50 protein-coding genes, 1 tRNA gene and 1 pseudogene (1 of these 52 running past the window's edge) are annotated in these 57,671 nt (G+C 39.0%); 23 read left to right on the top strand and 29 right to left on the bottom strand.

What is annotated here, in order from left to right; translation table 11 throughout:
* The 9 genes from ACYSN2_RS08730 to accD all read right to left on the bottom strand — a co-directional run.
* A protein-coding gene (locus ACYSN2_RS08730; protein WP_461749871.1) for a LysR substrate-binding domain-containing protein crosses the window boundary here: on the bottom strand, positions 1-879 show its 5' portion. 39 nt of this gene lie to the left of the window's left edge; the window shows 879 of its 918 coding nt (coding positions 1-879); its start codon is at positions 877-879; its stop codon lies beyond the left edge, outside the window.
* A 385-nt stretch (positions 880-1,264) separates the two neighbouring features.
* Positions 1,265-2,596 (bottom strand): M16 family metallopeptidase, encoded by a 1,332-nt coding sequence (locus ACYSN2_RS08725; protein WP_461749870.1) that lies wholly within the window; start codon positions 2,594-2,596, stop codon positions 1,265-1,267.
* Between the two features lie 10 nt (positions 2,597-2,606).
* A complete protein-coding gene (locus ACYSN2_RS08720; protein WP_461749869.1) occupies positions 2,607-4,205 on the bottom strand; it encodes a M16 family metallopeptidase in 1,599 nt (532 codons plus the stop codon).
* 69 nt (positions 4,206-4,274) lie between these two features.
* Entirely contained in the window at positions 4,275-5,000 is a 726-nt protein-coding gene (locus ACYSN2_RS08715; RefSeq protein WP_461749868.1) for an SDR family NAD(P)-dependent oxidoreductase, read from the bottom strand.
* Between the two features lie 103 nt (positions 5,001-5,103).
* Entirely contained in the window at positions 5,104-5,817 is a 714-nt protein-coding gene (ubiG, locus tag ACYSN2_RS08710) for a bifunctional 2-polyprenyl-6-hydroxyphenol methylase/3-demethylubiquinol 3-O-methyltransferase UbiG (protein WP_461749867.1), read from the bottom strand.
* Positions 5,810-6,496: a CvpA family protein gene (locus tag ACYSN2_RS08705; RefSeq protein WP_461749866.1), complete on the bottom strand. Its 687-nt coding sequence runs from the start codon at positions 6,494-6,496 to the stop codon at positions 5,810-5,812. The genes ubiG and ACYSN2_RS08705 overlap by 8 nt, the downstream gene beginning before the upstream one ends.
* 29 nt (positions 6,497-6,525) lie before the next feature.
* Positions 6,526-7,260, bottom strand: coding sequence for an SPOR domain-containing protein (locus ACYSN2_RS08700; protein ID WP_461749865.1), 735 nt, complete (start codon positions 7,258-7,260; stop codon positions 6,526-6,528).
* Positions 7,253-8,551, bottom strand: a complete 1,299-nt coding sequence (locus ACYSN2_RS08695; protein WP_461749864.1) for a bifunctional folylpolyglutamate synthase/dihydrofolate synthase — start codon at positions 8,549-8,551, stop codon at positions 7,253-7,255. The genes ACYSN2_RS08700 and ACYSN2_RS08695 overlap by 8 nt, the downstream gene beginning before the upstream one ends.
* Positions 8,552-8,588: 37 nt before the next feature.
* Entirely contained in the window at positions 8,589-9,458 is an 870-nt protein-coding gene (gene accD / locus ACYSN2_RS08690; protein ID WP_461749863.1) for an acetyl-CoA carboxylase, carboxyltransferase subunit beta, read from the bottom strand.
* Positions 9,459-9,930: 472 nt separating this feature from the next.
* Between accD and sufU the strand changes: the two genes are divergently transcribed.
* Together sufU and ACYSN2_RS08680 are read left to right on the top strand one after the other, a co-directional pair.
* Positions 9,931-10,377, top strand: coding sequence for a Fe-S cluster assembly sulfur transfer protein SufU (gene sufU / locus ACYSN2_RS08685; RefSeq protein WP_461749862.1), 447 nt, complete (start codon positions 9,931-9,933; stop codon positions 10,375-10,377).
* A gap of 131 nt (positions 10,378-10,508) precedes the next feature.
* Positions 10,509-10,898: an iron-sulfur cluster assembly protein gene (locus tag ACYSN2_RS08680; protein ID WP_461749861.1), complete on the top strand. Its 390-nt coding sequence runs from the start codon at positions 10,509-10,511 to the stop codon at positions 10,896-10,898.
* Between the two features lie 242 nt (positions 10,899-11,140).
* Here the strand turns inward: ACYSN2_RS08680 and lldD are convergent, their stop codons facing one another.
* Together lldD and ACYSN2_RS08670 are read right to left on the bottom strand one after the other, a co-directional pair.
* Positions 11,141-12,280, bottom strand: a complete 1,140-nt coding sequence (lldD, locus tag ACYSN2_RS08675) for an FMN-dependent L-lactate dehydrogenase LldD (protein WP_461749860.1) — start codon at positions 12,278-12,280, stop codon at positions 11,141-11,143.
* Positions 12,281-12,318: 38 nt separating this feature from the next.
* Positions 12,319-13,170: an AraC family transcriptional regulator gene (locus ACYSN2_RS08670; RefSeq protein ID WP_461749859.1), complete on the bottom strand. Its 852-nt coding sequence runs from the start codon at positions 13,168-13,170 to the stop codon at positions 12,319-12,321.
* Between the two features lie 245 nt (positions 13,171-13,415).
* Here ACYSN2_RS08670 and ACYSN2_RS08665 point away from each other — a divergent pair, with 245 nt between their 5' ends.
* The 4 genes from ACYSN2_RS08665 to aldA all read left to right on the top strand — a co-directional run bounded on the left by ACYSN2_RS08665 (position 13,416) and on the right by aldA (position 18,559).
* Complete coding sequence (locus tag ACYSN2_RS08665) at positions 13,416-14,693, top strand: L-fuconate dehydratase (protein ID WP_461749858.1); 1,278 nt, start codon at positions 13,416-13,418, stop codon at positions 14,691-14,693.
* A 95-nt stretch (positions 14,694-14,788) separates the two neighbouring features.
* The gene (locus ACYSN2_RS08660) at positions 14,789-16,090 is read left to right on the top strand and encodes an MFS transporter (protein ID WP_461749857.1); all 1,302 of its coding nucleotides are present in this window, start codon (positions 14,789-14,791) and stop codon (positions 16,088-16,090) included.
* Between the two features lie 12 nt (positions 16,091-16,102).
* Positions 16,103-16,996, top strand: a complete 894-nt coding sequence (locus ACYSN2_RS08655; RefSeq protein WP_461749856.1) for a dihydrodipicolinate synthase family protein — start codon at positions 16,103-16,105, stop codon at positions 16,994-16,996.
* Positions 16,997-17,122: 126 nt separating this feature from the next.
* Positions 17,123-18,559: an aldehyde dehydrogenase gene (gene aldA, locus ACYSN2_RS08650; RefSeq protein ID WP_461749855.1), complete on the top strand. Its 1,437-nt coding sequence runs from the start codon at positions 17,123-17,125 to the stop codon at positions 18,557-18,559.
* Positions 18,560-18,663: 104 nt separating this feature from the next.
* On the opposite strand, the gene ACYSN2_RS08645 is transcribed toward aldA, so the two are convergent.
* Positions 18,664-19,554, bottom strand: coding sequence for a hypothetical protein (locus tag ACYSN2_RS08645; RefSeq protein WP_461749854.1), 891 nt, complete (start codon positions 19,552-19,554; stop codon positions 18,664-18,666).
* Between the two features lie 232 nt (positions 19,555-19,786).
* On the opposite strand from ACYSN2_RS08645, the gene ACYSN2_RS08640 reads away from it, so the two are divergent.
* Together ACYSN2_RS08640 and ACYSN2_RS08635 are read left to right on the top strand one after the other, a co-directional pair.
* Complete coding sequence (locus ACYSN2_RS08640; RefSeq protein ID WP_461749853.1) at positions 19,787-20,206, top strand: hypothetical protein; 420 nt, start codon at positions 19,787-19,789, stop codon at positions 20,204-20,206.
* Between the two features lie 851 nt (positions 20,207-21,057).
* Positions 21,058-22,062 (top strand): hypothetical protein, encoded by a 1,005-nt coding sequence (locus ACYSN2_RS08635; RefSeq protein ID WP_461749852.1) that lies wholly within the window; start codon positions 21,058-21,060, stop codon positions 22,060-22,062.
* 78 nt (positions 22,063-22,140) lie between these two features.
* Here the strand turns inward: ACYSN2_RS08635 and uvrA are convergent, their stop codons facing one another.
* Both uvrA and gpmI read right to left on the bottom strand, forming a co-directional pair.
* Positions 22,141-24,969, bottom strand: coding sequence for an excinuclease ABC subunit UvrA (gene uvrA / locus ACYSN2_RS08630; RefSeq protein ID WP_461749851.1), 2,829 nt, complete (start codon positions 24,967-24,969; stop codon positions 22,141-22,143).
* 596 nt (positions 24,970-25,565) lie between these two features.
* Entirely contained in the window at positions 25,566-27,095 is a 1,530-nt protein-coding gene (gene gpmI, locus ACYSN2_RS08625; RefSeq protein WP_461749850.1) for a 2,3-bisphosphoglycerate-independent phosphoglycerate mutase, read from the bottom strand.
* A 491-nt stretch (positions 27,096-27,586) separates the two neighbouring features.
* On the opposite strand from gpmI, the gene tatA reads away from it, so the two are divergent.
* The 4 genes from tatA (at position 27,587) to cmoB (ending at position 30,703) form a co-directional block, all read left to right on the top strand.
* Positions 27,587-27,835: a Sec-independent protein translocase subunit TatA gene (gene tatA / locus ACYSN2_RS08620; RefSeq protein WP_461749849.1), complete on the top strand. Its 249-nt coding sequence runs from the start codon at positions 27,587-27,589 to the stop codon at positions 27,833-27,835.
* 88 nt (positions 27,836-27,923) lie between these two features.
* Complete coding sequence (tatB, locus tag ACYSN2_RS08615; RefSeq protein WP_461749848.1) at positions 27,924-28,670, top strand: Sec-independent protein translocase protein TatB; 747 nt, start codon at positions 27,924-27,926, stop codon at positions 28,668-28,670.
* A gap of 236 nt (positions 28,671-28,906) precedes the next feature.
* Positions 28,907-29,677, top strand: a complete 771-nt coding sequence (gene cmoA, locus ACYSN2_RS08610; protein WP_461749847.1) for a carboxy-S-adenosyl-L-methionine synthase CmoA — start codon at positions 28,907-28,909, stop codon at positions 29,675-29,677.
* 72 nt (positions 29,678-29,749) lie between these two features.
* Positions 29,750-30,703, top strand: coding sequence for a tRNA 5-methoxyuridine(34)/uridine 5-oxyacetic acid(34) synthase CmoB (cmoB, locus tag ACYSN2_RS08605; RefSeq protein WP_461749918.1), 954 nt, complete (start codon positions 29,750-29,752; stop codon positions 30,701-30,703).
* A gap of 309 nt (positions 30,704-31,012) precedes the next feature.
* Here the strand turns inward: cmoB and ACYSN2_RS08600 are convergent, their stop codons facing one another.
* The 5 genes from ACYSN2_RS08600 to ACYSN2_RS08580 all read right to left on the bottom strand — a co-directional run bounded on the left by ACYSN2_RS08600 (position 31,013) and on the right by ACYSN2_RS08580 (position 34,879).
* On the bottom strand, positions 31,013-31,513 hold the full coding sequence (locus ACYSN2_RS08600; protein ID WP_461749846.1) for a hypothetical protein: 501 nt from the start codon (positions 31,511-31,513) through the stop codon (positions 31,013-31,015).
* Between the two features lie 404 nt (positions 31,514-31,917).
* Positions 31,918-32,697: a ceramidase domain-containing protein gene (locus tag ACYSN2_RS08595; protein WP_461749845.1), complete on the bottom strand. Its 780-nt coding sequence runs from the start codon at positions 32,695-32,697 to the stop codon at positions 31,918-31,920.
* On the bottom strand, positions 32,697-32,885 hold the full coding sequence (locus ACYSN2_RS08590; RefSeq protein WP_461749844.1) for a hypothetical protein: 189 nt from the start codon (positions 32,883-32,885) through the stop codon (positions 32,697-32,699). Before ACYSN2_RS08590 ends, ACYSN2_RS08595 begins: the two co-directional genes overlap by 1 nt.
* Before the next feature lie 457 nt (positions 32,886-33,342).
* Positions 33,343-33,819, bottom strand: a complete 477-nt coding sequence (gene ybeY / locus ACYSN2_RS08585) for an rRNA maturation RNase YbeY (protein WP_461749843.1) — start codon at positions 33,817-33,819, stop codon at positions 33,343-33,345.
* 34 nt (positions 33,820-33,853) lie between these two features.
* Positions 33,854-34,879, bottom strand: coding sequence for a PhoH family protein (locus ACYSN2_RS08580; RefSeq protein WP_461749842.1), 1,026 nt, complete (start codon positions 34,877-34,879; stop codon positions 33,854-33,856).
* Between the two features lie 159 nt (positions 34,880-35,038).
* On the opposite strand from ACYSN2_RS08580, the gene ACYSN2_RS08575 reads away from it, so the two are divergent.
* The 8 genes from ACYSN2_RS08575 to ACYSN2_RS08540 all read left to right on the top strand — a co-directional run bounded on the left by ACYSN2_RS08575 (position 35,039) and on the right by ACYSN2_RS08540 (position 45,123).
* Positions 35,039-37,363, top strand: coding sequence for an ATPase, T2SS/T4P/T4SS family (locus tag ACYSN2_RS08575; RefSeq protein ID WP_461749841.1), 2,325 nt, complete (start codon positions 35,039-35,041; stop codon positions 37,361-37,363).
* Positions 37,364-37,375: 12 nt separating this feature from the next.
* Complete coding sequence (locus ACYSN2_RS08570; protein ID WP_461749840.1) at positions 37,376-38,110, top strand: pseudouridine synthase; 735 nt, start codon at positions 37,376-37,378, stop codon at positions 38,108-38,110.
* Between the two features lies 1 nt (position 38,111).
* Positions 38,112-39,152 (top strand): methyltransferase, encoded by a 1,041-nt coding sequence (locus tag ACYSN2_RS08565; RefSeq protein WP_461749839.1) that lies wholly within the window; start codon positions 38,112-38,114, stop codon positions 39,150-39,152.
* Positions 39,153-39,438: 286 nt separating this feature from the next.
* Positions 39,439-40,365 carry an aminoglycoside phosphotransferase family protein gene (locus ACYSN2_RS08560; protein WP_461749838.1) on the top strand — a complete coding sequence of 309 codons (927 nt, stop codon included), beginning with the start codon at positions 39,439-39,441 and terminating at the stop codon, positions 40,363-40,365.
* A gap of 327 nt (positions 40,366-40,692) precedes the next feature.
* Complete coding sequence (locus ACYSN2_RS08555) at positions 40,693-41,283, top strand: DJ-1/PfpI family protein (protein WP_461749837.1); 591 nt, start codon at positions 40,693-40,695, stop codon at positions 41,281-41,283.
* A gap of 545 nt (positions 41,284-41,828) precedes the next feature.
* Complete coding sequence (locus tag ACYSN2_RS08550; RefSeq protein ID WP_461749836.1) at positions 41,829-42,911, top strand: ABC transporter substrate-binding protein; 1,083 nt, start codon at positions 41,829-41,831, stop codon at positions 42,909-42,911.
* 26 nt (positions 42,912-42,937) lie between these two features.
* Positions 42,938-43,714, top strand: coding sequence for a c-type cytochrome (locus ACYSN2_RS08545; protein WP_461749835.1), 777 nt, complete (start codon positions 42,938-42,940; stop codon positions 43,712-43,714).
* Positions 43,715-43,815: 101 nt separating this feature from the next.
* The gene (locus tag ACYSN2_RS08540) at positions 43,816-45,123 is read left to right on the top strand and encodes a cytochrome c (RefSeq protein ID WP_461749834.1); all 1,308 of its coding nucleotides are present in this window, start codon (positions 43,816-43,818) and stop codon (positions 45,121-45,123) included.
* Positions 45,124-45,298: 175 nt separating this feature from the next.
* Here the strand turns inward: ACYSN2_RS08540 and pckA are convergent, their stop codons facing one another.
* The 9 genes from pckA to ACYSN2_RS08495 form a co-directional block, all read right to left on the bottom strand.
* Positions 45,299-46,906, bottom strand: a complete 1,608-nt coding sequence (gene pckA, locus ACYSN2_RS08535) for a phosphoenolpyruvate carboxykinase (ATP) (RefSeq protein ID WP_461749833.1) — start codon at positions 46,904-46,906, stop codon at positions 45,299-45,301.
* A gap of 117 nt (positions 46,907-47,023) precedes the next feature.
* On the bottom strand, positions 47,024-48,196 hold the full coding sequence (locus ACYSN2_RS08530; RefSeq protein ID WP_461749832.1) for a D-alanyl-D-alanine carboxypeptidase family protein: 1,173 nt from the start codon (positions 48,194-48,196) through the stop codon (positions 47,024-47,026).
* Between the two features lie 15 nt (positions 48,197-48,211).
* Complete coding sequence (locus ACYSN2_RS08525) at positions 48,212-49,174, bottom strand: septal ring lytic transglycosylase RlpA family protein (RefSeq protein ID WP_461749831.1); 963 nt, start codon at positions 49,172-49,174, stop codon at positions 48,212-48,214.
* The gene (gene mltB, locus ACYSN2_RS08520) at positions 49,174-50,262 is read right to left on the bottom strand and encodes a lytic murein transglycosylase B (RefSeq protein WP_461749830.1); all 1,089 of its coding nucleotides are present in this window, start codon (positions 50,260-50,262) and stop codon (positions 49,174-49,176) included. The genes ACYSN2_RS08525 and mltB overlap by 1 nt, the downstream gene beginning before the upstream one ends.
* A gap of 1 nt (position 50,263) precedes the next feature.
* The gene (rodA, locus tag ACYSN2_RS08515; RefSeq protein WP_461749829.1) at positions 50,264-51,400 is read right to left on the bottom strand and encodes a rod shape-determining protein RodA; all 1,137 of its coding nucleotides are present in this window, start codon (positions 51,398-51,400) and stop codon (positions 50,264-50,266) included.
* Between the two features lie 48 nt (positions 51,401-51,448).
* On the bottom strand, positions 51,449-53,521 hold the full coding sequence (mrdA, locus tag ACYSN2_RS08510) for a penicillin-binding protein 2 (protein WP_461749828.1): 2,073 nt from the start codon (positions 53,519-53,521) through the stop codon (positions 51,449-51,451).
* Between the two features lie 11 nt (positions 53,522-53,532).
* A complete protein-coding gene (mreD, locus tag ACYSN2_RS08505; RefSeq protein WP_461749827.1) occupies positions 53,533-54,024 on the bottom strand; it encodes a rod shape-determining protein MreD in 492 nt (163 codons plus the stop codon).
* Entirely contained in the window at positions 54,011-54,871 is an 861-nt protein-coding gene (gene mreC, locus ACYSN2_RS08500) for a rod shape-determining protein MreC (protein ID WP_461749826.1), read from the bottom strand. Before mreC ends, mreD begins: the two co-directional genes overlap by 14 nt.
* A gap of 35 nt (positions 54,872-54,906) precedes the next feature.
* On the bottom strand, positions 54,907-55,959 hold the full coding sequence (locus ACYSN2_RS08495; protein WP_461749825.1) for a rod shape-determining protein: 1,053 nt from the start codon (positions 55,957-55,959) through the stop codon (positions 54,907-54,909).
* A gap of 166 nt (positions 55,960-56,125) precedes the next feature.
* Between ACYSN2_RS08495 and tpiA the strand changes: the two genes are divergently transcribed.
* The 3 genes from tpiA (at position 56,126) to ACYSN2_RS08480 (ending at position 57,316) form a co-directional block, all read left to right on the top strand.
* A complete protein-coding gene (gene tpiA / locus ACYSN2_RS08490) occupies positions 56,126-56,875 on the top strand; it encodes a triose-phosphate isomerase (protein ID WP_461749824.1) in 750 nt (249 codons plus the stop codon).
* Positions 56,876-56,900: 25 nt separating this feature from the next.
* Positions 56,901-57,212 carry a preprotein translocase subunit SecG gene (gene secG, locus ACYSN2_RS08485; RefSeq protein ID WP_461749823.1) on the top strand — a complete coding sequence of 104 codons (312 nt, stop codon included), beginning with the start codon at positions 56,901-56,903 and terminating at the stop codon, positions 57,210-57,212.
* Between the two features lie 19 nt (positions 57,213-57,231).
* Positions 57,232-57,316, top strand: a tRNA-Leu gene (locus ACYSN2_RS08480).
* Positions 57,317-57,559: 243 nt separating this feature from the next.
* Here ACYSN2_RS08480 and ACYSN2_RS08475 read toward each other — a convergent pair.
* Positions 57,560-57,671 (bottom strand): annotated as a pseudogene (locus ACYSN2_RS08475) (IS5/IS1182 family transposase); the annotation flags it as partial.

Below are 57,671 nucleotides of genomic sequence, written 5' to 3'. Positions count from 1 at the left end.
TTCCTGAAAAAAATTAATACAAACTCTAAGCTTTGCTGAATCACTAGTTCTTCCTGAATAAACTGCCCAGATATCAGCATCCTGCCAATATTCAGGTAAAATATGAATTAGCTTTTTATAATATAACTCTTGCTGAATGTCCCATATAGATCGAAGCATGATGCCTTTCCCTAAAAGAGCCCATTCTTTTACAATTTCCCCATTATTAGAGGAGAGTTTTCCTTGTATTTTAATGTTTCTTTTTCCTTTATCGCTATCTAAATCCCAACTAGCTAATGGTTGATCCCGCTCTTTGATTATCAAACATTCGTGGTCTAATAGATCCTGTAGTTTTTCCGGGATACCTTCTTCCTCAAGATAGCTAGGGGATGCGCAGAGTATTCTTTTATTTGAGAATAATTTTCGAGCGATGAGATTAGGAGAGATATCATTACCAATTCGGATATCTAAATGCGTTTGAGATTGGTTAAGATCGTGAATCTGATCAATGGTATCAAAACGTATAGAAAGTAAAGGATATTGTTCTGATAGTTCAGCAATAAGATTTGAAATATATTTTCTTCCAAAACCTAGACTGCTGGTGATCAAAATAGGGCCTGAGGGAGTATGGATTTGATCAGAAATACTATTGATAATATTTTCCATATCCATGAGGAGATTAATACTCTTCGTGTAGATACGGTTTCCATGAGTTGTAAGGCTTAAGTGACGAGTACTTCGATTGAGTAGCTTCACTCCTAGGCACTCTTCTAGTACTTGAATGCGTTTACTGATATAGGCTGGCGATTTCCCTAATGATTCTGCGGCTTTTGCAAAGCTTGCATATTTTATAACGTGTATAAACACATTGATATCTTCTAATTGTGGTAACTGATTCATAACCCCTCCTGTTATTTATATTTTTATTTATTGATATGTAAATATAAATGTAAATGTAATATGAGAGGGGCGTATAAAGCTAGTAAAAATTGCTATTAATAAATAGTAATAGAGGAGATTTTATAATGGGGAAGATAAAGAGGAGGTGCAGATTAGATGTGGTAGATATCTTTTTTAACCGAACTTACCAATATAAGGTAAATGTTAAAAAAAGTGCAGTATAATTTTTAAGCATAAGTTTTAAAGTTAGGTTTTATGCGGGTTTTGGGGCTTGTAATAGTTATATCCCAAAACTTATCCACAGATACTGTGGATAGCTTTGGAAAACTTTTTTGAGACTTGAAAATCCTTTTATCTTTATGAAAATATAGGGTTATTTTAGTGGTTATTTGCGGGTTTCATCCTTCACATCGCCCCCGACAATTATTGTCACCATCTCTTCAGGGTTGACATGACGCTTAAATGCCTCTTGTATCTCTTTCGGCGTAATTGCGTTCACTTTCTCCGGCAAGGTGTCGAAATAATCGAGGGGAAGATTGAAAAGAGCTAATCCCAAAATGGAGTTTGCAAGCTTGGCATTGCTATCCATATCGAGCACTAAAGAGCCAAGATAGTTATTTTTCGCACGTTGCAACAGATCAGAATCCGGCGTTTCTAAGATGAAAGTTTCAATGACCGCTTTCGTTTTTGTAATCGCTTCATCGACGCTCTCATTTTTAGTGGAGAAACTCACCGTGAAAGGACCTTCATAAATGCCGGCGTTGAAACGACTTGAAATGCCGTAGGTTAAACCATCTTTTTCACGAATCGTTGTCATTAAGATCGAAGTTAAACCGCTACCGCCGAGAAGATGATTACCGATAATCAGCGGTAAATAATCTTTATCAAAGCGGTCAATCGCTGGTTGCCCAAGCATCACTCTTGTTTGTGGACTATTGTATTTTTGCGTGATAATTTCATTGGTTGTGACAGGTTCAATCACCGGTAATTCTGGCTGAATCTCGCCTTGTTTGAGCTGAAAGCTAATGCGATGGGCGATATCGGTTGCCATCTCCTGATCAATATCTCCGACAATGACGATTTTAGCGTTATTAGCACGATAGAAGTTATTACGGAAAACCTCTAAATCCGCAAGCGTTAATGTTTGTAGGGATTGCTCTAACGCTTTAGAAGTTGCCCCAACGACGCTATTGGGGTAGAGCGCTGCATTATAGAGCTCGCTTGCGATAAGATTGGGGTTATCCAAAATCGCTTTTTGCCCATCAATGGCTTGTGCGCGTTCTCTTTCAAAGATATTTTCTTTAAAATCCGCTTCTGTCATCACTTCGATAAACAGATCTAAAGAGGGCGAAAGAAGCTCCGGTTTCACTAAAGATCGGAGTGAAAATGTTGTGGTACTAAGAGAAGATCCTGCACGAATATTACTTTGAAGATCATCAAGCTTTGTCAGAAAGGCTTCTTCATCTAAAGTTTTGGTGCCTTTTGTCGTCATATTTGCCGTCATGCTCGAAAGCCCATATTGAGAACCTTCACGCAAACTGCCGGCATCTACGGCAACGATAATATCGATAATCGGAATTTCAGGTGCCGATAGATAATAGACAGAAGCGCCTTCTTTGGTGGACCAAGTTTCTACTTTGTTATTCGCTTCGGCAGTCAATCCTACGACAAAAATCGTGGTGGTTAGAATGCCGGTAAAAAATTGTTTAATGTTCATTACAGGGCTCCTATTTTGCCGAAGAAGTTGGTGTAGAATTGATTGCACTGTTGTTTGCATCGTTAGTTAAGTCATTCTCTGAATCATTATTTGTATCGTTATCTATATTGCTCTCACTGCTCGATTCGAGAATAATAACAGCTTCTTTTTCAGAGGTTGCTGTAGGAGCTTCTTCAGACGCTGTTTTCGCAGATGTTTCTGAAATTAGCTCCAGAACAGGTTCGCTGTGATTCGATTCATTTTTATGACTAGGATGAAGCGTTGCCACCGTTAATAGATCATCTTGGAAGTATTTGTTTGCCACATCTTGAATCATTTGGGGCGTGATTTGTTTCAATAACTCCACACGATTCTCGGCATTTTGCCAACCTTCGCCGGTAGTTTCCGCTTGCCCAATCAGCATCGCTTGAGAATAGACAGAATCTTTAGCGTAAATGTTGCTAGCTTCATAAAGCCCGATGATACGATCGAGTTCGGCTTGTTCTACAAGTGTTGTTTGTAGCTTGGTGATTTCCGCTTTAAAGGCATCTTCTAAGGCTTCTAGCGAGCTGCTATCTGCCGGAACGCCAACAAATACGAAAGGCGTAATATAGCGAGCGCCGTAGTTATAAAAGTTTCCAGCTTGAAGGGCGATTTGTTGATCTCTTACCATGGATTTACTGAGGCGAGAAGAGTTTGTGCCATCGAGCAGAAGAGAAGTTAAAAGAAGCGTTGCTGCATCTTGCGAGTTTTCTGCTTCATTCACGCTCGGCACTTTATAACCCATAAAAATCACAGGAAGATTCGCTTCAACGGCCAGATTGATACGTCTTTCGCCTTCTTGTGCGACTTCAAAGTTGAAAGGGCGGGTAATGTGATCGCTACTTGGAATATCGCCGAAGTATTTTTCAATGAGTTTTAAAGTTTCCTGTGGATTCACATCGCCGACAACGACAACGGTGGCATTATTGGGCGCATAAAATTGCTCATACCATTTTTGCAGATCTTCCAATTTCCAGCCATGAATTTCCGGCATCCAACCGATAATCGGATTGCGGTAAGCACTTGTGGTAAACATGCCGGCATTAAAGGCTTCATAGAGTTTTGATTGCGGATTGCTATCGGTTCTTTGACGGCGCTCTTCGGCAACGACTAATCGTTCCGGCGTAAAATCGGCTTCTCGAAGCTCTAAGTTTTGCATGCGATCGGCTTCTAATTTGAGCGCAGTTTCGATCTCCCAAGCAGGAATATTTTCAAAATATCCGGTGTAATCCGTAGAAGTGAAGGCATTATCTCGGCCACCAAGATTCGCAATAATTGTGGAATGTTCATTGGGACCTAAAGTATCCGTGCCTTTGAACATCATGTGTTCGAGCATATGAGAAATACCACCAAGTCCTCGAGGTTCATCCACAGAACCGACCTTATACCACACCATGGTAGTTGCGACCGGCGTTCTGTGATCTTCTCGAATCACAACTTTTAAGCCATTTTCTAAAGTGGCTTCGTGAGTGTTATTGATGGACGTTAACTCTACTTCGGCGTGCGCTAAAGAAATTGCCGACAAAGAGAAAGCGGTCACGAGTAATCGCGCCGCTTTCTTAAGAGAGTGAGTCTGAATAGATGTCATATGCTCCTCCTGCTATTTTTTTGATGTACTGAATATTCAATATCAATATTACATCTGATTTAAGTGAATTTATTTTGTCACTGTTAAAGTGGATCCTGTTACAAAAGGTTCTGCCGGATCATTTAACTTCCATACTAAATCGATGACTTTACGAAGTTCCATTGGGTTTGTTGCGCCTTCCGGCATCACGCTCATTCTTAAAGCGGAATTGATACAAACAGGATCAATGGCATTAAAAGCTATCTTACCTTCTGATTCATTTTCAAGTGCGAAAATTTTCATCATGGTGCTTAAACCCGCTTTGGCAATGGCATAGCTTCCCCAATAGGCTTTATCGCCGGAAGCCACTTCATCGTGGGCAAAGAAGATCACCGATGCTCGATCGGATTGATCTAATAATGGCAACATTGCATGGGTTAAGAAGTAGGGCGCATTCAAGGTGATTTGTAATCCGTGATGCCATTTTTCAGGGCTGTTATGCGCCATTGGTGTTAAATAACCAAGGTTAATTGCGCCGTGAACGATCCCATCTAATTTCCCAAATTCTTGCCCGATATTCTGCGCAAGATTGTAATAGTCGTTATCTTCAACTTTTAAGAAATCCATCTCAATAATCGCAGGTTCAGCACCGCCACGATTCACGATAATGTCGTAAATTGGATTGAGTTTTTCTTCTTTTCGTCCCATTAAGATGATCGTTGCGCCAAGATCGGCAAGGCGAAGCGCAGATTCTTTACCAATTGCGCCAGATGCGCCGGTAACTAAAATGATTTTTCCATCTAAAGGTTTAGTCATTTTTATGATCCTTTTTCATAAATAATAATTCCCAGAAAGTTTGGACGATCTGGGATTTTAATTGGGAATAGATATTCGCAGGGGGGTAATTTCGGATCTGAAATTATTCCGCCGGCGATTCTTCAGAACTGTTTTTTGTCGCATATACAAGATAATTCATGCTGACATCATCGGTTAAGCCGGCAACTCTATTGAATGGGTTGTAGCTCATTCCTTGAATTTTCTTCACGGTTAAACCATAAGCTTCGCACATCTCATAAAGCTCTAATGGCGTAATGAATTTGTTGTAATCATGCGTGCCTTTCGGAACGATTTTAAGCACATTTTCTGCTGCAAATACCGCTAAGCTTTTAGCTTTAAAGGTGCGATTAATGGTAGAGAAAAAGATCTGTCCGCCGGGTTTTAGCATATCGCTTGCGGCTTTTATTACAGAGCTTGGCGAAGGGACATGTTCAAGCATTTCAAGGCATGTAATGACATCAAATTTCTCAACGTGCTTTTCAGCATAGCTTTCGGCAGTTGTCACATGATAAGAAATCTTCAAACCGTGAGCTTCAGCATGTTGCTTTGCGATTTCAATGGCATTGGGCGCCATATCAATGCCGGTAACTTTCGCATGACGATGCGCTAAACCTTCGGCAATAATGCCACCACCACAACCGATATCTAAAGCTTTCTTGCCGGCGAGATCCACGTAACTTTCAATAAACTCAAAACGGGTTGGATTGATGTCATGAAGGGTTTTTAATTCACCTTCGCTGTTCCACCAATCCTGGTCATTAAATTTTTGAATTTCGTCATTTGCAACATTACTCATGATCAACGGTTCCTTCATTTGATACTGGGGCATTTTCGGTAGCGGTTGTCACAGCATCAGAAGATGTTGTGATCGTTTGAACGGCAACTTCCGTAACACTATTTCTTAATGCATTACTATTTTGTTGGATAGAATCTTTTGCCGGTTCAAGTACGGCAGTATTGATATTATCTAAGAAGTTTTCAGGAATGAAAGAAGATAAAGTTCCTGCCCAAGAAGTTGCCATTTTACTTAATTTTGCATTTTCCCAATAAGGCGTTTCTTTGAGTGGAGATTCCACTACAAAGAGCGAGATAATCGCCACAATAAACATGCCACGAAGTAAGCCGAAAATTGCGCCAAGTAGGCGATCTGGCCATGAAATGCTCAAGCGTCTTAACACATAGGTGATGAGAAGATTGATTAAGCCTAAAATAATGAGAAGGGCAATAAAGGTGATGGCAAAGCTAATGAGATCGCCAAAGATAGAATCTTCGCTATTAATTGCGCTGACACTTCCCCCAAATAGATTAGGAAGCATTTTTCCTACATCTTGGTAGTAAAATACCGCTCCCATAAAGGCTAATACCCAAACCACAAGGGAAAGCGCTTCCGAGATAAAACCTCTAAAGAATGCAACAATTACGGAAATCGCAATAATTGCAATGATGACAGCATCAATAATAGTAGAAATATCCACGATAACGAGCTCCTAAAGTGATGGATTGATTACGGAAAATGAATAACCGCGGGATTAGTCGAAGGGGTTTTTGTTTTGGCTTTTACTTGCTCTGCTGCTTTTTGGGTAGAAAAAGGCCCAATTTGCACGCGATTAAGATTCTTATCTTTCTGAATTCGAACGCTATAACCTTGCTTTTGATATTCGCTCACAAGCTTTTGGGCATTTGCAAGATTTCCAAAAGCACCGATCTGCACATACCATTGACCGCTTACGTTGTTATTGCTTGATGTTGCAGGCTTTTCACTATTGGCAATCAACTCTAATTTTGGCGTAGACGGTTTAGGTGTTTCAGCTTTAGGTTTAGGAGTTGTTTGCGGTTTTTGTGATGTTGTAGGGCGTTCTTGGATGGGATTTGGCGTTTCAGTGCCAGCAATTAAAATAGGCTTTGCTGGAACAATTGTTTCAGATGTTTTCTCTTCTACTTGTTGCCAAAGATCATCGCCCACAATTTCGATATCATTAGGAAGAAGCTCTGTGCCATTTTCTTCCTCTTGAATAGTGGTGCTATCAAGAACTAGCATAGGAGCGCGATTGTTGGAATTGTCTTGTGGCTTAGATGTATTAGGCAAGCTTGTCGTTGGGCGACTCGAGCTATTGTCTACGTTACTCATCTGAGTATCAGAAGGCTGCAACAGTAAAATCGCCACAAGCAAAATTAATGCTAGCAGAAATACACCGCCCACAATACGTTGCAAAATAGGATTGGATTGGGAATTAGACATATTGATTCTCTTTAAACCATTGGAGGCTTTCTGCCATCATGTGAAATGAACCGAATACGATAATAATATCATGAGGTTTGCTAGAAGCTAGGGCTAAGTTACAACCTTCGGGGATAGATTCTGCAGCATGAATTGGTTTATTGATGATCGGGGTGATTTTATCGCGTAATACCGCAGAAGATTGTCCGCGATCATCTAAAATCGGTGCTGTGATCCATTCATCAATGTGATCTGTGAGAGAAGATACTAATAGCTTCTCATCTTTATCTTTGAGCATTCCCAAAAGCGCCGTCACTTTAAGTTTTGTGTCATTTGTGTGATTTTGGGTGAGATCTTGAAGTAACTCTTTTAAAACGCCGGCACCTTGTGGATTATGTGTCACATCGAGAAATACTCTAGGAGAATTGTCCCGAGTTAATGCTTGGAATCTGCCTTCGAGTTTGACGCTTTTTAAGCCTTGAATGACTTTGGGAAGTTCCACATCAACACCGGAAAGGTAGAGCGCCGTAATCGCCGCTGCTGCATTTTGATATTGATGTTTCCCTAATAGATTAGGTTGTGGCAGAAGTAATGCCGGAGCTTCTTCAAACTGATAGACGAAATCCTGATTCGGCAATATTTCATATTGAAACGCTTCTTCATTCATATAGAGCGTTGCATCTTCCGCTTTCGCTTTATTGATAATGGAGATATTAGGGTTTGCTTCCGAAGTCACGACTTTCGCGTGCTTTTTGATAATGCCTGCTTTTTCGCCGGCAATTTCCGTGATGGTATTTCCTAATTGCGCTGTGTGATCAATACTAATCGGTGCAATCACGGCAATTTGTGCATCTGCAATATTGGTGGAATCTAATCTTCCGCCTAAACCGACTTCTAGTACGGCAACATCTACGTTTTGCTTTTTGAAAAGATAGAAAGCTGCAAGCGTTGCAAACTCAAAATAAGTGAGCGTAATCTCTTCTCTCGCAATTTCAATTGCTGTAAACGCTTCAATCAGCTCTGCATCTGACACTTCTTCGAGGTTAATTCGAATCCGTTCATTAAAGCGATTAATATGCGGAGAGGTAAATAAGCCCACTTTGAGATCGTGCGCTTTGTAGAGATTCGCAATCGTTGTGGAAGTAGAACCTTTGCCGTTAGTGCCGGCAACGGTAATCACAAGCGGTGCAATGGGATCAAGACCTAAACGCTCGTATACAGTAATGATACGAGCGAGTTTGAAATCCATTGAGAGAGGGTGAATGGCTTCTAAATAAGTTAGCCACGATTGAAGGGAACGTTCAGAAGCCATATTCATCTCTTGTAGTTTCATAGATCATTTTGAAAGGTTAGCAAACCTCATCTAATGGTTGACCTTGATGTGTTAATTTTGCGAGTAAGCTCGCTATTTCGTTACGTAAATGACGGCGATCTACGATCATATCAATGGCACCTTTTTCTAAAAGGAACTCTGAACGTTGGAAGCCATCTGGTAATTTTTCACGAACGGTTTGTTCAATAACGCGAGGACCTGCAAAGCCGATTAATGCTTTAGGCTCTGCGATATTGATATCTCCAAGCATTGCTAAACTTGCAGAAACACCACCAAATGTTGGGTCTGTTAAGACAGAGATGAAAGGAATACCACGCTCATTTAATTGTGCAATGCCGGCAGAGGTTTTCGCCATTTGCATGAGTGATGTTAAACCTTCCTGCATACGAGCACCGCCACTTGTCATAAACGCCACTAATGGGCAGTTATGCTCTAAGCTGTAATTGACTGCGCGGATAAAGCGTTCGCCGGCAACTGAACCCATGGAACCACCCATGAAGTTAAAGTTGAAAGACGTTGCAGAAATTTCCATGCCTTTAAGCGTTCCGTGCATTGCGATCAATGTTTCAGTTTCGCCCGTATTTTTTTGTGCGTCTGTTAAACGATCACGATAACGGCGACTGTCACGGAAGTTGAGAAAATCGACAGATTCAATTTCTGAACCAATCTCTACCGCTGAGTTTTCATCTAAGAAAGAGAGCAAGCGAGTGCGAGCATCAATACGCATATGCGCATCGCATTTTGGACAAACTTGTAAGTTTGCAGCAAGTTCTTGTTGATAGAGAATGGAATCACAAGAACGACATTTTGCCCATACACCTTCTGGAACTGAGTTACCTTTTTTAGGGGTACGGATCATTGGAATTATACGCTCAAACCAGTTCATTCAGTAACCATCCTTTTATTTGTTAATTCTGATATAGCATTCGTTTATGGGATTTTTACTGGATGAATAATTTTGAAAACATTCACCAAAATCCCGTCATTATTTCGAATTTAATAGATGATTTTCTCATAAAACATAAAAATAGCCAATGAGGATTTTCAAGGAGTTCTTTTTAAAACAGTTAAATCAATTTTTTCAGGAAGAAAGGATAAGAGAAATAAGGTATTAAAAGCATATTAAAAGAGTCTAAACAGAGTCTTAAAGGAGTATTAAAATCAAACCCAACCTTATGAGATCGATTCTGTAGCAAGGACTTTAAAGTAGGAAACGACATAAACGTATGTAATAGAGAATATGTCGCAGAGAAGTGGCAGAGAAAAATATTGAGAAAAAGAATCAATACTCGTAAACAAAGAGATGTTCCGTTATAATCAGTACGAATTTAGTGCTATTTAAGGTTGGTAAAATTATCATGAGTTTTGATATCAGAGAGCTCTATCAAGAGATGATTCTAGATCACAATCGAAATCCCCGTAATTTTCGAGTGATTGATCCATGTTCGCATCATGCAGAAGGTTATAATCCTCTTTGTGGCGATCAGATTGAAGTATATGTCAATATTGAAGATGGCGTGATTACTGACGTTGCGTTTCAAGGCGATGGTTGCGCAATCTCTACGGCATCAAGTTCAATGATGACGGATGCGATTAAAGGGAAAACGGTTGAAGAAGCGGATGCACTTTTTAATCTTTTTCATAGCGCAGTAATGCTTGATGGCGAAGATAGCGACGAGCTCGGAAAACTTCGAGTTTTAACGGGCGTTAGGGAATATCCTGCTCGTGTCAAATGTGCAACGCTTGCTTGGCATGCAATGCATTCGGCGATTCATGAGAAAGATGAAGTTGCTAAAACAGAATAAAATATTCATTGCGTAAAATGAAGATGAACATTGATCAGATAAGTATGTCGAAAGATGAATAAGTCAGCGCTTTTGATCAATGTTTAGCGATGAAGAGATAACAAATTTAAAATTGAAGGATAGAAGCAGAGATGGATATTAATCGAGATGAGCCAAATTTCCCGCAAATTCTTTTTGCAGAAGGAGTTGCGCCGAATGAAACCTCAGAAGAGTTAGTTGAACGCATTATTGATGCGGTAAAAAAAGTATATGATCCAGAAATTCCGGTAGATATTTATGAGCTTGGCTTAATCTATGCGATCGAATTTTTAGATTTAACAGAAAATAATATTCGTATTCGTGTGGATATGACATTAACAGCACCAGGATGCCCAGTTGCCGGCGAAATGCCAAGTTGGGTTTCAAATGCGGTCTACTCAATTCCTGAGATTAAAGAATGTATGGTGGATCTCGTATGGGAACCGTTCTGGACGCCACAACGCATGTCACTTCGCGCAAAATTAGAATTAAATATGCTTTAATTTATAGCAATATTTTCGTAGCGAAAGTTTTGCATTAGAAGTAATAAATAGATAGTTTTAAAAGAATAAAAAGAGAAACCCAAAGTGATTAAAACTTTGGGTTTTTTGTTGGTGTATATTTAGAAAAATATTATTAATCAATATTTCTGCTTTTCTGTTTGGAAATTTAAAATTCTTCTCATTTAGGAATATTTTTTTGAGTGATTACTTTAGCAAATACTTTTGTAGAAAATTCCGTAAAACTACTGTTTTTGAATGAGAATTTTTTTAGTAATTTCTGAAATACTATTGACCCCGGTTAAGGTCATTGCGACTTGCATATCTTTTTTATAAAGATCTAAAAGGTTCTCAACACCGGCTTGTCCTTGCGCTGCTAATGCATAAGCATAAGATCTACCGATCATCACACTATCGGCACCTAGCGCAATCATTCTGACAACATCAAGACCATTACGAACACCGGAGTCTGCCAAAATCGTGATATCACCTTTAACGGCATCGGCAATTGCCGGCAATGCTCTAGCACTTGAAAGAACACCATCGAGTTGTCTTCCGCCATGATTTGATACCACAATTCCATCAGCACCGAATTTTACAGCATCACGCGCATCATCAGGATCAAGAATGCCTTTAATAATCATGGGACCTTCCCAGAACTCACGAATCCATTCTAAATCTTTCCAGCAGATGGAGGGATCAAAGTTTTTAGTAAGCCAACCAATATAATCCTCAAGATGAGTGGGTTTTCCAAGATACTTAGAGATATTCCCAAGATCGTGTGGCTTTCCATTAATTCCCACATTCCAAGCCCATTTCGGATGGGTTACTGCTTGTAAAATTCGGCGTATTTCAGCATGTTTCCCGCTCATGCCGGAATGTGCATCTCGATATCTTGCTCCGGGTGTTGGCATATCCACGGTGAATACAAGCGTTTTAACACCATTTTCTTTCGCGCGTTCTAACGCATTTTTCATAAATCCACGATCTTTGAGAACATAGAGCTGAAACCACATAGGACGATCAATCGCCGGTACAACTTCCTCAATGGGGCAAACAGATACGGAAGAAAGGGTAAAAGGAATGCCTTTATGATCGGCGGCTTTCGCTGCTTGAACTTCGCCTCTTCGTGCGTACATTCCCGTTAAACCGACCGGCGCAAGGATAACGGGAAGATCTAATTTGTCATCCCAAAGCGTCGTTTCAGTACTGATATTTTCCATATTATTGAGTACACGTTGTTTCAACTCAATATTGGAAAGATCAGAGACATTGTGTCGTAGTGTATGTTCGCCATAAGCTCCTCCATCAATATAGTGAAATAGGAAAGGAGGTAATGTTTTTTTAGCAGCTTTGCGGTAATCCGTAGGAGCAGATATGATCATAGGGTTCCTCTTAGGTGATTGTATATTTGTTGTTAAGGTTATATATGTTGGTTTTGCCGATATGAACGAGGGGACATTGTTTTATATTTGAGAAAACTTCGGTTGAAAGAGGAGATTGATTTGAATCCTACTTTTTCTCCGATATCTGTAATAGGCATGTTGGTTGTAGATAGTAATTGGCAAGCATAAAACAGGCGTTGTTGAATAATATATTGTGTCACTCCTGTTTGAATAGTGTCGCTAAATAGGCGAACTAAACTTCCTCTTGAGATGAAAAATGCTTTGGTAATATCTTCAATTAAGATTTCTTGAGAAATATTGTCCTGAATATATTTCAATATGTTTTGTAGTAGCGCATATTTTTTTAAACACGCATTTTTTTGATGATTATCAGTATTGGATATTTGAATATAATTTTGTGATTGTTCGGAAAGATCTTTTAGAAATAAAATCAGTTGAATCGCTTGTTCTATTCCTGATTTTTTAGAGATATCGATAAAAAAATTGGTCGTTGCTAATAATGCATCAGAGTCATTTTTAAAATGAACGCCCTCTATGGATTTTTCTAATAGAGTAGAAATGTTTTTAGCCATATTACATTTAAAACTTTGCAGAGATAAAAGCTCTGAAAGAAAGATGCATGAAATAGAGTGGTGATTATTGCTCTTATCGATGAATTCATGCGGAATCCAAGGGCCAAATAGGAATAGATCTCCTTGTTGATAGCTTAAGCTAGACGCACCATATTTTAATACTCCATGACCTTTTTTAATAAAAACAAGTTCGTATTCCGAATGAGAATGCCATTGTGATTTAAAAGAATTTGTAAGGGTTTCGAAAACTAGGCAACCTCCTTGAGAAATATCTCTATGAAATATATCTGCCTTCATTCATCCACACTCCATTTTTTGTTATATCGCTATATTTGCTTTGTAAGTTAAGAATAGATCCTTATCAGTAATAGCATAATTAACTTATTTTTTTAAAAATAATATTAAAAAACAATAAAGCTAATACATTGTTTTTTAAATATTTTTTAATGCATAGTTTTTGAGAGAATCCGCATAGTTTTAATCTCAACAAAAGGGATACATTGAAGATCGTTATGAAATTCTAATAAAAAGGAGAGATGGGGATGGTAAGAATTACTAGTATAGAAACCTTTGATATTCGGTTTCCAACTTCGCAACACTTAGACGGCTCGGATGCAATGAATCCTGATCCAGATTATTCTGCGGCATATGTCATATTGAATACAGATAATCCAGACCTAAAAGGGCATGGTTTAACATTCACGATAGGACGCGGCAATGATCTTTGTGTCGCCGCAATTAATGCTTTGAAGCATTTGATTGTTGGAAAAAGTCTTGAAGACTTTAAAGCACATCCGGCAAAATTTTGGAAAGAATTAACTTCCGATAGCCAGTTACGTTGGCTAGGTCCTGATAAGGGAATTATTCATTTAGCTACTTGTGCTGTTGTGAATGCCTTGTGGGATTTATGGGCGAAAGAAGCTCAAAAACCTGTGTGGTTATTAGTTGGTGAAATGACACCGGAAGAGCTCGTTAATTGTATTGATTTTACATATTTAACAGATTGTATTACTCGTGAAGAGGCAATTCAGTTATTAACGGAACGTGCAAAAGGAAAAAAAGAGCGTATTGAAACCCTATATGTAGAAGGTTATCCATGTTACACAACAACTCCAGGATGGTTGGGATATAGCGAAGAGAAGTTAGCTAGATTGTGCCAAGAGGCTATTGATGATGGATTTGATCATATCAAACTGAAATGTGGTGCTAATCTTGAAGAAGATAAACGCCGCGTGAAAATAGCCAGGGAGATTATTGGTCCAGATCGTCATTTAATGATTGATGCGAATCAAGTTTGGGAAAGACAAGAAGCAATTGATTGGGTGAATGAACTCGCATTTGCGGATATTTGGTTTATAGAAGAACCGACAAGTCCTGATGATGTTGAAGCGCATAGAGCTATTCGAAAAGGAGTCGCTCCTATTCAAGTTGCTACAGGAGAGATGTGTCAGAACAGAATTGTATTCAAACAATTCATCATGCGTGAAGCATTAGATATCGTCCAAGTTGATGCGGGAAGAATGGGTGGCTTAAATGAGGTATTAGCGGTTCTTCTAATGTCTGCTAAATATGATCTCTCAGTGTGTCCACACGCCGGCGGTGTTGGTTTATGTGAGTATGTACAACATATTTCAATGATTGATTATTTATGTTTCTCAGGACGTAAAGATAATCATGTGACTGAATATGTAGACCATTTACATGAGCACTTTGTAGATCCTTGCATTGTTGAGAATGCAGCCTACATGCCACCGAAACTTCCAGGATTTTCTATTGAAATGAAGTTTGATTCAATTAAGGAATATGAATTTAAAGGCTAACTTTAAATGATGACGTAGGGAGTTTTAGTATACCTAAAGCTCCTAATGTTCCTTTGGTTACAAAATATAATAATAAAATTAAATGAGGTAGGGATATGGATAAGCATAATAAGTTGTTGTTGTCGGCAACTAATAAAAATAAGCGAAAATTATTACCAATGTTGCTCATTATGTTTTCATTAGCCATGTTAGATCGTTCTAACGTTGGTTTTGTAAAACAATATTTAGAAATAGATTCAGGAATTAATGCAGCCGCATATGCTTTTGGTGCTGGGGTATTTTTCTTAGGATATGCAATTTTAGAAATACCAAGTAATTTAATGTTGCACCGAGTAGGTGCAAAAGTTTGGTTAAGTAGAATTATGGTTAGTTGGGGGATCGTATGTGGACTTATGATGTTCTCACGAGATCCGATTAGTTTTTATATTTTACGGTTTTTACTTGGAGTAACGGAAGCCGGATTTTTCCCAGGTGTTATTTTATATTTAACGTATTGGTTTCCTGATAAATATAGAGGCCAAGCATATGGTTGGTTTTATTTAGGAGTTCCGCTTGCAATGATGTTTGGGGCGCCTTTTTCAGGTTTACTTCTAGAGTTACCAACGATGTTAGGAATGAAAAATTGGCAATGGATGTTTGTTATTCAAGGTATTTTGACCGTTTTTGTAGGAATATTTGCATATTTTTGGTTGGAGAGTAAACCTAGCACAGCTTCATGGTTAACAGATGCTGAAAAGGAAGCCATTAGTTTAGAGTTAGAGAAAGATCTGAAAAACAAAACGAGCTCTGAGCTTCCTGAAGAAGGATATCTTCTTAGAACATTAAAAGACCTGACAGTTTGGAAATTTGTATTTGTATACTTTAGTATTCAGGTAAGTGTTTATGGAGTCTTATTTTACTTACCTTCGAAATTCTCAGAATTATTAAATACAAGTATTGGCTTAAAAGTTGGATTATACGTAGCGATACCTTGGGTCGTGACATTATTACTATTGCCGGTAATTACGAAATTGACGGATAAATATAGAAGATGGCGAGTAATGGCAATGGTAATGCTTGCATGTGCGGTTATAGGAATTACTTTAGCGACACAGACGAATAACCTTTTTGTATATTTGATCGTGATTACAATCGCCGTATGCGGATTTATTATCGTTCAACCTATTTTTTGGAACTTACCAACACAATATCTTTCAGGAAAAAGTGCTGCTGCAGGAACTGCTTTAATCGGTGCCGTGGGGAATCTAGGTGGATTTACTGCCCCTAACTTAAAAAATTATGCAGAGCAGTTAATGGGAAATCAAACGGCAGGATTACTAGCATTGGCCGTTGTTAGTTTAGTTGGGGTTCTTGTTTTATTAACTTTAAAATCCAAAAACACAGTCAAAAAATCATAGGATGAAAATAATATGAAAAATAAATTCACAGGTGCATGGTGTCCGTCAGTAACTCCTTTTACGAAGGATAATAACATTGATTATGTAGGGCTTGAACAACATTATAAACGCTTGGAAAAAGCAGGGATTAATGGTGTTCTTGTCATGGGAAGTATTGGAGAATTTGCGACTTTAGGCTTACATGAAAGATTGGAGCTAATTGAAAAGGCAAGACAATTAACAACATTACCATTGATTGCACATACATCTGCGACTCATGTTCCAGATATTATTCAGATGTCTCAAAAAGCTAAAAAATACCAATATGATGCGGTAATGATTTTACCCCATTATTATTATGGACAGACGGCAACCCAAATCCTTGAATATTATCTTGATATAGATAAACAAATTGATATTCCTTGGTTCATCTATAATTTTCCGGCGCGTACAGGATGTGATGTTGATGCAGGATTAGTTGTTGAGTTAGCTAAAAGATGCCGGAACTTTGTAGGTATTAAAGATACTGTGGATACGTTATCTCATACTCGGAATATTGTGTTACAGGTAAAATCTGTAAGACCTGATTTCTCTGTACTTGCGGGATATGATGAGTATTTTGCCCCTAACTTATTAAATGGTGGCAGTGGAGTATTATCAGGATTAACAAACTTAATTCCTGAAGTCTTCACAAATATCTCAAAAGCATTTGCCGATAATGATTTAGAAGCGGTCATGAAAAATCATCAAATTATTAGTGAAATGATGAGTATTTATGCGATTGGAAATGACTTTGTAACCACTATCAAAACGGCTGTTAGTCAACAATATGGTTATATGGAAGGGCATTCTAGAAACTATGCAGGAAAACTGAATGAGCAAGAACTTCAATTAGTTGATGATATGTTTAAGAAAAATATTCATTAACGAATCATTTGAATAGAATTGAATTTTTGAATTGGGTTAGTTATTTTGATCAAAGAGTATGCATAAGATCTTTGTTATCTCTAAATTATAAATAAGTAGATTAAAAACACACTAAAGGAGAACGTGATGAAAGAACTGAAGATGTATATCAACGGCGAGTTTATCGGTACTGGAGAGCATCGAGATGTATTAAATCCATCTACTGGTACTGTCATTGCAAAAGAGCCTATTGGTTCATTGAAAGAAGTGGATCAAGCGGTTGCGGCTGCAAAAAGTGCACAGAAAGATTGGGAAAGGTTGCCGGCATATCAGCGAGGAGAGTACTTACATAAAATTGCGAATGGTATTCGTGAAAGAGCTGATGAGATTACGTCGATTATTGTTGCTGAAGGCGGAAAAACTAAGGATCTTGCGAAAATAGAAGTCTTTTTTACAGCAGATTATTTAGATTACCAAGCAGAATGGGCAAGACGTTATGAAGGGGAGATTATCCAAAGTGATAGACCTCGTGAAAATATTCTTCTTTTCAAACGACCATTAGGGGTTGTTGCCGGCATTTTACCTTGGAACTTTCCTTTCTTCTTGATAGCGAGAAAAATGGGTCCGGCACTTTTAACGGGTAATACGATTGTGATTAAGCCGAGTAGTTTAACACCGATTAACTGTGCTATTTTTGCGGAAATAGTGAATGATATTGGATTGCCAAAAGGTGTATTTAATGTCGTAAATGGTGGTGGTGCGGAGATTGGTGGATATTTAGCAGGACATAAAGATGTCGATATGGTGAGTTTAACAGGCTCTGTTCCTGCGGGAGAAGCAGTGATGAGCGCTGCTGCTAAAAACATTACGAAAGTATCTTTAGAACTCGGCGGAAAAGCGCCGGCAATTGTTTTAGCAGATGCAGATTTAGATTTAGCAGCGAAAGCAATTACAGCTTCACGAGTTGGAAATACCGGACAAATCTGTAACTGTGCAGAGCGAGTATATGCGCATGAAAGCATCAAAGATGCACTGATCCAAAAGCTTTTAACGGAATTTAAAGCTGTAAAATATGGCGATCCAAGTCAGTATCAAGAAGGAGAGCTTCACATGGGGCCACTTATTGAAAAACGTGCACTCGAATCTGTGAATGCGAAAGTTCAAAAGGCTATTTCGCAAGGTGCCAAAATTGAATTTGGTGGAAATATTGTGGAAGGAGAAGGATTCTTCTTTGAGCCAACCATCTTAAGTAATGTGACTCAAAAGATGGATATTATGCATGAGGAAACATTTGGACCTGTATTGCCTATTACAACATTTAGCGGTTTAGATGAAGTGATTGATCTTGCGAATGATTGCGAATTTGGCTTAACAAGTTCGGTATATGGAAAGAATATTAATGATCTTCTCTATATCACTCGCCGATTAGAATTTGGGGAAACCTATATTAACCGTGAAAACTTTGAAGCAATGCAAGGATTCCACGCAGGTTGGAAGAAATCAGGAATCGGCGGTGCAGACGGAAAACATGGCTTAGAAGAGTTCTTACAAACACAGGTTGTTTACCTAGAAACGGATAAGTAATTATCCATATTTTGAAGCTAAACCTCAGATCATGAATAAACGGAGATCTAAATAATAAACCCCAAGCTTAAAAGTTTGGGGTTTATTTCATTAATAGTGCGAATCTACTTATAACGAGCATACATTTTATTAACGATGACAATAGTAAAAATAATGGTCGCAATAGGAACGCTCACTGATAAAAAGGGGAATATGATATATATTCCATATCCTGCACCATCTATTAAATTAGCGGAAATAATGATTAGAAATAGCGAGAATAATGCAAGAATCGGCCCCGTTATGAAAGCTGTTCGTGTGCTAATATCTGTCAGCATAATTTTCTTTGAAAACATCATGAAAGCAAGGGCGATATAGGTTGAGAAGAAAAAGGAAACCATACCCATTCCTCCATAACTATAGAGAAAATGCATTATTCTAAATGAATAGAAAAATGTATAAATGATCCATAAAGTAAGGCTAAAAAAACCGGCAATACTTAATAGATTCGCCAATAACCATTTTTTCTGTCCTTGAGGAAGCGGTTCTTCATAATAATCTAGAAAGGATTTAAAGAAGTGCAAGAAAATGGTTAATGGGATGATTAACATGATGATGAAGTTTAGCCTAGATACGATAACTAGATAGTATTCGATAGACTCATATATCTCGTAATTGTAGATTTTCATGGTCATATGCGCGAACCCAACCACGTAAATTTTATAAAGCAGCGTAAAAGCTATTATAAATAGGGTATTTTTGAAGGTAATTCTATTGAGGTTGAAGAAACGTAAAATCGGAATAAGTATTAAAAATAGAATAATGCTTAATAGGACGACTGCCGAAGAGTATGTAATAAGAACTTCTAGAATAAGGGTGAAAACAGAATAATTACTTATATGGAGTTGCAATATAGGGCCTTCTAGCCATACCCATAAAAAATCAAATAGTAAATATGTGAATGCACCTACAAATGGCAAAAAATAGAGAGAAAACTTCGGCGTATTTTTTTGCATATTGATAACCTTTCTTTATTTTATCTGCTTTCCACAAGGCTATGAGTTACTAGTTAAGTTGTGGATTTTGTTGTGAAGTCGTATTATCTCATAATGATTTTATTTGGGAATAATATAAATGTTAAAGCGATCTATATTAGGGATTCTATGTTCTTTTTTAATATTAATGATGATATTTTCAATCTTTATTGTGGATTGGAGATCGCCTAAAGATATTATTAGTAAGAGTTTCATGATTCCCGTAGCAGCAAGTGATATGCGCTGTGCGATGTATCTGAATGATGAATATAGGATCGCTGATACTAGAAATTATGATTCAGCCCCTTTCTTAATGTCTTTTTTACAACCCATTTTAGAAACAGAAATTTTCACGAGCAGTAATCATGAAATTGAGATCGTTGCGTGGCCTTTGGAAGATCGAAGAGGCGTTATAGAAAAGTCATATTGTGAGATGAATTTACAAGGCATGATTAATAATACTGAAGAATACCTATTTCAGGGTTCTGTCGGAGCGAGGATTTCATTTGATAAAAATGGGGAAGTGATGGTTAAAGGTACGAATGATGATGAGGTTGTTGTCGATATTAAAAGAAATAAAGATGGATCTATCCGTTACATCAGTGTGATTCAACCTTTTCCTATTCACTATTAAACAGCGGGATCAATCATGAATCACGATTATCAAAAAGGTATCCTGACGATTCCCGTAATATCACAATGTGTATATTTCGTGTTAATCGGGCTAGCTTGCTTTATGAGCTTAGAAGTCTTGGAGATCTCATTCTCTAATTTAGCTCTATATTCAGTAACAATAGAACGACAGTTTTTAAGTTTTACAGGACTTTTCATACTAGTTTTTTTTATTTTTATCCCTTATGGTAATCGGTATTTTCAGAATAATAATTTGTTAGTTATCGCAATCATTAGCCTCGTAATTCTAAGGTTTTTGTTATATATATTTAATGGATCAGTACCTCATTTTTCAGGGGAATTGGATGTAACAAGTGATTATTTTATTGAATTACATATCTTTTTAAGTCTTACTTTATATTTCGGAATAGTGATGTTCGGATTGGTATTTTTCACATTCACTATGAGTACGAAAAATATGGTTATCAGCAGTATGTTTATGCCGGTACTGACGATTGTAGTATTCATAGGGCTTATTTTATTTTTTAGACAAATTGTCGATATTTTCAATCTAGAATTACGAAGCTGGCCGTTATGGTTTCTATGTTTTATCTTTTCCTTTGCGTTGTTATTAAGTGTACATCTCACCGTTTTGATAAATTACGTCATCAATAGAGCGCCAAAGCTTGCAACGGTAAGTGTTTTGATAGGAATTTTTTTAAGCGGATGGTTAATTTTGTATATTAATGAATCTATCGTATTCTCTCGATTTATTACGATGTTTTATTATAATTTCCCGCATTTTATAAAGTAAATTAAATGAAGAAAGTATCTGCTGAGAATAGATGTCAGTAATAAGGAGTAGGATTATTTATGAAGTTTAAATGCAATTTAGCAACTGTTTTAATATTGTTAAGTGGTTTATTCGGGATGAGCTTTTCTGAAGAGAAGACACAAGATAGTGAAGAAGTCGTTGTGAATTATAGTGGAAGAATTCATTTTAATAATATGGGATGTATCTATCGGCTGAATGGTTTAGATTTTGTATTTTCGCCACTTGTTTTTAACGGAAGCCATAACAATGTCTCTTTTGTAGATGATGTCGGCGCCTTTTTTCAAGAAGGAGAAAACTCGTTAGAGATTGAAGCCATACATTTGCCCATAGAGCCTAAGAATGGCTCCATTTCATTTTGTGAACTATCCGTTACAGCAATTGCGACGAATAGAAAAACAGGACAGAAAGATAGCCGGGGGGTAACGCACTTAAGAGTTACCTTAGATGATGAAGGGAAGTTTACGACAGAGCAGAGTAAAGAGTTTTTAAATAATGAAAATACAGCGACAGATTTGCCAACGTTAACAATCTTAGAAAGGAAAACGATAGATGATGTAGAGTGGCTGAATAATGATGCGGTAGCACAAAGAAACTTAACGATCTATCATCCTCATCGTATTTTTTCATGGACAACGGTGAAGCCATTACAGAACACGCCAGAAAATTTTGAGCGAGTGTGGCAGGCTTATCAAGAAGTCATTCAAGCATTTACGTCCCGAGATGAGGGGAAATTAGCTGATATTTTTATGCCGGCGACGTTAGAAGAAGATCGCTATGTGGGTTATACCGGAGAAGGCTCTATGCGATGGAATATGTGGCTAGAAAGCTTTAGAGAAGACTGGAAAAATAATGGTTTCACTCCTATAACAGTAAATAAACAGGATTATGAACTTGAAATTTCAAATAACGGAAAACTATTTCGTTTAAATAAAAAAGGAGGGATAATGTCCTCTCCAATCCTTTACGAAACAAGTAATGGCGGAAGTTTATATAACTTCTACTTTACGGATGTAGAGGGAACAATTCGTCCCGGCGTACTGTAACTAATCTTACAAAAAAGCACCTGAAATATAAAATTCAGGTGCTTTTTTATTGAGTTTTGCTAGAAATGAAAAAATAGACTATTTCTTCTCAAGCAACGGCTTCAAATACTTTCCGGTATGGCTCTCTTTGCACTCGGCAATTTCTTCCGGCGTTCCTGCGAAGATGATCTCTCCACCTTTTGCGCCGCCTTCAGGGCCAATATCGATGAGCCAGTCGGCGGTTTTGATCACATCGAGATTGTGCTCAATGATGATGACCGTATTGCCTTTATCTCGGAGCGTATGAATCACTTTTAGAAGCTGCGCGATATCGTGGAAATGAAGCCCTGTTGTGGGTTCATCGAGGATATAGACGGTTTTGCCGGTATCACGTTTTGAAAGTTCTCTTGAAAGCTTCACACGTTGGGCTTCTCCGCCGGAGAGGGTTGTCGCATTTTGTCCGAGCGTAATGTAGCTTAAACCTACTTCCATCAGTGTTTCTAAACGGCGATGAACAACGGGAATCGCATCGAAGAATTCACATGCTTCTTCCACCGTCATATTCAGCACATCATTGATCGATTTTCCTTTATAGAGAATATCAAGGGTTTCTCGGTTATAGCGCTTGCCGTGACATTCATCACACATCACATATACATCTGGTAAGAAGTGCATTTCAACCTTGATCAAACCATCTCCCTGACAGTTCTCACAACGTCCGCCTTTTACGTTAAAGCTAAAGCGACCCGGCTGATAACCGCGCGCACGAGCTTCCGGCGTATTGGCGAAAATTTCACGAATCGGCGTGAAAAGTCCGGTGTAGGTTGCCGGATTCGATCTCGGCGTTCTGCCGATAGGGCTTTGATCAATATTGACGATTTTGTCGATCAAATCTAAGCCTTCAATTTTCTTATAAGGTGCGACTTCAATGCTGTTATTTTTATTGAGAATGCGCGCAATGGAGCTATAGAGCGTATCATTCACTAATGTGGATTTCCCTGAACCTGAAACGCCGGTCACGCACGTTAATAAGCCTAATGGGAATGATGCCGTAAGGTTTTTAAGGTTATTGCCGGTAGCGCCGATGAGTTTAATCTGCTGTTTAGGATCATTCTTCACACGGTTTTCCGGCACTTCGATTTTCTTACGACCCGAGAGATAATCCGCCGTGAGCGAATTTTTATTTTTCATCACTTCAGCAGGAGTTCCGGCAGCAACCACATTTCCACCATGAACGCCGGCGCCGGGGCCGATATCGACAATATAATCAGAAGATAAAATCGCATCTTCATCATGTTCCACAACGATGACGGTATTGCCTAAATCTCGCAGATGAAAGAGCGTTTGCAATAAACGATCATTATCTCGCTGATGAAGCCCGATAGAAGGCTCATCAAGCACATAGAGAACGCCCATTAATCCCGCTCCGATTTGTGAAGCTAAGCGGATTCTCTGCGCTTCGCCACCGGAAAGGGTTTCGGCAGAGCGAGAAAGATTGAGGTAATCAAGCCCGACATTCACTAAAAAGCCTAAGCGTTCTTGAATCTCTTTAAAGATTTTATCGGCAATCTCTTGTTTTGCGCCGGTGAGCTCAACATTTTCAGACCAATTCAGCGCATCGCTGATGGGCAGAGCGGTAATTTGATGAATCGCTTTTCCATCAATCAATACATTTTTTGCGGCAACGCCGAGTCTGCTTCCTTCGCAATCTGGGCAAGTTCGCATGGAGAGAAGTTTCGTTAAGCTTTCTCGCACGATTTGCGAATCAGTTTCTCGGTAACGGCGTTCAAGATTATTAATAATTCCTTCAAACGGATGAATGCGGATAGAACGCTGACCACGATTGCTGATGTAATGAAATTCAATCTCTTCTTCGCCAGAGCCGTAAAGGAGGATTTTTTGAATTTTTTTCGGCAGATCTTCAAATGGCGTATCAGGATCAAATCCGTAATGTTTCCCTAAAGATTCGATCATCGAAAAATAGTAGCTCGAATTACGATCCCAGCCTTTGATGGCGCCATTAGAAATGGGCAAAGATGGTTCGGCAACCACTCTTGCAGGATCGAAATATTGATTTACGCCTAAACCATCACAGCTCGGGCAAGCGCCTTCGGGGTTATTAAACGAGAAGAGACGCGGTTCCAATTCGGCAATGGTAAAGCCACATTCAGGGCAAGCGTAGTTGGCAGAAAATTGCAGAAGCGTTTCTTCTGTTTTCATATCCACAATTGCCGCTAAGCCATTGGAAAGATCGAGCGCCGTTTCAAGGGATTCCGATAAACGCACGCGAATATCTTCTCGCACTTTAAAGCGATCGACAACGACATCAATATCATGATGCTGTTTTGCGTTAATCTCCGGAAGATCATCAATCTCATAGGTTTTGCCATCAATCCGAACCCGTAAAAACCCTTTCGCTTTGAGCTCTTCAAAGAGCTTAATATGTTCGCCTTTACGATTACGAATCACCGGCGAAATGAGCATTAATCGAAGCTCATCCGATAACGTCATCGTCATATCCACCATTTGTGGAATCGTCTGCGCATTAAGTGGTAAATGATGCGTCGGGCAGTGCGGCGTTCCGATACGCGCAAAGAGCAAGCGCAGATAATCGTAAATCTCCGTCACAGTTCCAACGGTCGAACGAGGATTATGCGAGGTGGATTTCTGTTCAATAGAAATTGCCGGCGATAATCCTGAAATATGGTCAACATCAGGCTTTCCCATCACAGACAAGAATTGTCTAGCATAAGAGGAGAGCGATTCTACATAACGTCTTTGACCTTCGGCATAGAGCGTATCGAACGCAAGCGATGATTTACCAGAGCCAGAAAGCCCCGTAATCACGACTAATTTATTGCGAGGAAGCGAGAGATTAATATCTTTAAGATTGTGTGTGCGAGCGCCTTGAATTGTAATATCTTCCATAATACCTTCGTACAGGAGCTAAAACTCCTTGTGAGTAAATTCGATGTCGTTGGAGTGAAAATAACTGATAACGAGATAAGATCGTAAAAACGGCACATTCAGTAAGCCGATAGATCTATAAAATAGGGTGAATCAACGTGGATTCCATAGCAGATAATTGGGTTGATTGGGAAAAAATCAAGGAATTATTATACCTTTTTTGCGGTGCAATAGGCATTTAACTTTTTGAATCTCTTATTTTAAAAGATTGCAGATTGCAGATTGCAGATTACAGGTTGTAGATGGAAAGATGGAAAGAAAGGAAAGGTTGTGAGATTGAAGAATCCCAACAACGGGCGCTTGATCGTAATAAGTGTGCACACATTCCCTCCCGCCATGAATCAGCTTTAAATGAGAATGGATATCGTGAAATCGGTTTAAGACAATTCAACTTTAAAATAAGGTTTATTCATCGCTGGGTCGAATGCTTGCATGCTTGGCAATATCCCGTGCCAGCAACGCACATTTAAAATATGACGTGTGAAAATAGACATAAAAAAATCAGCCAAAGACACTCTGGCTGATTTCTAAAAATATCTAACTCAATCGATTAGAAACTATTGGAAATGAATCAAATTTTTCCCAGTCATTTCTTCAGGTTGATCAACACCGATTAAGTGAAGAATTGTCGGTGCTAAATCGCATAGAGCGCCGTCTGGCTCTAAGGTTGCGCGTTTACCGATATAGATTAAAGGCACCGGCGTTGTGGTATGTGCTGTATGCGGTTGGTTGGTTTTTTCGTCCCAAGTCATTTCCGCATTGCCGTGATCCGCTGTTACAAGCATTTCACCGCCGACTTTTTGTACCGCTTCAAATACTTTACCAAGTCCTGTATCTACTGCTTCAATGGCTTTTACGATTGCTTCGAAAACGCCGGTATGACCAACCATATCAGGGTTTGCGTAATTACAGATAATCACATCAAATTTCTCTGATTCAATTGCCGCAACGAGTTTTTCTGTCACTTCTGGAGCACTCATTTCCGGTTGAAGATCATACGTTGCCACTTTTGGAGAGTTCACTAAAATGCGCTCTTCGCCGGCAAATACTTGCTCTTCGCCGCCGTTAAAGAAGAATGTTACGTGCGGATATTTTTCTGTTTCAGCGATACGAAGTTGCGCTAAACCTTCTTTTGCGAGCACTTCGCCAAGACCGTTATTAAGCTCAACCGGTGGATAAGCGATCTCTGTATTTAAGTCTGCTTTATATTGCGTTAAAGAGACAAAGTGAGAAAGTTTTGGAAGATGTTTTGGCGCAAAACCATCGAAATCTGCTTGAACAAATGGATAGCTAATTTCGCGCGCTCTATCTGCTCGGAAGTTCATGAAGATTACGGCATCGCCATCTTCAATTTTTACCGCTTCGCCGATCACAGTTGCTTTCACAAACTCATCATTCTCGCCTCGCTCATACGCATTTGCTAAACCTTCAATGCCGGAATCTGCTTGGAATTCTGCCAAGCCTTGGCTGATAAGATCATACGCTTGTTCCACACGTTCCCAACGATTATCACGATCCATCGCATAGTAACGACCGATCATTGTCGCTAAACGACCTTTACCGAGTTTTGCGAACAGTTCATCTGCTTTCTCAAGAGAAGGTTTCGCCGATTGTGGCGGCATATCACGGCCATCTAAGAATGCATGAAGATAGATTTTCTCTAAACCTTTGCTTGCTGCAAACTCGATAAGCGCAAAAATATGCTTCTCATCAGAGTGAACGCCGCCCGGAGAGAGAAGACCAAACACATGAAGCGCTTTGTCAGTTGCGATAAGATCATCAATCGTGCTGTTTAACACAGGATTGTTGTTGAATTCGCCACTACGAACATCTTTCGTAATGCGCGTGAAGTCTTGATTCACAACACGGCCAGCGCCGATATTCATATGACCTACTTCAGAGTTCCCCATTTGCCCATCTGGAAGACCAACTGCTTCGCCAGATGTTTTAATGAAAGTCACCGCGCCGATTTCACGCATGTGATCCCAATTAGGGGTTTGAGCTGCGGCAATCGCATTATTTTCAAGTTCGTTGCGAAATCCCCATCCATCAAGGATGCATAGAACAACTGGTTTAGGTTTTGACATCTCTATTCCTTAGCAAAATAAATGGCTTAAGATCAGGATCGATCTTTTACAAAATTCATTGCGCTATATTATAGCGAAAAAGAGATTTAAGGGTTGCGAGAATCGGCATTTGATAGTGATTTAATTTTCAGTTCCTTCTGAAATTCTTTTTTAAACTTCTTCTTAAATTTCTTTAGAAGAGGCATCTTTATCTAATCTGATTTTTTACTTTTCAAAGTACATTTTTGAAGAGAATTTTGAAGGAATAATCCTTTGTGATGAAGCTGTAATAATTCGCTGATATAACTAATTCCTTAAAAAGGGCAAGATCATGATGTAAAACATTTGAAATCGGATCAGAATTCAGAGCTGAATGAGGATTGAAATAGGGTTTTTGGAGAATATCATTCTGTTGATAAGACAAGAAAAATAGGCTACATAAATTCACGATTTTAGAGTATCATTGATCTCATTATTGTAAATATTCGTTCACGCTTAAAGGAAATGTAATTATGGGTTCATTTAGCATTTGGCATTGGGGAATTCTTTTGGTAGTTGTTCTTTTAGTTTTTGGAACAGCAAAATTAAAAAATGCCGGTAAAGACCTCGGTTCAGCGGTGAAAGGCTTCAAAGATGCTGTGAAAGATGGCGAAAAAGAAGCAAAAGGTGAGAAAACACCACAAAATTTAGAAAACAAAACAGCCGATACAGTGAAAGACGAAACGGTTGTGGACGAGCAAAAAAACAGTCGTGTTGAGTAACGAGATTTTTATTTTGTTACAGAAGTTGTTCGGTTTATATGATTCAGCGCAATTAACAGCGTTATTGTCAAGGTAGAAAAGGGGCACTATGTTTGGAATTAGTAGCACCGAGTTTCTCATTATCTTGGTGATAGCGCTTGTTGTCATTGGTCCGCAAAAATTGCCGGAGATGATTCGTACTGTCGGAAAATTGGTGGGCAAAGTTCAGCATTTTACTCGCAGTATTAAGAATGATCTCAGCAATGAATTTGAGCTTGATGAAATTAAAAAATCCATCGAAGAGCTGAAGAATAATTCAGAATTACAAAAGCTGAAAAGCGAGCTCAATAGCACAAAATCGGATGTGGAAAAGAACTTCAAAGATTTTGAATCTTCGGCATTAAGCACACAATCTCAAGTGGCTTCTGAAGCGAAAAAGCTTGAAGCATATCTGGATGTGAATGCGCATCATGATGAGAAAGATGCATTAGCAAGAAGTGCTAAAAAAGCAGATTCTAAGAAAGAGATCGATGATGAAGAATCTTTCGATATCGCTTTTGATGAAGCATTCTTGAAATCGGAAGCGGAATATTTTGATGATCCAAACTTTTTCGATGAAGAAGTGATCATGACAGAAGCGCCGAAGAACTATGCTAAAAACGTACAGATCGAGCAAGATTCCTCCGACATTATTCGTAGAATTGTCGAAATGCGTCAAGCGGAAATCATGGCGGAAACGGATCTCAATATTGCGAAGCAATTTGCATTCTTGGAAGCGAAAAATTCTCGTCAGTTGCTGAGCGAAGATGAAATCAAACGGAGAATTACGGTTCGGCAGTTAGAGCTGAATCGCTAAGAGATTGAGCTGTTAGAAAATTTTGAAATAGACTTGTTTGAAGTAAGCGCTCGGAATAGACGCTCGAATGAGTTTTTAAAACGTCTCTTGTGAGACGTTTTTGATTTTATAAGCCTGATATCTTTCGGCTAGATGGTATGGAAATATCGAACTGAAAGTTGTCATGGAAAACGATATTAAAATATCACATTGAAAACATTACATTGAAACACCTTTAAATTGTCGGGAGAATTTTAGTGAACGATCGTTCCATTCAATATCTTTTTGAGCAATCAGAACCAGATTCCATTTACGCTCAGAAACGTCAATGCGGGAAGTTTAGCTTCAATGAAGAAGTGGTCAAAGTCTTTCCTGATATGATTCGCCGCTCCGCTTCGGGATATACAACGATTGTCGAAAATATTGGAAATCTAGCGCCGGTATTTGCGCAGGAAAATAGTAATATTTACGATTTAGGAAGCTCCTTAGGCGCAGTTTCAATGGTGCTTCGAAATGCCGTAAAAACGCCAAATACCTCTATTATCGCCATTGATAATTCGCCGGCAATGGTGGAAAAATCTCGGGAATATCTCAAAGCACAAGAGATGATGATTGAATCTTTGCTACCCATTGAAGTCTTTGAAGCGGATATTACGACATTTCCTTATGAAAATGCGTCACTTTTTGCGATGAATTTTACCTTACAATTTATTCAAAGAGAGAAGCGCTTAGCACTTTTAACGAAAATTGCCGATAGCTTATTGCCTAATGGCGCGCTTTTTATGTCGGAAAAATTGCGATTTTCAGATGAAAGAGAACATGAAGTTTTGAATAATCTGCATATGCAATTTAAGCGCTCGCAAGGTTATTCAGAATTAGAAATCGCCCAAAAGCGTGAATCGCTAGAAGATGTGATGAAGATCGATACCTTTGAAGAACATAAAGCGCGCTTATTAGAAGCGGGATTTAAAGAAGTTTATTTGTGGTTTCAGTGCATTAATTTCTCCTCGATTTTGGCAATTAAGTAATGCTCAATAGAACGCTCAACAGATTAGAATTCAATAGTTAGAACAAGATACAGTTAGGAAGTTATGGAAAAGATGATTCATTTGGATGCGCTGATGGCACATTTCAAAGGGCACAAAATAGGGAAGTTCACGGAAACATTGCCGGAAGCATTAGCGGAAACGCTTCGCAAAAAACACGGCGATAGCCCACGTTGGGAACATGCATTATTAGATTTGCCGGCATTAGAGAATCTCCAAGTGGATTTAGATAACGGCGTGATCTTAACAGGCGATACAGATGAAGCTGTGCTGAAAGATGCATTAAAGCGCTTAATGCCGTGGCGCAAAGGTCCTTTCCAATTTAGTGAAACATTTGTGGATACGGAATGGCGCTCAGATTTCAAATGGGATCGCGTGAGTAAACATTTGGATTTAGCCGGCAAAAACATCTTAGATGTGGGTTGTGGCAATAGTTATTACGGTTATCGCATGCTTGGAAAAGGTGCAAATAGCGTGATTGGCGTGGATCCTAATTGGCTCTTTTTATATCAATATCTTTCCGTTCGTAAATATCTGCCGGAAGCGCCGATTTGGCAATTACCAATGACGTTAGAAGAGATGCCGGAAGAGCTTGAATGCTTTGATATGACATTCTCCATGGGCGTATTTTATCATCGCCGTTCGCCTATTGATCATCTCTATCAGCTAAAAGGCACGTTAAAACCGGGCGGTGAATTAGTGTTAGAAACCATCGTGATTGATGGCGATAAAGATACGGTATTAATGCCGGATGATCGCTATGCGCAGATGCGAAATGTATGGTATTTACCCTCGGTTGATGCTCTGAAACTCTGGCTTGAAAGAGTAGGCTTTACGGATGTTCGCTGTGTTGATCTTTCGAAAACATCCCTAGATGAACAGCGCACTACAGAATGGATGGATTATCTCTCATTGCCGGATTTCTTAGATCCAAACGATGAAAACCTCACGATTGAAGGGCATCCTGCACCAAAGCGTGCTGTGATGTTAGCTCGAAAACCGAAGTAGTTTGAGTATTTAGTTGTCGCTAAAGATCTAACGATTTAAACATAAAAAGAAGTATCAAAAGAAGTATGAAAAAACCGCTGATATGCAAATCTAGCGGTTTTTTTGAAACAGTTTTTAGAATAAATTAACTCTGATTTAAAATTCTGAAAAGGATTAACATTGCTGGCATGAGATTATCAGAAGAATGCAAGCATTCGAACCAGCGATGAATCAGCCTTTATTGATACGATTAGTTTTCTTCAAGGCTTCTATTGGTAAGACTTCATCAATAGAACTTCATCAATAGAATTTTCGTAGAATAACCAAAAATTAACCCGGCAACATTTGGTCTGTAATTTGCGCCAAAATGCTGAGGAAATCACGCATTAAGTACGTGATGGTAAAGTAAATCACAGCGGTTGCAATCCAAGTGATAATCGCGCCTTTCACTGTTGAAATCGCTTTGAAAAGTCCCATCGCAACGGTGGTAAATGCAGCAGCATTGATGAAAAGGAAGAGATAAAATGTGATTTGGAAGAATTTCGGTCCTCGAACATCAAAGAGATTATAAACTTCATAGCGAAACCAAATCGTGCCGAAATAGGCAATGGCGATAAAGATTGCCGCAATGATAAATGCGAGAATGGCAAAAGCACGAAGTTGGATACGTTCTTTATAGAGTGCGCCGGCAGTAAAAAGCATGAAAAGGGCGATCACAGGAACCGGAATGGTTGACGTGGTTCTTGCAAAGAGAAAGTTGAAAATAAATAACCCAATCCAAGAAAAAATAAAAAGAGATGTTTTGCTCGGTGTTTTTGCACTGTCTGTCATATTTATTAAACGCTTTTGTAAGAATTTTTAGGATATTAAAAATCAATAATAGTGAAAATATCTGCGCTTAGTATACCGTAAATCTGCCGGCGATAAGTGATCTATCTTTTCAGCTTTGTAGATAAATTTTAGATAAATTTGGATATGAAGCTTCTACGCCGAGAAATCATCGTTTGTATTAGCTGTTGGATCGTTTTGAGAAGCTAAAGATTTCCCTAAGATTAGTTCTATTCAAATAGAGGAATTGGTTTAAAGAATTCGGCTCGTAACATTGGCTGATGCAAGGCTGGATCGAATGTTTGCATGCTTTTCAATATCTCGCACCAGCAAGGTTCATTTTTTTGAGTTTTAAAGTGAAATGGTAGGTTTAACGATTGATCTGTTTTCACAATTTAACTGAAGATTTAGTGCCTTGATGGTTGATTTATTCGGCGAGTGGGCGGAATAAAGAGTATCAGCGCAATGCCGGAAATAAGATGCTTAATCACATGACCGCCAAGAAATCCTTGGCTGAGTGAGAAAATTGCTGGATCGAGCATTTCACACACTTTCGCAATGCCGTAGCCGATAAACAGAATCCAATACGGAAAATCCATCTGAAAACTTTGTGCTCTGAATAGAAGGCAAAAGCCGATTAACCCAATTGTGGCAAATTGCGTAATGGCATAAAGGCGTAAATCTCCCATCTCGATCATTTCGCTAAAGTGCCAATAGACAATGCTAAACACGCTAAAACCAAGGAGTAACAGTAACGGCGTATGATCATTACAAACGGGGAAGCGCTCCGCAAGGAAGTTTGCGCTTAGAAATGCAAAACCTAAACCCATCGGCAATCGATCCCAAAAGAGCGAATAAGTGGAAGGATTAAAATGATAATAAGAAGAGCCGATTCCTACCAAAATAAGCGAGATAAAGAAGAATCTCCAGCGATATTGCGGTAGATAAAAAGTTCTCTTTTGACAGCGATATAATCCTAAAATGCCGGCAATAATATAGACAATATTGGAAGCGACATTCATAAAATTCGAAACCCCAAAGATCGTTTGATCGCCGGAGAAATAGTGATAATCCTCAGGTTGTGGGAAGCTCGGAAAAATCCAATAAAATGCAATAAAGAAGAGAATTACCGCCGGATAAAATAGCCAATTGTAAGAAGCATTTTGTGTGTTAGAAATCATCTTCATTAGAATTTCCCTCTTAAAAACTGTGAAGCTGATTGCGGCGGAATATAGGGCATTGCTTGCGCTAATGTTGGTTGCATTTCTGGTGTTTCTAAAGTATCTGCTTTCTGATATTCGCTCCAACCAAATGCTAAAAACAGACTTCCTAAAGTGACAATAATCAGTAATAAATAGGACAATTTCTTTTTCATAGTGAATTCCTCTCGTTAAAAAGTAATCAATCGTTAACCTTGAGATCTATCTTATGGATTTAAGATATTGAAGTCAATTAAAAAGTTAACGTTTGATTACTTTTATTATCGAAAGGTTGCTGAAGATTCTTGGAAAGATGCATTATTACTTGGTTGATAAGCGGTTGAAATAAACTTGTAAATGAATCACAAAGGATTCAGAAAGGAATTTGGTTTTTTGAGAGAATTTTGAGATAACGTTGAGAAAAATAATGAGATTCAAGATAAGAAAAAGCCAATATCCGTTGAAAGATATTGGCTTTTGTAGACTGAAATCGGTTTAAGAACGTTTAATTGTAAAACTAAGGCTGATACATGGCTGGGGCGAATGCTTGCATTCTTTTTAAAATCCCATGCCAGCAGTATCAATTCTTTTGAGAATTTTAAACCGAAATAGCTATACATCAAAAATCAGAAATTACGCTTCCTCGTAAGGATTGGCAATGCCGAGTTTTTCTAAAATTTGAATCTCTAATGCTTCCATCTCTTCCGCTTCTTCGTCCTCGATATGATCGAAGCCTAAAAGATGCAGAGTGCCGTGAATCGTCATATGTGCAAGATGATTTTCGATGGTTTTTTGCTGTTCATTTGCTTCCGCTTCAATCACCGGCATTGCGATAATGATATCGCCTAAAGTTGGCTCTTCATCGATCAAAAAGTCCGGCACTTCAAAAGGAAAAGAGAGAACGTTTGTCGGTTTATCTTTATCTCTAAAATCTCGGTTAAGGGTTTGGACTTCTTCATTAGTTGTGAAGCGAAGCGTCATTTCCGCAGCTTTCATAAAGCCGGCAGTTTCGAGCGCTGTGTTTACCCAAAGCTGAAGTTTTTCATCATTAGGAACGTTTGTTTCAACTTCTCGCTGGCAATCAAGCACGAGTAATTCGGGGTTTCTCATAGTTTTGGATCACTTAAAATATGGATGAAAATTATTAAGCAGTTTCTGCTTTTTTCTCTGCTGCTAATCGCTCTTTCTCTTTCGCTTTTTCACGGCGTTCTTTAGCGATTCGCTCGATATTATCAGCTTTATCATACGCATCAATGATTTTTGCCACCATCGGATGGCGCACAACATCAATGGAAGAGAAATGGCTAATAGAAATACCATCCACATTTTCTAAAACTTCTAACGCATGTTTTAAGCCCGATTTTACATGGCGCGGTAAATCCACTTGAGAAGCATCGCCGGTAATCACCGCTGTCGAGCCAAAGCCGATTCGCGTTAAGAACATTTTCATCTGTTCAATCGTGGTATTTTGCGATTCATCGAGAATAATATACGCATCATTGAGCGTTCTTCCACGCATAAATGCGAGCGGTGCAATCTCGATTGTGTGACGTTCAATGAGTTTGCTTACGGTTTCAAAACCGAGCATTTCATAGAGCGCATCATAAAGCGGACGCAAATATGGGTCGATCTTTTCTGTTAAATCTCCCGGTAAAAATCCGAGTTTTTCGCCGGCTTCAACCGCAGGTCTAACAAGAATAATACGGCGCACTTCATCTTTTTCGAGCGCTTCAACGGCAGAAGCTACGGCAAGATAGGTTTTTCCCGTTCCGGCAGGTCCGATACCAAAGTTGATATCGTGTTTTCCCATATTGTAGAGATACTCTTTCTGCGCCGGCGTTCTGCCACGAATAAGACCTGCTTTTGTTTTGATTACACGATCGTGTTTATCATTTTTAAGATTTTTAAATTCCGGCCCAAATTCTTGAATCACAAGATGGACATCATTGGGCTCTAACAACTTATTTTTTGTTTGATGATAGAGCTCTTCTAGGATTTTTTTAGCATCTTCAATATCTTCTTGGTTGCCGCTAATTTGGAAATTCGCACCACGATTACCAATATCGACCATCACTCGCTGTTCAATTAAACGCAAATGTTCATCAAGATTGCCGCAAAGATTTGAAAGACGTTCGTTATCGTCGTCAAAAGCAAGTGTAATTATGCTCATTCGTTTTTTAACTATCCTTATACATTAATGATTTAAAATATTGGATAACGCTACATTATGAAGAAGTTCGCCTCAAGAAGTAGTGTTATAATAACGACAATTTTGGGGCTGATTCCGATAATACAAGCCTTTGGCATAAATTAAAGTATGAGGTTGCATGTGAAACTTGAACATAATCTATTGATTCAGGGGCTGATTGAGTTGAAATGGATGTCGAAAGAAGCCGTTCCGTTACTATCGACAAAAATGTATGAAACAGAGCTTTCGACCGTTGGTAAATTAAGAGCGCACGGATTAACGAGCGAAGCGATTTTTGAAGCGGCGATTTTTGCCAATAAAACGGCTGAAAATCCGCTGCCGATTGTAGATTTATCGCTATTAAAACCCATTACCAATTTTGATTTCTCCACCTTTGCAACGTTAGAAGAGATGCTTGCGCAATATGTTGTGCCGGTAGCACTTCTCGGCAATCGCTTAATTGTGGCAACGGCAGATCCTTCGAATATGCGATTTTTCGATGTTTTGTCGCTTCGAGTACCATTTGCAATTGAATATTGGATTGCAGAAAGTGATGCGATTAAAGCGACATTGTTGCAATTAGATGTGAATGCACCTCGCGAAATGCCGGCATTTAATGCGCAAAGTGCCAATGCCGTAGAAGCGAGTGAATCTTTAGAAGAAAGAATCGTAGAAGAAAGAGTGTCAGAAGAGCAACTGATTGAAGCGCGTGAAACAGAAGAGATCGCAGCTGAAGAAGCAATGCCGGAAACCTTTTCAGAAACATCCGCAGAAAAACTCACAGAAACTACTGACGAAATGATCGAAGAAGTTGAAGCGGAAGATGCCAATGATCGTTTTTCCGCACTACAAGATTCGGCATTAGATGTTGCCGAGTTTGAATCGAAATCGGAAGATGATGAGGAAGACGCAACATTCACGGAACATTTTGAAGATGAGCATCTCAGCCGTGAATTCTCAGAAGATATCAATGAATATATTGCTCATCAAGAATATGATTCTGAAGAGTTTGGTACAAGAGAAAATGAAGCAGAAAAAATTGAAGCAGAAGAATTTGAAGCCGAAGTTCTAGATGAAAATTTCGAAGAAACGTTAGAAATGCCTTATGAAACAACCTCAGAAACAGCTTCGGAACATCGCGTTGAAGCCATTCAGGAAACTAAAATTGATTCTTTGATCATGCCGGAAAATAGCTATATGGATTCGGCAAAAATGCTTGGAGAAGTTTTAGAAGAAGTGGCAGTAAAAGCTAATGAAGAAGCGAATGATCCTCAAAAAGAAATCCGACAAGAACTCGGAAAAGAGATTCCAATCGAAGGCGATATTATCGAATATATCAACTATGTGCTTCTCGATGGTATTACGCAAAAAGCGTCGGATATTCACTTTGAACCTTATGAATTATCGTATCGGATTCGTTTTCGAATTGATGGCGTGTTACATAAAATGTATGTGGTGCCGGAAGAGTATCGCCAAAGCATTGCCGCTCGCCTTAAAATCATGGCAGAGCTCGATATTGCCGAGAAGAGATTGCCGCAAGATGGACATATTACCATCTGCCTAGAAGAGGAAGAGGTCGATGCGAGAATGTCGATTATTCCAACGCTTTGGGGTGAAAAAGTCGTGATTCGTCTGCTCGATAATTCGGAGATGAATTTCTCGCTCAATCGTTTAGCGCTCAATGCACCGCAGAAAGAGATGATTCAAGCGGCGATTGAAAGACCGCAAGGTTTGGTATTAGTTACAGGGCCGACAGGTTCTGGGAAAACAGTCACACTTTATGCTTGTCTGAATCATCTCAATCAGCCTTCTAAAAATATCGCAACAGTGGAAGATCCCATTGAGATTAACTTAGAAGGGATTAATCAGCTTCAAGTTCATCCTAAAATCGGCTTAGATTTTGCCGAAGCGCTTCGAGCATTTTTACGGCAAGATCCGGATGTGTTAATGGTGGGCGAGATTCGAGATTATGAAACTGCCGATATTACGATGAAAGCAGCGCAAACAGGGCATTTAGTGTTATCAACGCTCCATACCAACTCCGCGATTGAAACATTGGTGCGCCTTAAAAATATGGGCGTTGAAAATTACAATATCGCTTCCACAGTGAAACTCATCATAGCACAGCGTTTAGTGCGTGAGCTTTGTCACTGTAAAGAGGAAGATATTGTCGATTCTGGATATTTAGAAACCTTAGGATTTACGCCACAACAAGCGGCAAGCCGTTTTTATAGAGCGAGCGGTTGTTCTGAATGTCATAATGGCTATCGCGGACGTTTTGCGATTTTTGAGATTATGCCGATTTCCAAAAGAATGGAGCAGATGATGCTTGAATCAGCATCAAGCAATGATCTTCGAAAGCAAGCAGAACGAGAAGGCGTGAAGAATTTACGTCAAGCCGGCATTGATAAAGTTATGGAAGGCCGAACCTCTTTAGAAGAAGTTTTACGTGTCACAATTGAATAGTTAGAGAGATTAATGGAAGAAAATTTACGCGTAAAAGAGCGTTATCGATTAGATCAGTTTTTACAGTTAGCGCTCGGTATTTCCCGTAAGGAAGCGGGAAAGGCGATCCGAAATCGCTGGGTGAATGTGAATGATGAATTAGTCACGCAGCGAGATTTCAAAGTCACGGAAGATGATGTCGTGGTCGTGGATGATGAAATCGTGACGTATCGTGCTCAAAAACGGTACTTTCTCCTTCATAAGCCGGCAGGATATGTTTCAAGCCATCGTCATGATGGGCATATTTCGCTATTTCGCTTAATTGAAGAAGATGAAGATGCCGAAACCCTGCATATTGCCGGCAGATTAGATGCCGATACCACAGGAATGGTGCTTATTACTGATGATGGTGCTTGGTCGCACAGAATTATGCGCTCTAGTAAAAACAGCGATGAAGATGTGGCGAAAGTGTACGAGATTATTCTCGCAAGACCCATCACAGATGAGATGATTGAAGCGCTTGAAACTGGCGTTGAACTCAGGGGCGATGAGCTTCCCACAAGACCGGCAATTGTCGAGCGTTTAGCAGAAAAAGAGATTCGCCTCACGATTCGAGAAGGGCGATATCATCAAGTGAAAAGAATGCTCGCTGCCGTTGGCAATCATGTGGAAAGCCTGCACCGAGCGGCAATTGGGCACTTAACATTAGATGGATTACATGAGGGCGAATATCGCTCTTTAACAGACGAAGAAATAGAAGGATTTTAAAATGGCTGAAGCAAGTAATGCACTTTTTCGAGATCAAGCGCTCATTCAACAAGGTACAGGATTGCTCATTGCGGATGAGAGTTTTGATCTTTCTGGCGTAAGCGCAAAAGAGAATATTCGTTATATTACTAATCGTAAAGATATTGATGATCAGCTTCAAGCTATCGGTTTTGACGGCAATCTCAGTGATTTTGTGTTGGAAGATGCGCCGGATAATTTCTTTGATTTTATTCTGTTTCGTTTGAATAAATCGAAAATCCTCACGAATTATCTCTTAGTACAAGCGAATCGAATCTTAAAAGATGGCGGTAGTTTAGTGCTGACCGGCAACAATAAAGAGGGCGTGAAAAGCGTGATTAAACATGCCGAGAAAATGGGGCAAGTTGCAGAGCTTGAGCTATTAGGAAAAGGGCTTCGTTATGCGCGTATCGAAAAAATCGCCGGCAATGAGTTAGAGCTTAACGGCGAAGAATATCGTGAATTTATTATGATCGAAGATCCGGCGCAATATTTAGAATTTGTCAGTAAGCCGGGAATTTATGGTTATAAAAAGATTGATGAAGGTAGCCAATTCTTAGCGGAAACTTTGAATAAAGATAAGTTTTCTCTCGAAGGAAAAGTGCTCGATTTAGGTTGCGGTTACGGCTATTTAGCGGCAAGTATCGGCAAGAATCCTAAAATAGAAACCCTCGTTGCAACGGATTGTAATGTCGCTTCTGTGATGCTTTGTAGCCATAATCTTGAAGAACTCGGCATTGAAGCACTAGTGACATTAGATGATTGCGGTTCAGAATTAGAAGACCGCTCATTTGATCGAATCGTGTGTAATCCGCCATTCCATCAAGGATTCAGCACATCACAAGATTTAACCGTAAAATTCGTAAAGAATATCCGCCGTCTTTTAAGACGAAAAGGAATCGCTTATCTTGTGGTTAATCGCTTTATCGCTATTGAAAAAGTCTGCTATGACGAATATGTGAAATGCACTGAAATGGCCGGCAATCCACAATTTAAGATTCTTAAATTAGAACGTTTGAAGTAATAAGCGTAAATCTCATAAGATCGAATAAAAGAGAAAGCTCTCAATGAATCAACATTGAGAGCTTTTTATATTCAAAGATTTTATTGGATTTAAAACCTAAAAGAACTCATCTTGTGCCGGCGCGGGATATTTAGAAGCATGCAAGCATGTAATCCGGCGATGAATAATCTTCTATTTTACAATTGAACTCACTTAAACAGATCTCGTTATAAGATGAATTGAGAAATTGTCATTGTGGTTTGAAATTTAAAAGAATTCATCTTGCTGGCGCGGGATATTGAGAAGCATGCAAGCATTCGAACCAGCCACGAATCAGCTTCGATTGTGCAACAAACTTGAGAAAACGAAAATGCCCTTGAATCATGAATTATTAGAAACCTATCTTCAGAAATGGCATCTGATTCCAATGTCTGAACCTTTCATCACGGCAACGAGTTTGCTACAAACAGTGAAAGATTCAGATGGCAATTTTCGCATGTTGAAAATCACTCAAAATACCGATGAAATAAACGGTATTCAGCAATTGCAAACTTGGTCAGATGATCAAAATGACGCATCTGTTCAGGTATTCAAAGCGGATCAATATGGGATATTGCTCAATTATGCCGAAGAAAATCGCTCATTATTGCCGGAAGCGCTCACGGAATCTTCTCATTTGCCGGCAATGGAAAAACTAGCGAAGGTTATTCAGAAACTTCATCAAACACCGCTTTCAAAGTTTCAGAATTTAAGGGAATTAAGGTCGGTGTTTCAATCGCTATTTCAATCGTCATTGCAGACATCATTGCAGTTACAGCATGAGGGTAAACTGTTCCGTAAAGCTCAAATCATCGCTAGAGATTTGTTAGATTCTCCGCAATCTGAAGTTGTGCTTCATGGCGATGCGCATCATGGAAATGCGCTCTATTTTTCGCCGGAAGATATTCGAATGATTGATCCCAAAGGATTTTGTGGCGAGCATTATTTCGATTATCTGCCTATATTTATGAATCCTGATTTAGGAAATATTCGTATGAATCGAGCGCTTTTCGAAGAGAAGATCGCTTTTCTTTGTTATGCGGAAAATTCATTTTCTTTAGAAAAGGAACGATTACTTCAATGGATATTTGCCGGCACCGCATTATCAGCTTCATGGTTCTTAGAAGACGAAATGCTTGAAGAAGCATCTATACAATTGGCATTTTTAGAGTTTATCGATCCTTATCTAAACTGATAAGTTTAAACCGATAAGTTTGATAAATTTGATTAAGCCAATCAAGGCGATCAAGAAGATTTCTCAAGAGTGATTCATCGCATTGAATATTCATATTTCAATATTTATTTTAATATCAATTTGTTATGCGATATTTATCTTTCGGCATAATCTTTAACGCTCTTTTTATTGTTCTACATCATGCTGATTTACATGATTCTGTAATATAGATCTGCTATTTTAAAAATATCATGATGAGGCCGTTTTATGGCAACAAGCTGTGTTTATCGGCGATAAGCAGAGATACAACATGATGCAATAAGATCAATAACACTTGGAGGAATGAAGATGAGCACGAATAACACGAAAAAGATTTTACTCTTAGCCGGCGATTATGTGGAAGATTACGAAATTATGGTACCATTTCAAGCGTTGAAAATGCTTGGGTTTGAAGTACATGCCGTTTGTCCAGATAAAAAGGCGGGTGATGTTGTGCCTACGGCAATCCATGATTTTGAAGGCGCACAAACGTATAGCGAAAAGCCGGGACATAACTTTGCATTAACCTATAATTTTGAGGATGTGAATAGCGATGATTACGTGGGATTAGTGATTCCGGGCGGAAGAGCGCCGGAATATCTTCGATTAAATCCTCGTATTTTAGAGATTGTTCGTGAATTTGATAATGCCGGAAAACCCATCGCTGCGGTTTGTCACGGTCCACAAATTTTAGCGGCAAGCGGCATTATTGCCGGCAAATCCATCAGCGCATATCCGGCATGTAGCCCAGAAGTGCAATTAGCCGGCGGAGCATACGCCGATGTTCCGGTGGATGGCGTAGAAGTTTCCGGCAATATCGTCACAGCTCCGGCATGGCCCGCGCATCCTGCTTGGTTAGCGGCATTTATTGATAAACTTGGCGTGAAGATTACGTTGTAAGCGCATTGATATAGAAATGTAGAGAATAGGTTTTTGATATAGCTAGACTTAAAACTCAATTGGATCTTTCTAATGGGAATTTCTAATGGAGTTTTAAGTCTAGTTTTTTATTGGGATGATTTTTTTGAAGTAAATTTAGCCTGATTTCTTGAATTTTTTTATGAGCGGTAAGTTGATGTGGGTCAAATATTATTTTCAATAAGTGATCTTAAATGACAATTAATAGACAGATGTCGTTTTTTGTAAACCTACATACCTTATGTATTTAGGGCTGTTTGGCTATATATTATTAAATTATAAGCTTAATTGTTAATTATTATTTGCGTGTTTATTTTTTCGTATTTGTGAATATTATGTGTAAATTTCATACTAATTGTGATTTTCAAGTGATATTGTTTTTTTCAGGTAATTATTCTAATTACTTTATCGATGCGACTATCTTATTGATTATGTTGATTGTATTTATTTTATTGTCGTATTATTTCCTCTAGAAAATAGAGTGTTTATAGATTTAAATTTAATATTTAAACTTGAGGGCTTGCAATATGAAATTAGGTAAAACGTTTTTAAAGGCTGTAGGATGTTCACTTATATTATCCACTTCTTTTTTTGCACAAGCAGATAATATATCGAGTAATGATAAGGAATTAACACCCATAAAATTCTTAATTAACTCCGATACCTTTACAGGTGCCAACTTATGGTTTTTGATGGCAGATGAGCTTGGGTATTTTAAAGATGCTGGATTTACGGTGGATTATTCGATGGGAGCGGGTGCGTTTACGGCAGCTCCACGATTAGCTCGAGAAAAATTTGATTTTGCTTATGGTGATATCAACTCCAATATTGAAGTAGCAGCAAAAAGACCAGCTAGAGCGGGTGTTGGGGTATATATGATGTTTAGTGGTTCACCATCTTCTATTGTATTATCTGCAAATAGTTCCATTAAAACTCCAAAAGATCTTGAAGGAAAACAAATTACTGCTCATAAAACGGATGTTGGTAAACAGACTTTTGAGCAATTTGCACAAGCAACAGGCATTGATCTTTCAACTGTAACTTACTCAGATGAATTTGGGGAGTGGGAGATTATGTTTGATAAATTAGATAAAGGTGAAACTGATGCCTTGTTTGGCTATGTATCTACAACCTCTCAAGCAGTGATGACGCAAGGTCAGAAAGTTGAAGATAGACTGAAATATTTAAAGTATGTTGATTATGTCCCTTATATGTACGGTAGCTCAATAATGGCATCTAAAAATATGATAGATAACCATCCAGAGCAAGTTTCGGCATTTGTGGGAGCTATTAACAAGGCAGTAATTGCTGTAGTAGATGACCCAGATGCTGCAATTGAAGTATTAATGAGAAAATATCCACATTGGGATGAAACTAAGAAAATTGCAGAACGTCAACGATACGTGAATACCATTGAAATTGAGATGGGAAATAAAGAGTCTGTTTATAAGGATGGCGTAGGGGGCATTGATATTGAGAGAATGCAAAAATCTATAGATGAAGCATATAGCGCTCGAAATCTTCCTAATAAGCCTGAATTAAAACAAGTGTTTGATGTTAGCTTCCTTCCACCTCTTGATGAACGTATTAGAGTTCTAGAAGCTAAATAAAAAGATCAGTAAAAAGGAAATATTTTATGAAATTCAAAAAACTCTTTTTATGCGTATCTCTTCTTTCAGTAGGTTTTGTTCATGCGAATACTTATAGTTTATTAGACAATGATCCACCTTCAACAGAAGAAATAGCGGATGCAGATGCTGCTTATGGAAAGGATCTTATAACTGCAACATTCTTACATATTGGTCCTGAAGTTCAAGATGAGAATATGCGTTATGCAGGTAATAACTATGCTTGTACGAACTGCCATCAAGAAGATGCAACTAAACCATATGCGATGCCGTGGACAGGACTTTCAAAGGTGAAGAATCGCGATGAGATTATAGAAAGTATTAATAACTGTTTTACGACGAATATGTCGGGTAAAAGCCTACCTATTGATTCGAAAGAATTGAAAAGTGTCCTCTCTTATATCGATTATTTATCACAAGATGTTCCAAGTGATACGACAGAAATAGTAGGTTTAGGCTTAAATCCAGTAACAATACCTGGTGGTATTGCTGATATTGATGAAGGCGAAGAACTCTATGTTGATTCATGTGAAATTTGTCATGGGCCACAAGGGCAAGGAATCAGACTAGGAGTTACGGGAGATTCTAAAGGATATAGTAATCCTCCAATTTGGGGAAAAGATAGTTTCTCTAAAGATTCCTCTTTCAATAATGTTAATACGTTAGCCAAGTATATATATAACAATATGCCTTCAGGAGCAGATCATGAAGATCCAATCTTTGAAGAAGATGAAGTTCGAGATATTGCTACATATATTTTAAGCCGCTATAACGAAAGCAAATAGTTGAGCCATTGAGGCAATTAATGAGAGGTGTTAGCTATTTTTTGCTAGCACCTTTTTATTTATATATTTATTTGCGATGAAATATATTGAGGAACTATTTTATGAAAAAAATGATTTTTAGACTTTTAATGGGAGTAGTCGGCATATTTGTTATTGTTTTTACTTTTGCACTATGGCCGACTTCTAATAAGGTGCTTGTAGCGAATGATTTAGATCTGCAATCGACCGATCTTATAGAAAAAGGGAAATATTTATCGGTATTAGGAGATTGTGCTGCATGTCATAGCAATGACGGCGGTATCACATATTCAGGTGGAGATGGCGCGATAGAATCTCCTATTGGAAATATGTATTCACCTAATATCACTCCTGATTTGAATACGGGAATTGGGAATTATTCTTTGAATGATTTTGATAGAGCATTGCGCTATGGAATAAGAAAAGATGGTGTTTCTTTATATCCTGCGATGCCATATCCTTCATATGCAAGATTGACGGATGAAGATGTGATTGCGCTTTACGCCTATTTTAAAAATGGTGTTGAACCCATTGAGAAAGCGAGCATTAAAAATGATATCCCTTGGCCTTTATCCATTCGTTTTCCTGTTGCGATTTGGAGAAAAGTACTAGCACCTGAAGTAGAAGCTTTTGATTTTTCAGTTTATCAGGAGGAGGGAATCGCAAGAGGCGCTTATTTAGTACAAGGATTAGCACATTGCGGAGCATGTCATACGCCTCGAGAGATAACGTTACAAGAAAAGGGGTTAGATGAAAGCTCACCTTATTTTTTATCGGGAGAAACTTTAGTTGATGGCTGGGTGGCTATTAACCTTTTGAATAATGATGATGGATTAAAAAATTGGAATGAAGAAGATATTATTGGAAGCTTGAGAACCGGAAAGAATCAAAGAGGTTCTGTAATCGGTAAGCCCATGAATGAATTCGTTCATGAAAGTGGACAATCTATTCATAAGGATGATTTAGAAGCGATTGCTGCTTATCTGAAAACTTTACCAGCAAAAGAACAGCCTTATTCTAAATTCATTGCTGAAAATCAGAAAGTGAGACCTGAGAAGTCAGATGCTTATAATTTATATCGAAAAAATTGCGTATCATGTCACGGTATTAGAGGGGATGGGAATAAAGGTGCTAATCCTGAGTTATCAGCAAATCCGACAGTATTAGCAGATAACCCTCAAAGCCTTATCAGAGTAACATTAGAAGGCTCTAAGCATCTTACTGTAGATGAGAAGGCAGAAAGAAAACCAATGAAAGCATTTTCAAAATTATCTAATAGTGAAGTTGCAGAGATTGTGACATTTATTAGAAGTAATTGGGGAAATGATGCGCCGGCAGTGACAGAAACGGAAGTGAAACGAGTCCGAGATAAATTTATGTTAAATAATTGATAGATTTTAGTGGTATATCATTAAAATTATTCCAGAGATGATTGCAGGTAGTGATTTATCTAAAAATCTAACAATAAAACATCAAAATAAAAAAAGAGCCCGGAGGTAAACTCACGGGCTTTAAATTACTTACTTCAAAATCAGCTTCTAGATCTATGCTAGAACCCTGATAGGGTTACTTTTTAGGACCAACTTTTGCAAGTTCAGCACCTAATTCAGTGTCTGTGTATTTATCGAAGTTATTTTCGAAAAGATCAGCAAGTTTTTCTGCTTTCTCAGTCCACTCAGCTGCATCTGCATATGTTGAACGTGGGTCTAAGATTGCTGCATCAACGTTTTCAATTGCTTTTGGAACTTCAAGATTGAAGATAGGAACGATTTCTGTCTCTTCTTTATCGATGTCGCCGCTTAAGATTGCATTGATGATGTTACGAGTATCTTTAAGTGAGATACGTTTACCTGTACCGTTCCAACCTGTGTTTACGAGGTAAGCTGTAGCACCTGATTCTTGCATACGTTTAACAAGTACTTCTGCATATTGTGTTGGGTGGAGAAGCAAGAATGCCGCACCAAAACATGCTGAGAATGTAGGTGTTGGTTCAGTGATACCACGCTCTGTACCTGCAAGTTTCGATGTGAAACCTGAAAGGAAGTAGTATTGCATTTGCTCAGGTGTTAATTTTGATACAGGTGGGATAACACCGAATGCATCAGCTGTTAAGAAGATTACTTTCTTAGCAGGACCTGCTTTAGAGATTGGCTCTACAATGTTATCGATGTGATAAATTGGGTATGAAACACGTGTGTTTTCAGTTTTTGAGTTATCAGCAAAGTCTACAACACCATCATTGATTACAACGTTTTCAAGAAGTGCATCACGACGGATTGCGCCGTAGATTTCTGGCTCTTGTTCTTGTGAAAGGTTGATTGTTTTTGCATAGCAACCACCTTCAAAGTTAAATACGCCATCATCATCCCAACCGTGCTCGTCATCACCGATTAATTGGCGATTTGGATCTGTTGAAAGAGTCGTTTTACCAGTACCTGAAAGACCGAAGAAAATTGCAGTTTCGCCATCTTTACCAACGTTCGCAGAACAGTGCATTGAAGCAATGCCTTTGAGTGGAAGAAGGTAGTTCATTACTGAGAAAAGACCTTTCTTCATCTCACCGCCGTACCAAGTACCGCCGATCAATTGCATGTTTTCTGTTAAGTTGAATGCTACGAAAGTTTCAGAGTTTAAACCCATTTCTTTGTAGTTTTTGTTAGATGTTTTTGCGCCGTTTAATACTGTGAAGTCAGGCTTGAAGTTTTTAAGCTCTTCTTCAGTTGGGCGAATGAACATGTTTTTAACGAAGTGCGCTTGCCATGCAACTTCAGTTACGAAACGTACTGCTAAACGAGTTTCAGCGTTTGCGCCACAGAAACCATCGATTACAAAAAGACGTTTGCCAGAAAGTTCATCAAGAACGAGTTTTTTAAGATCAACCCAAATTTCTTGAGTGATTGCTTTATTATCGTTTTTACCTTTACCTGAATCAGCCCACCAAAGTGTATCTTCAGTTGTTTCATCACGAACGATATATTTATCTTTAGGAGAACGACCAGTATAAATACCAGTATCCACGCCGACAGCGCCAAGGTTAGTAACAGTTCCTTTATCGAAACCTTCTAGGCTTGGTTTTGTCTCTTCTTCAAAAAGAACATCGTAGCTTGGGTTATATAAAACTTCTGTTGCAGTGATACCTTGTGCTTTTAGATCATCAATAATCTGTTGTGACATGTCTCTCGTTTCCTAAAAATTTAATTCAATATATACGATATAAATAAATACACACTGTTAATGTGCGAAGTATGATAACTAATAAACTACAGAAATACTACAAAAAAATGCTCAAATTTAAAGCGCATCTTTAAACTTACTGATTTTATTGTTAAGTTTGGTCAAAAAACTCTCCCATGAGCGATGAATAAATCCTGTTTTTTCAACATTTTTCAAAGCGACAACGGGAAATTCATAGAGCAAATGATCATCAATCAGAAATTCTAGGTTTCCTACGGTTTCCCCTTTCTTTATCGGCGCTTCAAGACCACCATTAATTTTAATTTGAGCTTTTAAATTGTCGTATTGAACGCGTGGTAAAGTTGCTGTGATACTTTTATCAACGCCTACAGGAACGGTTTTTTCAGTGCCGTGAAGGACGTTAGCATCGGCAATCACTTGATTAGCATCATAAATCTTTTTGCGATCAAAGTTTTTGAAAGCAAAATTGATGAGTTCTCTAGAAACACGTTGGCGATATGCTTCGCTATCTGCTCCCATGACAACTACAATAATGCGAAATCCATTACGTTCAGCGCTCGAAGCTAAGCCATATCCAGCGCTATCAGTATGTCCTGTCTTGATGCCATCCACAGAACCATCTTCCCAGAGAAGAGAGTTACGGTTATTTTGTTTGATATTATTCCAAGTAAAACTTTTTTGAGAGTAGAACTTATAATGCTCAGGGAAGTTTTTAATGAGTGCCCTAGAGAGAATTGCTAAGTCGTAAGACGTTGTAAGATGTTCAGGATCGGGAAGTCCGCTCGCATTTTTGAAGTAACTATTTTTCATACCGATTTCAGAAGCTTTTTCATTCATTTTTGCGGCAAATGATTCTTCTGAAAAAGAGATATGTTCAGCAAGTGCAACAGCAGCATCATTTCCTGATTGAACGATTAATCCTTGCACTAAATCATTTACAGAAACTAAAGTGCCTTCTTCTAAGAACATGCGAGATCCCGGCATACTGCGAGATTTTGCAGATACTAATACTTTATCGTTCGCATTAATGTTGCCTTTTTTCATTTCATCGGCAACCACGTAATCCGTCATGATTTTGGTAATACTTGCAGGTTCAAACTTTGTTGTACTATTAGATTCCGCTAACGTTGCGCCGGTTTCATAATCCATAATAATCCAAGATTTTACGGCATATTGCGGAAGCTGTAGGGTGCTATTCGCGGTTTGTGAAAACGAGAGCGATAATGATGTCAGTGCGACTGCACAAACAGTGATAATTTTTTTAAACATAGTTTTTTTCATCTTTTAAAAATGGACGATGGTGGAGGGGGCTGGAATTGCAAATGCGGCATTTCCCGCTTCTTCACGACTATTATAATTTCCGATATAGACTCGATATAACCCGTTATCATACTTGACTTGGGCATTTTGTTGCAGACTATTTGTGATATTTTGTTGGAAATTTACGGCATTTTGTTCGCTACCGAACGATCCTAATTGAATACGATATCCCGCAATATCATGATTCGTGCCGGAAGTACCGAAAGCGCCGGAAGTTGTTGGCGCTTGATCAAAATATTGTTGTTCAACGATTGTAACATTGTTGTTAAAGCTATTCGGTGAAGTGCTATCGATTGTTGAAGGTGCATTTGGGCTTTGATACGGAATGCTTGTGGAAGCTGTCGTAGTCGCCGTGTTTTGATTTGTCGGGATGTGATCTACTTTTTGTCTGCTAGGTTTTTTATTCGGATCTAAATATTGATAAGGAGAAAGGGCTTCCACAATAACGGGAGCCGTTCCTTTTTGGACGACGTCGAGTTCTTTTGCAGCAGCAAAAGAGAGGTCAATGATTCTCCCCTTTACAAAAGGACCACGATCATTGACTAAAACCGTAATCGACTTATTGGTATCCGTATTGGTGACGACAACATATGTCGGAATTGGCAATGTTTTGTGCGCAGCGGTATAAGCATGCATATCATATGGCGTGCCACTTGACGTGGGCTTTCCATGGAATTTATCACCATACCAAGATGCCATCCCTTTCTCTCGATATCCCTTTGAGGTTGCCATTGGGTGATATGTTTTGCCAAAGACTACATATTTTTTGGGATTGCCTGATTTACTTAAAGGCAGATCTTCAGGCACTGCACCTTTATGATTTCTTTTTGCCGTATGGTTCGAACTTTTTGTTGTACTAGAGCAACTTGCAATGATGAACATTGCAAGCAAGCTTATTATGACTTTTTTGGTGGAAAGGAATGCCATTAACGCACTCCTTCTTGAATGGCTCTTGATACTTGGTAAACCGCTAAAGCATAGAGTTTAGAATGGTTATAACGTGTAATAGCATAGAAGTTTTGATAGCCAATCCACCATTCATCAACTTTAGGGCTGTTTGATACTTCAAATTCAAAGAGTGTTACTTTTGCTGAAGGATCTGCATTGGTAATAATGCCGGCATTTTTAAGTTGAGCCACAGTTTCACGAGGTGGCGTTAAACGACCTGTTTGTTTGAGTGCTTGATATGCAGTTGTGTTATTGCTTACAGATACTTGTTCTGCAATTTTACCATTTCTCACCCAGCCAGCTTTCATGAGATAGTTTCCAACAGAGCCGATCGCATCTACAGGATTGTTCCAAAGATCACGTTTACCATCGCCGTCAAAGTCTACGGCGTAAGCTAAGTAGCTTGAAGGCATGAATTGCGGATATCCCATTGCGCCGGCATAAGAACCTTTATATTCAAAAGGATCTCCACCATTTTCATTGAGGATTTTGAAGAAGCTTGCAAGCTCCCCTGAGAAGAAGGTTGCGCGTCTTGGATAATCAAAAGAGAGTGTTGAAAGAGCATCGACAACTTTCCATGAACCTCTATTTTGTCCATATCCTGTTTCAACGCCGATAATTGCAGCAATCACGAAGCGATCCACGCCGTAAGTTTCTTCTGCGCGAATAAATGTGCTTTCATATTCGTTATAGAAGTTAATACCATCATTAATTCGTTTATCTGTCATGAAAATTGGGCGGTATTTCCCCCAATTCATCACGCCTTCCGCAGGGCGGTTCATCGCTTCTACGATTTTAGGCTGAAGTTTTGTATGGTTTAATACATCGGTCATCCATTTTGGATCTAAGCCTTGTTCTTGGCTTGTCTTTTTGATGAAGGCTTGAACGTCTGCTCGATCTGCTAAGCCTGTGCGTGGCGCTTGTGTTGTAGGATCAACTTTCATTGCCGGCTGAAGTTTGGTAAGCGGCACAGATTGTTGGGTGTTTTTGGTTTCTTCAGAAGTTGATGCACAGGCGGCCATTGTGAAGGCGCTAATAATACTCAAAGCTAAAAATCGTAATTTCATGTTATTGAATCCTTTTTGTAATTGAGGCCGGATGTGAATAGATATTCATTAATATACCAAAGGAGATGAAGAGCGTCAGAATTGCTGTTCCTCCGTAACTGATAAATGGTAGAGGTACGCCTACAACGGGTAGAACGCCACTGACCATTCCTGTATTAACAAATACATAAAAGAAAAATACTAAACTGATTGCGCCGCCTACTAATTGGAAATAGGTATCTCGCGCATTAAAAGAGATATAAAGACCACGCCAAATAATGAGTAAATAGCAGATGATTAAGAGCGAGGTGCCAATTAAGCCAAATTCTTCGCCGATAATGGCGTAGATAAAGTCAGTTGTCGCTTCTGGTAAAAATTGGAGGGAAACTTGCGTACTATTTTGCCAGCCTTTTCCGTAAATACCGCCGGAACCGATGGCGATTTTTGATTGAATGATTTGATACCCTTTGCCTAAAGGATCTAATTCTGGGTTTAAGAAGGTTGTAATCCGATCTTTTTGATAATCTTTTAATCCAAAAAACCACATGGAAGGAATGGCAATTGCGACGGACATAAAAGCGATAATAATATAGCGCCATTGAATGCCCCCTAAAAAGAGAACAACAATGCCGGAGAAAAGAATGATGATTGCCGTTCCTAAATCGGGTTGGACGAAAATTAACCCAAAAGGAATGCCGATAATGATTAAAGAACCGACGATATTTGTGAATGTAGGTGGGATATTGGTTTTATGTAGATAATATGCAAGCATCATTGGAACAGCGAGTTTTGCTAGTTCTGATGGTTGGAAACGAATGATTTTTAGATCAATCCAGCGGTAAGCACCATTACTTTCAACACCGACAAAAACAACAGCAAGTAATAGAAGAAGCGCGAAAATATAGAAGAGAGGCGTGAGTTGTTTGATTTTTTCAGGTGGAATAAAGGCGATGATAATCATCAGGATAAATCCCACCAAAATTTTGATAGCTTGCGACATCACATAATCCATATTGTGATTAGAGGCGCTATAGAGAACTAGTAAGCTGAAAATAGTTAATGCGGAAATTAAAAAGAATAAAATGGTATCTAGATGAAAAAATGCTAGCAATCCCTTCGGTTTGATTTCTTCTGTATGGTAGAGCTCTTCATATCTCATATTAAATTCCTTCGATACCGTATTGAATGCTAAATATTGTTTTGATAATTAATGGCTGTTTTCTGTTTCAGATTTGTTCTCAAGACGAATGTTCATTAAGTTTCTGAGTGAAGGAATTAAACTCTCTTGAGGAGGAGGTTCTTCGGAAACGGGAAGTTCAAAATTTTCAAAAGCGGTTGATTCTAATTGTAGTGCCGGAAGTATTGTTTCAGGGTTCATATTGTTGCTTGCTTCTTGCGCTGCTTTTGCAAGGGTTTCTTGGGCATAAGGCGTATCAAAATCTTTGAGCCATGCATCATAGACTTTTTGGGCAATAGGCGCCGCAACACGCGAGCCAGAACCGCCATTCTCAACAATTACGGCAATGGCAATTTTGGGGTTTTCTGCGGGTGCAAAAGCAACATACCAAGCGTGATCGTGGAATTGTCTTTCTAGATTTTTAGCGTCATATTTTGCGCCTTGCGCAATGGTTTTAACTTGTGCAGTTCCTGTTTTGCCGGCAGTAGTATAATCAGGGGATTTTGTGCCTCTTGCGGTTCCTCTTGCGCCGTGAACAACTGCAACCATGCCATCGATCGCCGCATCCCAATAAGTGTCATCTTTGAGAACGATGGGAGAAATCGGTGTTGGAATTACAAAATCCTTCTGATTCGAAGGCGGCATTGCCGTTGCGCCTAATATATGGGGTTCAAAAGCTTCGCCACGCATTCCAACAATGGCGGTGGATTGTGCAATTTGCAGTGGCGTTGTGAGCCAATAGCTTTGTCCAATGCCGGCAGTGATCGTATCGCCGGTATACCAAGGTTGCTTGAATCGTTGACGTTTATATTCTGGCGTTGGCGCAACACCGCTAGATTCTCCTAATAAATCGATATTTGTTTTTTGTCCTAATGCAAAAGGTTTCAGGAAATCTGTCATGGTTGTCACGCCCATGTTATAAGCGAGTTCATAGAAATAAACGTCGCAAGAGCGCTCTAAAGCTTTCCGTAAATCTGAAGGGCCGTAATATCCCATATCTCTAAATCGGTGATTATTGCCGGGAACAGAGAAGTAACCTTTACAGTTGATGATGGTTTTATCGGTAATGAAATCATTTTCAAGACCGGCTAAGCCGATTTGTGGTTTGATAACAGATCCTGGCGGATATAAACCTTGCATCACTCGATTAAGGAAAGGTGTTGAAGGGTTGGTGTTCAGTTCATTGAAGTCGGTATGCGTAATTCCATCGACAAATAGATTCGGATCATAGGTCGGCTTTGAGACAAACGCTAAAATATCTCCGCTTTGCGGATCGAGCGCCACAATGGCGCCATCGAAATCTTCTAAAGCTTCTTCGGCTAATATCTGCAAGCGAAGATCGAGAGTAAGATAGATATTCATGCCGGGAATAGGGGGAACTTCACTAATTTTCCGAACGGTTCTGCCGGAAGAACTCGCTTCTACCGTTTCAAAGCCCATCGTGCCTCGAAGAATGTTTTCAAAACTTTTCTCGGCACCTCGTTTTCCGATTTGCGTTAAACCGCTATATTCCTGATTCAATCCTTGCTCGGTGATTTCGCGAATATCTTTAGTATCCACTCTTCCGACATAGCCGATGGCATGAACGGCTCTATTTTTATAAGGATAGATTCGTACTAAATCTGCTTGAAGCTGTACGCCATTTAATTTATGAAGGTTAATCGCGATTTCAGCAGATTCTTCTTCGTTTAGATTCTTCTTTAAAACGACGCTTTCTTGGCGATTTGCTCGGCGATAAGCGCGATCGAATCGGCTAAGTTCATCTTCATTGAGAGGAATTAGTTTTTGAATCTCTTCCAATACTTCTTCAATTGGCACTGTTAAATCTTGTCGAATGATTTCAAGATTATACACAGGAATGTTGGTCGCAAGCACTTCGCCGTTACGATCAAAGATTTGGCCACGAGTGGGCGGAAGAGGAAGTAATTTAATGCGATTGTCATTGGAACGAGTAGTGTATAGTTCATGTTCTGCAATTTGCAGATGAAATAGTCGAGCAATGAGAAAGAGTAATCCGATGAGGATGAGGACCGCACCTATTAAGGATCGACCTAAAAATAGAGTATTGACGGGTTTGTTTTTTTTATGAGGTCTTTCTAGCATGGGGTGACCTCCTATTTATCGGTAATACCAAATATTTCACAAACTTCATTTAAAACGATGTTTAAGATCGGCCAAAAAAGACTGGAAACAATAATCGGCATCATCCAATGTGTAAAGCTTGGAGTAGAGTTTCCTAAAACACCATTGACCCAAATCGCAATTAAGGATTGACCGATAAAGACAATAGGAATAAGAATGGTTTGTTCAGGGAGCGTCAAAGCTCTTACTCTGGAGTAGAATCGTTTAATGAGATAACAAATTAGTGCAAACGTGAAGCCATGTAATCCCCATACAAAAGACTTAGAAATATCTAGTAGTAATCCCGCAAACCATGCTGAACCAATACTAAACTGAGTTCGAAGACGAATAGACCAATAGATCATAACCATTGTTGTCCAATTGGGGCGAATAGCTTCGAAGAATGCCGGCATTGAGATCGTATCTAGTACGATGGAGAAGCCAAAGGTGATCAATATAATGAGGGTGCGTTTAGTCCAATTCATTGATTCCTCCTTTGTGAGATAAAATAAGTACTTCTCGAATTCTTTCTAGCTTTGCGGTTGGCGTTGCAACGATTTTAGCAAAATATCCTGTTGAATCGACTGTGATATTTTTGATAATAGCAACAGGATAGCCTTGTGGAAAGCGCTCATCTAGACCGGATGTTACGATAAGATCTCCTACTTTCACATCATCATCAAAGGCAATATTAGAGATTTCAATTTCGTTTAGTTTTCCGTTTCCACTTGCAATGCCTCTAATGCCGTTTCTATTCACTTCAATAGGAAGAGAATGATGAGGGTCTGTGAGCAAAATGACTTTGCTGGAAGAAGGCGATACAGAAATTGTTTGTCCGACAATGCCTAGATTATTGAGAACGGGAAGATTTTCCTGGACTCCTTGAGTTGCACCTTGATTCAATAAAACAATATGACGGTAAGGATCGGAGTTAATATTGATTAACTCTGCAATAATTGTGGAATGTTCTAGTTTAGAAGAGGATTGTAAAAGTAGACGTAATCGTCTATTTTCTGCTGTTAAAGCGGCCATTTGCTGGGTTTCATAAGCAAGGTATAGTTCTTTTTCTTCTAGAGTTTTTATTTTTTGTAAGAGAATTTCCTTCTCTGTATACCAATCATTAATATTGGAAAATGCTCTAGTAGGACTTTCTGCGATTAAAGAGAGAGGGTGGCTGATTTCTTCAAGATAATATTTTGGTAGGCGTAGATAATCTGTTCGATGATCTAAGAACATCAATGCAATTGAAAAAAGGCAGAAAAAGACTGCCTTTCCTTTTAAACTGAAGCTGTGAAAATCGAACTGCTCCGGCCCTTTATCTTGTTTGTCCATAATTCCTAATTTAACAAAGTGAGATTAAATAAGAACTATTCAAGACCAAAAGCATTGCTGCCATAGACACCTTGAAGCTCTAAGGCTTTACCGCCACCGCGTACAACGCAGGTAAGAGGATCATCGGCAATAATGGCATCTAAGCCTGTTTCTTCAGAGATGAGTTGGTCAATATTACGAAGTAATGCGCCTCCTCCTGTAATGACAATTCCTCTTTCAGAAATATCGGCTGCTAATTCTGGTGGCGTTGACTCAAGAGCTAGTTGAACTGCGCTAACAATTCCTTGTAGAGGTTCCATTAACGCTTCTAAAATTTCATTGGAGGTCAGAGAGAATGTTCTTGGTAAGCCTTCACTTAAATTACGGCCACGCACTTGCGTTTCAAGTACTTCCGCTGTTGGGAATGCCGTGCCAATATCATGCTTAATTCTCTCTGCCGTTGGTTCTCCAATGAGCATTCCGTAATTGCGACGAACGTAATTGATGATGGCTTCATCAAAAGTATCTCCGCCAATGCGAACAGAATTCGCATAAACAATACCGGTCAAGGAGATTACAGCGACTTCAGATGTACCCCCACCAATATCAAGCACCATTGAACCGGTTGCTTCATGAACCGGAATGCCAGCGCCAAGCGCTGCAGCCATAGGTTCTGGGATGAGTCTTGCTTCTAATGCGCCGGCACTTTCAGCCGCTTCTTTAATTGCACGACGCTCAACATGTGTCGCGCCGGAAGGTACACATACAATCACGCGAGGATTCGGGCGACCTAAGAGGATATTTCGTTTTAACACTTGGTTAATAAAGTTTTCTAGCATGATCTCTGTTTTTGGTAGATCTGCAATCACACCATCTTTTAGGGGGCGTGTTGTTTCAATTGTGTCAGGCGTTCTTCCAAGCATTAATTTTGCTTCTTGCCCGACTGCAGAGAGGCGCGGTCGACCTGTACGAAGATCTCGTTCGATTGCAACCACTGAAGGTTCATTTAAAACAATCCCTTGACCACGCATGTAGATAAGGGTGTTTGCTGTGCCAAGGTCAATTGAAAGATCGCGGGAAAAAAAAGACTTCAAACGTTTTGGGATCATTATTATTGTACTCAATGAAAAATTGGTTAACTTACAACCCTTACCATAAAACTTACAAAAGTAGGCAGGTTCTAGAAAATAAGGTACGATTATAGCAATTATTAGCTTTGAATGATTAAATATTTAGTAATTTTTTATAATACTATATTAAGGGGTTAAACATATAATGGCACATAAAAAACGCTTTGTTGCGGGTAACTGGAAAATGAATGGCTCGCTTGAGCAAAATCGACTTTTACTGAATGCTCTACTTGATACTGTAAAAGATTCTGAGGCGGAGATTGTTGTTTTTCCTCCTGCTATCTATATTCAGCAGGTAGCGAGTATCGTAAATGGTAGTAATATCAAAGTCGGCGTTCAAAATGTTTCCCCTGAAACAAAGGGCGCATTTACGGGAGAAATATCATTAGGTATGGCGCAAGATTTAGGTTGTGATTACATACTAATCGGGCATTCAGAACGTCGTACGCTATATGGTGAAACAGATGCGGATGTTGCGAAAAAAATGAAAGCAGTTGTAGATGCCGGTTTAGTGCCGGTTATCTGTGTCGGTGAAACATTGGAAGAGCGTGAAAGTGGGGAAACTGACGCGGTCATTAAAACCCAATTAACATCAGTGATAGATGAGATTGGGATTGATGCGTTTAAGAATGCTGTTATTGCATATGAGCCTGTCTGGGCAATTGGTACAGGTAAGACAGCAACACCTGAAGAAGCGAATCAGGTACATGATTTTATTCACTGTACATTAAGTAGTTACGATGATAATATATCGAACCTTGTGAGAGTGGTTTATGGCGGAAGCGTGAATGCTTCAAACGTTGATTCCCTCTTTGCGGAAAAGAATATTGATGGAGCTTTAGTTGGTGGCGCATCGTTAGAGGCTGAAGGGTTTACTAAAATCGCTTTAGCGTAATCTCAGAAATAATAAGGTAGAGAAGATGGTTGAAAATCTAATTTATGTTCTACATGTTGCAGTATGTCTTATTATCATTGCGCTTGTTTTGGTTCAGCAAGGCAAGGGTGCGAGTATTGGAGCATCTTTTGGGCAAGGCGCATCAGGGACCGTATTCGGTGCTGCTGGTAAAGCAAACTTTCTTGCAAGATTAACAAAATGGATGGTTGTGTTATTTTTCATCACTAGTCTTGTAATGATGTTTAATTCAGGTAAGATTACCGCTAGCAAAAGTGTGATTGATTCACTTCCAACGCAAGAAGTTCCAGTGATTGGTGGTACACAAGTTACAGAGTAATCTGAAAAGAATCTAAAATGCCGGCGTGGTGGAATTGGTAGACACGCTACCTTGAGGTGGTAGTGCGTAACTGCGTCCCAGTTCAAATCTGGGCGTCGGTACCATACATTAGAAACCCAACTAACATTGTTAGTTGGGTTTTTTATTTTTATAGTTTTTGTTATTTGTTTTGTGATCTTCTTCTTTTTTGAAATTCTTTTGGGAGATATTTTAGAGTTTGATATATCTCCGTGAAGACTTGGTTGTGAAATTTATACAAAGCACAGATAAGAACTTTTGAAAATGCGATATGGTTTCGGATGGTAAGTAAGAATATAGAGGTGGAATATATAGGGTCTGTTGAACATTCATAATTTCAACCAAATATAAGCACAGGCTAAAGCAACATTACTGATATAGCTATTTTTCAACTTATCATATCGTGTTGCTAAACCTCTGAAATGCTTTAAAGTTGCAAAC

The sequence above is a fragment of the Ignatzschineria sp. LJL83 genome (genome assembly GCF_054871845.1).
Note: the sequence above shows the minus strand (reverse complement) of the source record. Positions and strands in the feature narration are given on the sequence as shown.

What these genes read in the sequence shown, in the direction of transcription:
- ACYSN2_RS08725 (WP_461749870.1), bottom strand. Translation starts at nt 2,596, where the DNA reads ATGAACATTAAACAATTTTTTACCGGCATTCTAACCACCACGATTTTT.
- ACYSN2_RS08720 (WP_461749869.1), bottom strand. Translation starts at nt 4,205, where the DNA reads ATGACATCTATTCAGACTCACTCTCTTAAGAAAGCGGCGCGATTACTC.
- ACYSN2_RS08715 (WP_461749868.1), bottom strand. Translation starts at nt 5,000, where the DNA reads ATGACTAAACCTTTAGATGGAAAAATCATTTTAGTTACCGGCGCATCT.
- ubiG (WP_461749867.1), bottom strand. Translation starts at nt 5,817, where the DNA reads ATGAGTAATGTTGCAAATGACGAAATTCAAAAATTTAATGACCAGGAT.
- ACYSN2_RS08700 (WP_461749865.1), bottom strand. Translation starts at nt 7,260, where the DNA reads ATGTCTAATTCCCAATCCAATCCTATTTTGCAACGTATTGTGGGCGGT.
- ACYSN2_RS08695 (WP_461749864.1), bottom strand. Translation starts at nt 8,551, where the DNA reads ATGGCTTCTGAACGTTCCCTTCAATCGTGGCTAACTTATTTAGAAGCC.
- accD (WP_461749863.1), bottom strand. Translation starts at nt 9,458, where the DNA reads ATGAACTGGTTTGAGCGTATAATTCCAATGATCCGTACCCCTAAAAAA.
- sufU (WP_461749862.1), top strand. Translation starts at nt 9,931, where the DNA reads ATGAGTTTTGATATCAGAGAGCTCTATCAAGAGATGATTCTAGATCAC.
- ACYSN2_RS08680 (WP_461749861.1), top strand. Translation starts at nt 10,509, where the DNA reads ATGGATATTAATCGAGATGAGCCAAATTTCCCGCAAATTCTTTTTGCA.
- lldD (WP_461749860.1), bottom strand. Translation starts at nt 12,280, where the DNA reads ATGATCATATCTGCTCCTACGGATTACCGCAAAGCTGCTAAAAAAACA.
- ACYSN2_RS08670 (WP_461749859.1), bottom strand. Translation starts at nt 13,170, where the DNA reads ATGAAGGCAGATATATTTCATAGAGATATTTCTCAAGGAGGTTGCCTA.
- ACYSN2_RS08665 (WP_461749858.1), top strand. Translation starts at nt 13,416, where the DNA reads ATGGTAAGAATTACTAGTATAGAAACCTTTGATATTCGGTTTCCAACT.
- ACYSN2_RS08660 (WP_461749857.1), top strand. Translation starts at nt 14,789, where the DNA reads ATGGATAAGCATAATAAGTTGTTGTTGTCGGCAACTAATAAAAATAAG.
- ACYSN2_RS08655 (WP_461749856.1), top strand. Translation starts at nt 16,103, where the DNA reads ATGAAAAATAAATTCACAGGTGCATGGTGTCCGTCAGTAACTCCTTTT.
- aldA (WP_461749855.1), top strand. Translation starts at nt 17,123, where the DNA reads ATGAAAGAACTGAAGATGTATATCAACGGCGAGTTTATCGGTACTGGA.
- ACYSN2_RS08645 (WP_461749854.1), bottom strand. Translation starts at nt 19,554, where the DNA reads ATGCAAAAAAATACGCCGAAGTTTTCTCTCTATTTTTTGCCATTTGTA.
- ACYSN2_RS08640 (WP_461749853.1), top strand. Translation starts at nt 19,787, where the DNA reads ATGATTCCCGTAGCAGCAAGTGATATGCGCTGTGCGATGTATCTGAAT.
- ACYSN2_RS08635 (WP_461749852.1), top strand. Translation starts at nt 21,058, where the DNA reads ATGAAGTTTAAATGCAATTTAGCAACTGTTTTAATATTGTTAAGTGGT.
- uvrA (WP_461749851.1), bottom strand. Translation starts at nt 24,969, where the DNA reads ATGGAAGATATTACAATTCAAGGCGCTCGCACACACAATCTTAAAGAT.
- gpmI (WP_461749850.1), bottom strand. Translation starts at nt 27,095, where the DNA reads ATGTCAAAACCTAAACCAGTTGTTCTATGCATCCTTGATGGATGGGGA.
- tatA (WP_461749849.1), top strand. Translation starts at nt 27,587, where the DNA reads ATGGGTTCATTTAGCATTTGGCATTGGGGAATTCTTTTGGTAGTTGTT.
- tatB (WP_461749848.1), top strand. Translation starts at nt 27,924, where the DNA reads ATGTTTGGAATTAGTAGCACCGAGTTTCTCATTATCTTGGTGATAGCG.
- cmoB (WP_461749918.1), top strand. Translation starts at nt 29,750, where the DNA reads ATGATTCATTTGGATGCGCTGATGGCACATTTCAAAGGGCACAAAATA.
- ACYSN2_RS08600 (WP_461749846.1), bottom strand. Translation starts at nt 31,513, where the DNA reads ATGACAGACAGTGCAAAAACACCGAGCAAAACATCTCTTTTTATTTTT.
- ACYSN2_RS08595 (WP_461749845.1), bottom strand. Translation starts at nt 32,697, where the DNA reads ATGAAGATGATTTCTAACACACAAAATGCTTCTTACAATTGGCTATTT.
- ACYSN2_RS08590 (WP_461749844.1), bottom strand. Translation starts at nt 32,885, where the DNA reads ATGAAAAAGAAATTGTCCTATTTATTACTGATTATTGTCACTTTAGGA.
- ybeY (WP_461749843.1), bottom strand. Translation starts at nt 33,819, where the DNA reads ATGAGAAACCCCGAATTACTCGTGCTTGATTGCCAGCGAGAAGTTGAA.
- ACYSN2_RS08580 (WP_461749842.1), bottom strand. Translation starts at nt 34,879, where the DNA reads ATGAGCATAATTACACTTGCTTTTGACGACGATAACGAACGTCTTTCA.
- ACYSN2_RS08570 (WP_461749840.1), top strand. Translation starts at nt 37,376, where the DNA reads ATGGAAGAAAATTTACGCGTAAAAGAGCGTTATCGATTAGATCAGTTT.
- ACYSN2_RS08565 (WP_461749839.1), top strand. Translation starts at nt 38,112, where the DNA reads ATGGCTGAAGCAAGTAATGCACTTTTTCGAGATCAAGCGCTCATTCAA.
- ACYSN2_RS08560 (WP_461749838.1), top strand. Translation starts at nt 39,439, where the DNA reads ATGCAAGCATTCGAACCAGCCACGAATCAGCTTCGATTGTGCAACAAA.
- ACYSN2_RS08555 (WP_461749837.1), top strand. Translation starts at nt 40,693, where the DNA reads ATGAGCACGAATAACACGAAAAAGATTTTACTCTTAGCCGGCGATTAT.
- ACYSN2_RS08550 (WP_461749836.1), top strand. Translation starts at nt 41,829, where the DNA reads ATGAAATTAGGTAAAACGTTTTTAAAGGCTGTAGGATGTTCACTTATA.
- ACYSN2_RS08545 (WP_461749835.1), top strand. Translation starts at nt 42,938, where the DNA reads ATGAAATTCAAAAAACTCTTTTTATGCGTATCTCTTCTTTCAGTAGGT.
- ACYSN2_RS08540 (WP_461749834.1), top strand. Translation starts at nt 43,816, where the DNA reads ATGAAAAAAATGATTTTTAGACTTTTAATGGGAGTAGTCGGCATATTT.
- pckA (WP_461749833.1), bottom strand. Translation starts at nt 46,906, where the DNA reads ATGTCACAACAGATTATTGATGATCTAAAAGCACAAGGTATCACTGCA.
- ACYSN2_RS08530 (WP_461749832.1), bottom strand. Translation starts at nt 48,196, where the DNA reads ATGTTTAAAAAAATTATCACTGTTTGTGCAGTCGCACTGACATCATTA.
- ACYSN2_RS08525 (WP_461749831.1), bottom strand. Translation starts at nt 49,174, where the DNA reads ATGGCATTCCTTTCCACCAAAAAAGTCATAATAAGCTTGCTTGCAATG.
- mltB (WP_461749830.1), bottom strand. Translation starts at nt 50,262, where the DNA reads ATGAAATTACGATTTTTAGCTTTGAGTATTATTAGCGCCTTCACAATG.
- rodA (WP_461749829.1), bottom strand. Translation starts at nt 51,400, where the DNA reads ATGAGATATGAAGAGCTCTACCATACAGAAGAAATCAAACCGAAGGGA.
- mrdA (WP_461749828.1), bottom strand. Translation starts at nt 53,521, where the DNA reads ATGCTAGAAAGACCTCATAAAAAAAACAAACCCGTCAATACTCTATTT.
- mreD (WP_461749827.1), bottom strand. Translation starts at nt 54,024, where the DNA reads ATGAATTGGACTAAACGCACCCTCATTATATTGATCACCTTTGGCTTC.
- mreC (WP_461749826.1), bottom strand. Translation starts at nt 54,871, where the DNA reads ATGGACAAACAAGATAAAGGGCCGGAGCAGTTCGATTTTCACAGCTTC.
- ACYSN2_RS08495 (WP_461749825.1), bottom strand. Translation starts at nt 55,959, where the DNA reads ATGATCCCAAAACGTTTGAAGTCTTTTTTTTCCCGCGATCTTTCAATT.
- tpiA (WP_461749824.1), top strand. Translation starts at nt 56,126, where the DNA reads ATGGCACATAAAAAACGCTTTGTTGCGGGTAACTGGAAAATGAATGGC.
- secG (WP_461749823.1), top strand. Translation starts at nt 56,901, where the DNA reads ATGGTTGAAAATCTAATTTATGTTCTACATGTTGCAGTATGTCTTATT.